The following is a 57,671-nucleotide window of genomic DNA, read 5'->3' as shown; positions in this document are numbered from 1 at the left end:
GTGGCAATCGCGTGCGTCTCCTGCCCGTCCTCGCTCTGCTCCATCTGGCTCACCAGCTGACGCACCTGCTGTAACGTGGATTGATTCACCCGCCAGTGCGACGGGTAGTGGCCCTCCTTCTCCTGCGGCAACAGCTGATTCAACCCGGAGAGAAACTGGAACGCATCCGGGGAACGATAAAGCACGTTGGTCAGACACAGGTTGTCGGTATGTTCATACAGGTGTCTGTCGTGGTCGCGCACGAAGCACACCGTACCGCCGCTGATGGTATACGGCTGACCGTTGAATACGTGGATGCCTGTTCCGTGCTCAACAATCACAATCTCATGAAAATCATGATGATGCTCGGGGAACGCAGCCTGAGGAAGCCGTGGCTCAATCGCGACGGGAGAAGCCCCCGAAGGAAAAAAATCGACGCTGTGCAGTACGGTCATAACGGCCCCCACCAATGAGAAAAGTTCTCAAAATAGTAATTAAGGCCCTCCACGCTCACCTTAAATTTTTGACAGTAAACCGCGCAAAAGCTGCCGGTTTTTCAAGAAACAGGCGGAAAGATCGGGAAATGCGGTCAGCGTCACACTGCCTGCAAACCCCGTCATTACTGGAAACTGTGAACTCCCTCACGTTCACCTTTGCTTTCTTGCCAGCGCGAGATTTGGGCTGTCAGTGGAGAGAAGGTGGCTATTTCTTCCCTTTCTTACACTCATCGCTAATGACTTAAGAAAGGACCCGACCATGACTTTTCGCCATTGTGTGGCTGTCGATTTAGGCGCATCCAGCGGCCGTGTAATGCTCGCCACCTGGGACTGTGACCAGCACACCCTTACGCTTCGCGAAATGCACCGTTTCGCCAATTGTCTGCAAAAACAGGACGGTTTTGTGACCTGGGATATTGATGCGCTGGAAGCGGAGATCCGCACCGGACTTCACAACGTCTGCGAAGACGGTATCCGCATCGACAGTATCGGCATTGATACATGGGGCGTGGATTACGTGCTGCTGGACCGTCACGGCGAACGCGTTGGCCTGCCCGTCTCCTACCGCGACAGCCGCACCGATGGGCTGATGGCGCACGCCATCGCGCAGCTTGGCAAAGAGAACATCTATGGTCGCAGCGGCATTCAGTTTCTGCCGTTTAACACGCTGTACCAGCTGCGCGCACTGGTGGAGCAACAGCCAGAGCTGGTTAAAAAGGTGGAGCATGCGCTGCTGATCCCGGACTACTTAAGCTATCGTCTGACCGGCAACATGAACTGGGAATACACCAACGCCACCACCACGCAGCTGGTCAATATCAACACCGATAACTGGGATGAACACCTGCTGGCATGGACGGGCGCCTCGCCGTCCTGGTTCGGCGCGCCAACCCATCCGGGCAATGTCATCGGCCAGTGGATTTGCCCGCAGGGGAATGAAATTCCCGTTGTCGCCGTCGCCAGTCACGACACCGCAAGCGCGGTCATTGCCTCGCCGCTCGCCAGCAAAGACGCGGCCTATCTCTCCTCCGGCACCTGGTCGCTGATGGGTTTTGAGAGCAAAACGCCTTACACCAGCGACGCCGCGCTGGCCGCCAATATCACCAACGAAGGCGGTGCCGAAGGACGCTACCGCGTGCTGAAGAACATCATGGGCCTGTGGCTGCTCCAGCGGGTGCTGAAAGAGCAGAACGTCACCGACCTGCCCGCGCTTATCGCGGAAACCGAAAAGCTGAAGGCCTGCACCTTCCTGATTAACCCGAACGACGACCGCTTTATTAACCCGGTGCACATGAGCGCTGAGATCCAGGCCGCCTGTTTTGACGCGGTGCAGCCGGTACCTTCCCGCCCCGCCGAGCTGGCGCGCTGTATTTTTGACAGCCTCGCCCTGCTCTATGCCGACATCCTGAGCGAGCTGGCTGACCTTCGCGGTAAACCGTTCAGCCAGCTGCACATCGTGGGCGGCGGCTGCCAGAACCAGCTGCTGAACCAGCTCTGCGCCGATGCCTGCGGCATTAACGTGGTGGCAGGTCCCGTAGAGGCTTCCACGCTCGGCAACATTGGCATTCAGTTGATGACGCTGGACGAACTATCAAACGTCGACGATTTCCGTTCGGTGGTGACGGCGAATAACAGCCTGACCACCTTCACCCCCAATCCCTGCCATGACATTGCCCGCTACCGGGCGCAGTTTCAGCAAAAACGACTGACTAAGGAGCTTTGCGCATGACCACTCAACTTGAACAAGCCTGGGACCTGGCTAAACAGCGTTTCGCCGCCGTCGGCGTGGATGTCGAAGAGGCGCTGCGCCAGCTCGACCGTCTGCCCGTCTCCATGCACTGCTGGCAGGGTGATGACGTCGCCGGTTTCGAGAATCCGGGCGGTTCCCTGACGGGTGGCATTCAGGCAACGGGTAACTACCCGGGCAAAGCGCGCAACGCCACCGAACTGCGTGCGGATCTGGAGCTGGCGCTGAGCCTGATCCCCGGGCCAAAACGCCTGAACCTGCACGCGATTTATCTCGAATCCGACGCGCCGGTCGCGCGTAACGAAATCAAACCAGAACATTTTAAGAATTGGGTGGAGTGGGCAAAGGCCAACCGGCTGGGACTGGATTTTAACCCGTCCTGCTTCTCGCACCCGCTGAGCGCGGACGGGTTTACCCTTGCACACGCCAATGACGAAATCCGACAGTTCTGGATCGACCACGTGAAGGCCAGCCGCCGCGTCTCGGCGTATTTCGGCGAGCAGCTTGGCACGCCGTCGGTGATGAATATCTGGATCCCGGATGGCATGAAGGACATCACCGTAGACCGACTGGCGCCACGCCAGCGCCTGCTGGCCGCTCTGGATGAAGCCATCAGCGAGAAGCTCGATCCGGCGCACCATATCGACGCGGTGGAGAGCAAGCTGTTCGGCATTGGCGCAGAGAGCTACACCGTCGGCTCAAACGAGTTCTACATGGGTTACGCCACCAGCCGCCAGACCGCGCTGTGCCTGGATGCTGGCCACTTCCACCCAACGGAAGTCATCTCCGACAAAATCTCCGCCGCCATGCTCTACGTGCCGCGCCTGCTGCTGCACGTCAGCCGTCCGGTGCGCTGGGACAGCGACCACGTGGTCCTGCTGGACGACGAAACCCAGGCGATTGCCAGCGAAATCATCCGCCACGATCTGTATGACCGCGTGCACATCGGGCTCGACTTCTTTGACGCCTCCATCAACCGCATCGCGGCGTGGGTTATCGGCACCCGCAACATGAAGAAAGCGCTGCTGCGCGCTCTGCTGGAGCCAACCGCCGCGCTGAAACAGTTGGAAAAGAGCGGCGATTACACCGCGCGCCTGGCGCTGCTGGAAGAGCAGAAATCCCTGCCGTGGCAGGCGGTGTGGGAGATGTACTGCCAGCGTCACGACGCCCCGGCGGGCAGCCAGTGGCTGGACAACGTGCGGGCGTATGAGAAGGACGTTCTCGCCGCTCGTCAGTAAAAAATATCGCCCGGCAGCGCATTGCATGCCGGGCCTACAGGTAAAAGCAGGCCGGGTAAGCGTAACGCCACCCGGCATTTTCAAAGGAAACACTGTATGCAGACCATCACCACCTCCTGGTTCGTCCAGGGCATGATCAAAGCCACCTCCGACGCCTGGCTGAAGGGCTGGGACGAGCGCAACGGCGGCAACCTCACGCTGCGCCTGGACGATGCGGACATCGAGCCGTACGCCGCCGATTTTCACCAGAAGCCACGCTATATTGCCCTGAGTCAGCCGATGCCGCTGCTCGCCAACACGCCGTTTATCGTTACCGGTTCCGGCAAGTTCTTCCGTAACGTTCAGCTGGACCCGGAAGCCAATCTCGGCGTCGTGAGGGTAGACAGCGACGGCGCGGGCTACCACATTCTGTGGGGGCTTACGGACGACGCGGTGCCGACCTCTGAACTGCCGGCGCACTTCCTCTCCCACTGCGAACGCATCAAGGCGACTGACGGCAAAGACCGCGTCATCATGCACTGCCACGCCACTAACCTGATCGCCCTGACCTACGTGCTGGAAAATAATTCTGATTTCTTTACCCGCAAGCTGTGGGAAGGCAGTACCGAATGCCTGGTGGTCTTCCCGGACGGTGTCGGTATTCTGCCGTGGATGGTGCCGGGTACCGACGAAATCGGTCAGGCGACCGCGACGGATATGCAAAAGCACGCCCTGGTGCTGTGGCCGTTCCACGGCGTCTTCGGCAGCGGTCCGACTCTGGATGAAACCTTTGGCCTGATCGACACCGCCGAGAAATCCGCGGAGGTGCTGGTGAAGGTCTACTCCATGGGCGGCATGAAGCAGACCATCACCCGGGAAGAGCTGATCGCGCTGGGCAAACGTTTTGGCGTTACCCCGATGCAGTCGGCCCTGGATTTATACGCGTAACGCCACAGGCGATAGTTAAGGAGAATTATCATGAGCTTTATGTTGGCACTTCCCAAAATTAGCCTGCATGGCGCGGGTGCAATCGGCGATATGGTCAACCTGGTAGCGACCAGGCAGTGGGGCAAAGCGCTGGTTGTCACCGACGGCCAACTGGTGAAACTGGGCCTGCTCGACAGCCTGTTTACCGCGCTGGACGCCCATCAAATGTCATATCAACTGTTCGATGAGGTGTTTCCGAACCCGACGGAAGCGCTGGTGCAAAAAGGATTTGCGGCTTACCGGGACGCGGAGTGTGATTACATCATCGCCTTTGGCGGCGGCAGCCCGATTGATACCGCCAAGGCGATTAAAATCCTCACTGCTAATCCAGGCCCGTCTACCGATTACTCCGGCGTCGGCAAGGTGAAAAATGCAGGCGTGCCGCTGGTGGCGATTAACACTACCGCAGGCACCGCGGCAGAGATGACCAGCAACGCAGTGATCATCGACTCCGCGCGTCAGGTGAAAGAGGTGATTATCGACCCGAACATCATCCCGGATATTGCCGTGGACGATGCCAGCGTGATGCTTGATATTCCGGCCTCCGTGACCGCCGCAACCGGCATGGACGCATTAACCCACGCCATTGAAGCCTACGTGTCCGTTGGCGCGCATCCGCTGACCGATGCCAACGCGCTGGAAGCGATTCGCCTGATTAACCTCTGGCTGCCGAAAGCGGTCGACGACGGTCATAATCTGGAAGCGCGCGAGCAGATGGCGTTTGGTCAGTACCTGGCAGGTATGGCGTTTAACAGCGCCGGGCTGGGGCTGGTACATGCTCTGGCGCACCAGCCGGGCGCAACGCACAACCTGCCGCATGGCGTGTGCAACGCCATCCTGCTGCCGATCATCGAAAACTTTAACCGCCCGAACGCGGTCGCGCGTTTTGCCCGTGTGGCGCAGGCAATGGGCGTCGATACCCGCGGGATGAGCGATGAAGCCGCCAGCATGTCCGCCATTCAGGCGATTCGCGACCTGAGCGCCCGCGTCGGCATTCCGTCAGGCTTCAGCCAGCTCGGCGTCACCAAAGCCGATATCGAAGGCTGGCTGGATAAAGCCCTCGCCGATCCGTGTGCGCCGTGTAACCCACGCACCGCCAGCCGCGACGAGGTCCGCGAGCTATACCTGGAGGCATTATGATCCGCAAAGCGTTTGTGATGCAGATAAACCCGGACGCGCACGAGGAGTACGCGCGTCGCCACAATCCGATCTGGCCCGAACTGGAAGCGGTGTTGAAATACCACGGCGCACACCACTATGCCATTTACCTCGATAAAGCACGCAACCTGCTGTTTGCGACGGTGGAGATTGAGTCGGAGGAGCGCTGGAACGCGGTGGCGAATACCGACGTGTGCCAGCGCTGGTGGAAATATATGGCTGACGTCATGCCGTCGAACCCGGATAACAGCCCGGTGAGCGCCGGGCTGAAAGAGGTGTTTTACCTGGAGTGATGCGTTAACGCTGCCGCCCCTGTGGTGGCAGCAATCTCCCGCCTGCTGCTCAGCGTAAACGCCGATACCACCGTAATCGCCAGCACGAAACAGCCCAGCATCAGATACGTCTCCTGAAAGCCGATCCGGTCATACATATTTCCGGCAAAGGCGGAGAGGAAAATCGCTGCCGACTGTTTGGCAAACTGAAAACCAATCAGGTAGATGGTGGCCGACAGGCGCGTATCAAACACTCCGGTAATGTATTTGAATGCCCCCACCAGCAGGAACGGGACCTCCAGCGCGTGCAACATCTTCAGGGCGATGACCTCCACGGCGGTGGTGGCAAACGACGAGCCGATAATGCGCGTCGCCATAATCACCCCGGCGATCAGCAGCGTGTTCTTCGCGCCGATGCGGTTAATGATCCACGGCGAGCAGAACATGATGATGGCGTTACAAATCTCCCCCGCCGTGGTGGCAAAACCAAAGGCGCGGGTCCCTTCCTGCGGCGTGGCGAAGAAGGTTTTAAAGAAGGTGGCAAACTGCTGGTCGAAAACGTCATATACGCAGGCCACGCCAATCACGTACAGAATGAACATCCACATTCTGCGCTGGCGGAACAGGTTGAACACGGTTTTAGCGGTGATCTGCGGCTGGTTCGCGCCCAGGGCGTTCATCACCTGCGCCGTCTGGTTGGGCTTCGGTTTCGCGACCACCAACAGCAGCATCAGCAAAAGCGCCGCCGCCGATCCCATCCAGAAAACATACGACGGGTCGATGCCGAACAGGATGCCGCCCGTTGAGGCGCACAGCCCCCAGCCGAGGCAGCCAAACATGCGCGCCTTGCCGTACTCAAAGAAGCTGTTGCGGCTCACGCGTTCAATGTAGGCCTCAATCGCCCCGGATCCGGCTGAAAAAACAAAGCCGATATACAGCCCGCCGCTCAGCGCGCCCAGCCAGATATTGGCTTTCAGCAGCGGCGCGAAGACGTACAGGAAGAACGGTGCGAACAGAAACAGCAGCACCGAAATTATCCACAGCAGGTGTTTTTTCAGCCCCAGCTTGTCCGAAATGACGCCCAGCACCGGCTGGAACGCGATGGCCGACAGCGAGATGCAGGAGAAGACAATCCCGGTATGGGTTTTATTCAGGCCAATGATGTCCGACAGCCAGATCGGCAGGAACGGAAAGCAGGTGGCCATGATGAAGAAGTAGAGAAAGAAGAACAGCCCGAAGATCCAGAAATTGGGGTTGTCTTTGTGGGTACAGGTTGTTGTGTTCATTATTTTTATCCTCAACGGAGGGCCGGTTGCCCGGCCCGTCACCTTTACACGCGTTCTACGCCAATCAGAATGGCGGTTTCCGGATCCAGAATCGGCAGCGCAATACCCGCCCGCATCAGCCATTCGCCGCTTGCCGTTTGCGGGGCTTCCATCCACGCCGGCAGCTTGCGCATGGTGTGCCCACCCTCGCCCGTGATCTGAATGTTCGGGTGATCCAGCAGCGTGATGCGGTACTGCGCGCTGGCGTCTAACCCCGGCATGCGCAGCGGCATCATCAGGGTGTAATCCGGCATCGCGAGCTGGCTGACCATAAACAGCCCCTGCGTTTTGTCTTCGCTCACTATACCCTGCGCCAGCGTGGTGGCATCCGGCATGTCCACGCGCCACTGGGTACCGCGATGAATCACCTCGCGCCACCGCTTATACAGTGCGGCATAATGGCGATAGCCCTCACGCTCCTGCGCATCGACGGTGAGCGGATCCAGCTCCAGCCCCATATGCCCAAACAGCGCCGTCAGCCCACGGAAAGCGATGCTGTGCTGGCGGAAGGTGGCGTGACATTTATGATGACCGATATGCGCCCCCATCACCTCCGGCGGGAAGAAATAGCTCATGCCGCGCTGGATCGTGTTGCGCTCCAGCGCGTCGTTGTTGTCGGACGCCCAGAAGCGGTGGCTGCGGGTCAGCACTTCATAATCGATTCGCCCCCCGCCGGAGGAGCAGGATTCAAATTCAATGTGCGGAAAACGCTCGCCCAGCACGTCCAGCAGGCGGTAAAACTGGCGGGTCTGCGCGTCGGCGGCGGCTTTACCGTTGTGCCCGGGCTGCACCAGCTCGCGGTTCATGTCCCATTTCACGTAGTCAACCGCATGCTCACCCAACAGCCAGCTCATGCGCTCCACGAGATAATCAAAGGCCTGCGGGATGTTGAGATTGAGCACCAGCTGGTGTCGTCCGGTCGTCTGGGGATAGCCCGGCAGCGCCAGCACCCAGTCAGGATGCGCGCGATACAGATCGGAATCCGGGTTAATCATCTCCGGCTCGATCCAGATGCCAAATTCCATGCCGAGTCGTTTAACGTGACTGATTACCGGCGTCAGGCCGTTCGGGTATTTTTTCTCATCCAGGTACCAGTCGCCCAGCGCGGCATGGTCGTCGTTGCGGCCTTTGAACCAGCCGTCGTCAATGATAAAGCGCTCCACGCCCAGCGCGGCGGCCTCGTCGGCCATGCGCATGATGTACTCCGGGTCGTGGCTGAAGTAGATCCCCTCCCAGGTATTGAGGTGTACCGGGCGCGGTTTGTTTTCCGGGAAGCGGATGATGTTGTCGCGCAGATAGCGGTGGAACTGCTGGCTCATGCCGTTCAGCCCGTGCGGGGAATAACTGGCATACAGGCGCGGCGTCCAGAGCGTTTCGCCCTCTTCAATCGCCATTTCACCCGGCAGGTAAAGCGCTTCGGCCTGTATATAACGGCGACCATCGGTTTTCGCTTCGGCGCGCAGGCGGTGGTTGCCGCTCCAGCCCAGATGCACGCCCCAGACGTCGCCCTGCATTTCGCTGAACGATGGCGTACCGGCGATCAGCGCCGGGAAATGTTCGTGGGACGTTTTACCCCGACGGTTTTCAATGACAAAGCTGTCGTGTTCAAGCGTGACGCGGTGCGGCTGAAATTCCCTGATCCAGCGTCCGTGAAAGGCCATAACCTCCTGCGCGCGCTCGGCCACCGGCAGCGTGACGGCGAATCGGTCCACCTGCCACGCCAGCGCTTTCAGGTTGGTTAACCCATGGCGCACCACCAGCACACCGCTGGCCTCCAGCATCAGCTCGCTGGTCAGACGCAGTCCCGCGCATTCATCTTCGGCGGTTATCGTCAGGGTGTTTACGTCCTGCTGCACCTGCGTGGTTTTAAACACCGGGGAACCGTCCAGCCCCTGGCGATGCCCCTCAATACCGGGCGAGCCAAACAGCCCGTGCCCCAGCTCGGCCATCAGCGTTACCGGGGAGTCCACATCCAGCCTGCCGTTTGCCACCGGCCGCGCCAGCGTAGCGACATTCTGCGGCGAAAAGTGCTGAAGGTGCGGCCCCCAGTAGAGAATTTCGGCGAACGGTTGGGTTTTTATCACCACATCAACCGTGGTGCTTTCGAGTCGTAAAATGGCATCTTGCATCAGACATCTCCTGTCGTCGGGATGCCTTGAGTGTTGATCCGAAACGTTTCGGATACAAACCAAAACGTTTCGGATCTGTGATCGGGTTTGGAAATTTACGCGGTTTAGGCCGTCTGGCCCGGGGAGAATTCGGGCTGCCAGAGCACCTGGAGCCGTTCGACGTCGTCGCCGTTAATCAGCTGACGCACCATATCGGCAATCTGTTTCCCGACGCCCTGACGAGTGGACTGGATCACTGCCGCCACGTCAGCATCAACAATGCTGTCCTGCGGAAGTCCGTCATAAACCACCAGCGCAACGGCGTTCTCGCCTGTCAGGCGGCCCAGTTCCGCCAGCGCCATCGCCGCGCCGTCGCCGTGGGTGTTGCAGTCGGTAATGATGGCCGTGGGGGGCTGCGGCAGGGAGAGAAGTTCTTTCGTGGTGGCATAACCCACGCGGCGCGAAGGGGGCATAGCGCGCAGCCATTCGCTGGAGAGCCCGGCTTCCCGCAGCGCGTCCAGGTAGCCCTGTCGCCGCTGGGTGATAAATGCCTGATTATTGCTTTCGCCCAGCAGGGCGATGCGCTGATGGCCTTTCTCAATCAGCCAGCGGGTGGCCTGGTACGTGCCAGCATAGTTGTCGAAGTCGAACCACGCGTACGGCTGCGGTAGCTGGCTGCGGCCAAGCGCCAGAAAAGGGAATCCGACGGCCTGTAACTGTTCAAGTCGCGGATCGTGATCCAGCGTGTGGGCCACAATCAGCGCATCCACGCGGCGGCTTTGCACCATGCGCATATAGCTGTGCTTATCCGCCAGATCATCGTCGGCGATGAGCAGCAGGTCGATCTCATGTCGCGCCAGTTCGTGGCTAATTTCGCCGACCATGTCCATAAAAACGCTGTTATTGAGCGGAACAGGATGCACGGGAAAAACGAGGCCGACGGCATCGATTTTGCCCATCTTCAGGCGGCGCGCAAACGTATTAGGTCGGTAACCACGGCGCTGGGCCTCCGCCTCCACGCGGGCGCGCGTCTCAGCAGAAACATCGTCATACCCGTTGAGGGCGCGGCTGACGGTAGTGACGGACAGCCCAAGTTCTTTAGCAATGGCTTTGAGCGACATGATTTTCCGTATCTTCGTTAATTTTGTTCCGCCACCAGAAGGGCGTGGGTGTCTGGCTCCAGCGCCTTAAAGATATGCGGCTGATCGGCAGGGTAGCAAATGTAATCGCCCGGGCCGAGTTCTTCCGCCGCGTCGATCAGGCCGACCATCGCCCGCCCCTGGGTCACGATAATATGCTCAACCGACCCCGGCGGATGCGGCTGGGAAATACGGTCTGCGCCCGGCTGCGTCAGCAGCAGATAGATATCACGACGCGCCCCCGGCGGACACGCCGCCAGCAAAATCGCCTCGTAATTGGCCTGCCCGGCAACCACCTTGGTGCCCTCGCCGCGGCGGATCACCTGCGTGACGGGCTGCTGCGGCTCCAGTAACCGGGCAAACGGGATATCCAGCGCCACGCAAAGCGACCAGAGCGTTTCCAGGCTAGGATTGCCGTTGCCAGACTCCAGCTGAGAAAGCGTAGATTTGGCGATCCCGGCACGGCGGGCAATTTCCGCCAGTGACAGCCCGGTTCGCAGGCGTTCCCGCACCAGGCTTTTGGCGATCACGCTGATTGGCTGCGTCATAAAAACGGCCTCTTTCTCTCTATAACGAACGATTCGTTCATCTTGTAAAACGATTTTGATGCGTTCATTATAATGGAAATACGTTCGATATGGCTAAAATGATATGAAGAATCCCCTCTCTTGCCTGAAAGGCGACACGATAAAAGCGATAATTTTGGTCTGCCTCGCGGTAGGCGTGGTCGGCATGTCTTACGGCTCCCTGGCGATGGCCTACGGTTTTCCGCTGTGGGTGCCGTTTGTGCTTTCCCTCACGGTGCTGGCGGGCGCATCCGAGTTTATGTTTATCGGCATTGTGGCAAGCGGAGGTAACCCGCTGGCGGCAGCGGCCGCCGGTTTGCTGGTCAACGCGCGCCATGTGCCGTTCGGCGTGACGGTGCGTGAACTGGTGGGCAAACGGGGTTTGAGCTATCTCGGCTGTCACATCATGAACGATGAAAGCGTGGTGTTTGGCCTGTCGCAAAAAACGCCCGAGCAGCGTAAAGCGGCCTACTGGCTGTGCGGTTTAGGCGTGGCGATTATCTGGCCGGTGGGGGCGCTGCTGGGTGCCATGGTCGGTAAACTGCTGCCGGACCCGGAGACCATCGGGCTGGACGCGGTGTTTCCGGCGATCCTGCTGGCGTTAGTGGTACCCGCGTTTAAAAACCGTACCACGCTGATCCGCGCCTGCAGCGGTGCCGCGCTATCACTGGCTGCCGTGCCGTTTGCCCCGGTGGGTTTACCGGTTCTGCTCTCGTTACTCGGTCTCGCTGCGAGGAAAAAATAATGGGAAACATGACGTTTTTTATTCTCGGCATCGCCATTCTTTCTGCCGGAACCTACCTGATGCGTCTCGGCGGGGCAAAGCTGGGCAACCGGCTGGCTCTCTCTGAACGATCGCAGGCGCTGCTTTCCGATGCGGCTACCGTTTTGCTGTTCTCCGTCGCGCTGGCGACCACGTTTTATGAAGGGGAACATTTTGCGGGTATGGCGCGCGTGCTGGGTGTGGGGTTCGCGGTGTTCCTGGCATGGCGAAAAATGCCGTTAATTGTGGTGATCGTCGCGGCGGCGGTGGTGACTGCGCTGCTGCGTCTGGCGGGTATAAACTAAAAAAGCGCCCCAGGGGCGCTCTTTCGACGGTATAGCGAAATTATTTGTTCAGTTCAGCGGTCATGTGTACGCGGTTACCGGTGAACGCCTGGGTAATTTTGTAGGATGACGCGCCCGCTTCCTGAGCCTGAGCCGCGATTTTCGCTTCTGCGCTATCAATGGTGGAAGCAGAGGCGGTCACTGTCTGTGCAGCGAAAGAACCGAAAGAAGCAGCCAGAGCGATTACAGCGACAAAAGTTTTGATGCTTTTCATGATATAAACCCTTTCATTAAGTTGTTTAGATAAGGCACCGTGCCTTGATGAGATAAATACTAGCCCTCATCCTGAACAACTAAAAGCGGAAGGATTTGCTATTATCGTTCAAAATTACTGATCAACCATTAACCGCTGCGGATGGGTATAAATCGTCGCCCTGCCCGGCTTGCAGAACCCCACCAGCGTCAGATTGCAGCGCTCCGCCACCTCCACCGCCAGCGTGGTTGCCGCCGATACCGCAAACAGAATTTCCACGCCGCACATCGCGGACTTCTGCACCATCTCATAGCTGGCGCGGCTGGAAACAAGCGCCGCGCCCTGCTGCCAGAGATTGCTTTCCCCCGCACGACGGCCTAATAGCTTGTCGAGCGCGACGTGGCGGCCCACGTCCTCATGCCCTCCAGCAATATCTCCTGACGGCAATACCCACGCCGCCGCGTGCGTGCAGCCGCTCAGTTGGCCGATGGGCTGAACATCGTTGAGATTTTCCAGCGCACGGTCGAGATGCGCCAGATTGAAGGTCTGGGTAAACGGCAGTGGCGCAACGGGCTTGCCAATATCATTAAGCTGCTCAACACCACAGACACCGCACCCGGTACGCCCGGCCAGCGCGCGGCGGCGCTCTTTCAGCCCCATAAAGCGGCGGCTGGAGAGTTCGATTTGCACTTCAAGACCGTTACACGCCTGAACCACGTCCATGCCGTAGATCTCCTGCGGGTGCGCAATGATGCCTTCCGAAAGGGAAAAACCGATGGCGAACAGTTCGAGATCTTTAGGTGAGGCCATCATCACCACGTGCGAAATACCGTTGTAAACGAGGGCAACGGGCACTTCTTCAGCCAGAAAATCGGGTGTGGCATGGGTAATGTGGGGCGGTCTGCGTACCGACATTTCCACAATGCCTGCAGGCAGTGGCGATGAGCGGGTAGCACGGTTTTGTTTAGACACAGCGGTATTCCTGAACAACCACGGAAGTAGGCCTGCTATTGCAGCATAAACCGCAGGCCTTACGCATAGTATGGATCAACTTTTCGACACTCATTGTCCTACTCATTAAGAAGAGGTGCAACCCGGCCCCCGCTACACCCCTTTAACATGCAGAGCTTATAGTGTGATCAGTGTCACACTTTATAATCAACACAGTGATAATACGTTCACTTTGTATTAACGCCGTTGGAACAGGTATACCGACATTGTGGTATTCTGATGATATCCCTCGGAGAAATGAGGGATTAACGCAAATTTTTCTCCTTTGCGGTCAATTCTCAACCGCGAAGTTAAAACTACATATATAAGCAATGTCGAACAAGGAGTGACCCATGCAGGTCAGCAGAAGGCAGTTCTTTAAGATCTGCGCTGGCGGTATGGCAGGCACCACGGCGGCGGCACTGGGCTTTGCGCCCGGCGTAGCGCTGGCGGAAACGCGGCAGTACAAACTGCTGCGCACCCGCGAAACCCGTAACACCTGTACGTACTGCTCCGTCGGCTGTGGGCTGTTGATGTATAGCCTCGGCGACGGTGCGAAAAACGCCAAAGCGTCTATTTTCCATATCGAAGGCGACCCGGACCATCCGGTCAACCGCGGCGCGCTGTGCCCGAAAGGGGCCGGTCTGGTGGACTTTATCCACTCCGAAAGCCGTCTGAAATTCCCGGAATATCGCGCACCTGGCTCCGATAAATGGCAGCAAATCAGCTGGGAAGAGGCGTTTGACCGCATCGCAAAACATATTAAAGAAGACCGCGATGCCAACTTTATTGAGAAGAACGCCGACGGCGTTACGGTCAACCGCTGGCTCTCCACCGGGATGCTGTGTGCTTCTGCCTCCAGCAACGAAACCGGCTATTTAACCCAGAAATTCACGCGCGCACTCGGTATGCTCGCGGTCGACAACCAGGCGCGTGTCTGACACGGACCAACGGTAGCAAGTCTTGCTCCAACATTTGGTCGCGGTGCGATGACCAACCACTGGGTCGACATCAAGAACGCCAACCTCATTGTGGTGATGGGCGGTAACGCCGCTGAAGCGCACCCTGTCGGGTTCCGCTGGGCGATGGAAGCCAAAATCCACAACGGTGCGAAACTGATTGTGATCGATCCCCGCTTTACGCGTACAGCGTCAGTGGCGGATTTCTACACCCCTATTCGTTCAGGTACTGACATCACTTTCCTGTCAGGCGTACTGCTGTACCTGATGACCAACGAAAAATATAACCGCGAGTATACCGAAGCCTATACCAATGCCAGCCTGATCGTGCGTGAGGATTACCACTTCGAAGATGGCCTGTTCAGCGGTTATGACGCCGAAAAACGCAAATACGACAAAACCAGCTGGAACTACGAGCTGGACGAAAACGGCTTTGCGAAGCGCGACACCACTCTTCAACACCCGCGCTGCGTATGGAACCTGCTGAAAGAGCACGTTTCCCGCTACACGCCGGACGTTGTCGAGAACATCTGCGGCACGCCGAAGGCGGACTTCCTGAAGGTCTGCGAGCTGATCGCGGAGACCAGCGCGAAGGACAAAACCGCGTCGTTCCTGTATGCACTCGGCTGGACGCAGCACTCCATCGGCGCGCAGAACATCCGTACCATGGCAATGGTGCAGCTGCTGCTCGGCAACATGGGGATGGCAGGCGGCGGCGTGAACGCCCTGCGCGGTCACTCCAACATTCAGGGTCTGACCGATCTCGGCCTGCTGTCGCAGAGCCTGACGGGTTACATGAACCTGCCAAGCGAGAAACAGACTGATCTGCAGACCTACCTGACGGCCAGCACGCCAAAACCGCTGCTCGAAGGCCAGGTGAACTACTGGGGCAACTATCCGAAGTTCTTCGTCTCGCTGATGAAAGCCTTCTACGGCGACAAAGCGACGGCGGAAAACAGCTGGGGCTTTGACTGGCTGCCGAAGTGGGACAAAGGTTACGACGTTCTCCAGTACTTCGAAATGATGCACCAGGGCCAGGTCAACGGCTATATCTGCCAGGGCTTTAACCCGGTGGCGTCGTTCCCGAACAAGAACAAGGTTGTTGAATCCCTCTCGAAGCTGAAGTTCCTGGTGACGATTGACCCGCTCAACACCGAGACCTCGACCTTCTGGCAGAACCACGGCGAATCAAACGACGTCGATCCGTCGAAGATTCAGACCGAAGTGTTCCGCCTGCCGTCTACCTGCTTCGCGGAAGAGAACGGTTCTATCGTCAACTCCGGCCGCTGGCTGCAGTGGCACTGGAAAGGCGCGGACGCCCCGGGCATCGCCATGAACGACGGCGAGATCCTGGCCGGTATCTTCTTACGCCTGCGTAAGATGTATGCGGCAGAAGGCGGCGCGAACCCTGAGCCGGTGCTGAACATGACCTGGAACTACTCGACGCCGGAAAATCCTGCGCCGGAAGAAGTGGCTATGGAGAGCAACGGTAAGGCGCTGGCGGACGTTATCGACCCGGCCACCGGCGCGGTTCTGGCGAAGAAAGGCGACCAGCTCAGTACCTTCGCCCACCTGCGCGATGACGGTACCACCTCCAGCGGCTGCTGGATCTTTGCCGGTAGCTGGACGCCGAAAGGCAACCAGATGGCCAACCGCGACAACGCCGACCCGTCGGGCCTCGGCAATACGCTGGGCTGGGCATGGGCATGGCCGCTGAACCGCCGCATCCTCTATAACCGTGCCTCCGCTGACCCGCAGGGTAACCCGTGGGATCCGAAGCGTCAGCTGCTGAAGTGGGACGGCGCGAAATGGGGCGGCGTGGATATTCCGGACTACAGCACTGCCGCACCAGGCAGCGACGTTGGGCCGTTTATCATGCAGCCTGAAGGGATGGGCCGTCTGTTTGCTATCGACAAGATGGCGGAAGGGCCGTTCCCGGAACACTACGAGCCGTTTGAGACGCCGCTGGGCACCAACCCGCTGCACCCGAACGTGGTCTCTAACCCGGCAGCGCGTATCTTCAAGGGCGACTTTGAAGCGCTGGGTAAAAAAGACAAGTTCCCGTACGTGGGCACCACTTACCGTCTGACCGAACACTTCCACTACTGGACCAAGCACGCGCTGCTTAACGCCATCGCGCAGCCGGAACAGTTTGTGGAGATCGGCGAGAAGCTGGCGAACAAGCTCGGCATTGCCCATGGCGATACCGTGAAGGTCTCCTCTAACCGCGGCTACATCAAGGCCAAGGCGGTGGTGACCAAGCGTATTCGCACGCTGAACGTTCACGGTCAGCAGGTGGATACCATCGGCATCCCAATTCACTGGGGCTATGAGGGCGTGGCGAAGAAAGGGTTCATTGCGAACACCCTGACGCCGTTCGTCGGCGATGCGAACACGCAGACGCCGGAGTTTAAGGCCTTCCTCGTGAACGTGGAAAAGGTGTAACGGAGACGACTTATGGCTTATCAATCTCAAGACATTATCCGTCGTTCCGCGACTAACGGTTTCACGCCCGCGCCTCAGGCGCGGGACCACCAGCAGGAAGTGGCGAAGCTGATCGACGTGACCACCTGTATCGGCTGTAAAGCCTGTCAGGTGGCCTGCTCTGAGTGGAACGACATCCGTGACGAAGTGGGTCACAACGTCGGGGTGTACGACAACCCGGCAGACCTGACCGCCAAGTCCTGGACGGTAATGCGTTTCTCGGAAGTGGAGCAGAACGACAAACTGGAATGGCTTATCCGCAAAGACGGCTGTATGCACTGCGCGGATCCGGGCTGCCTGAAGGCGTGTCCGTCAGAAGGGGCTATCATTCAGTATGCCAACGGCATCGTCGACTTCCAGTCCGAGCAGTGCATTGGCTGCGGCTACTGCATCGCGGGCTGTCCGTTCGACGTGCCGCGCATGAACCCGGAAGACAACCGCGTCTACAAATGCACCCTGTGCGTTGACCGCGTTAACGTGGGCCAGGAGCCTGCATGCGTGAAGACCTGCCCAACCGGCGCTATCCACTTTGGCTCCAAAGAGGATATGAAAACGCTGGCGGCAGAGCGCGTGGGCGAGTTGAAAACCCGTGGTTACGACAACGCGGGCCTGTACGATCCGGCCGGGGTTGGCGGTACGCACGTGATGTACGTGCTGCACCACGCCGACAAGCCGAACCTGTATCACGGCCTGCCGGAGAACCCGGAAATCAGCGCCACCGTGAAGTTCTGGAAAGGCATCTGGAAACCGCTGGCCGCGGTGGGCTTTGCTGCCACCTTCGCAGCGAGCATCTTCCACTACGTCGGCGTCGGTCCGAACCGTGCGGAAGAGGAAGACGACAACCTGCATGAAGAGAAAGACGAGGTGCGCAAATGAGAAAACGTGACACCATCGTGCGCTACACCGCGCCGGAACGCATCAACCACTGGGTCACCGCCTTCTGCTTCATGCTGGCGGCGATAAGCGGGCTGGGGTTCTTCTTCCCCTCCTTCAACTGGCTGATGCAGATCCTGGGCACGCCGCAGCTGGCGCGCATCCTTCACCCGTTCGTGGGTGTGGTGATGTTTGCCTCGTTTATCATCATGTTTTTCCGCTACTGGCACCATAACCTAATCAATCGGGATGATATCTTTTGGGCGAAGAATATTCGTAAGATCGTCGTCAACGAGGAAGTGGGTGATACCGGGCGTTATAACTTCGGCCAGAAATGCGTATTCTGGGCGGCGATTATCTTCCTGGTCCTGTTGCTGGTGAGCGGCGTGATCATCTGGCGTCCGTACTTTGCGCCTGCTTTCTCAATCCCGGTGATCCGATTTGCGCTAATGCTGCATTCATTTGCCGCAGTGGCGTTAATTGTGGTTATCATGGTGCATATTTACGCCGCCCTCTGGGTGAAAGGCACCATTACCGCGATGGTGGAAGGATGGGTAACCAAAACGTGGGCGAAGAAACATCACCCGCGCTGGTACCGTGAAGTCCGCCAGAAACAGGAAAAGTCATCTGAATGAGTATTCGCATAATCCCGCAAGATGAGCTGGGGTCGAGCGAGAAACGTACGGCGGAGTATATTCCGCCGTTGTTATTCCCCAGACTCAAGAACCTCTACAACCGCCGCGCAGAGCGTCTGCGCGAGCTGGCAGAGAACAACCCGCTGGGCGATTTTCTGCGTTTTGCCGCGCTGGTCGCCCATGCACAGGAGGTGGTGCTGTACGACCACCCGCTGCAAATGGACCTGACCGCGCGCATCAAAGAAGCTAACGAGCAGGGCAAGCCGCCGCTGGATATTCACGTCCTGCCGCGCGACAAGCACTGGCATAAGCTGCTTCATTCGCTGATTGCCGAGCTGAAGCCGGAGATGAGCGGCACCGCGCTGGCGGTCATTGAGAACCTGGAAAAAGCCTCTGACCTGGAGCTGGAAGAGATGGCGAGCGCGCTGTTTGCATCCGACTTCTCGCTGGTCAGCAGCGATAAAGCGCCGTTTATCTGGGCCGCGCTGTCGCTCTACTGGGCGCAAATGGCGAGCCTGATCCCGGGCAAAGCCCGCGCCGAATACGGCGAAGCGCGCCAGTTCTGCCCGGTCTGCGGCTCAATGCCGGTCTCCAGCATGGTGCAGATTGGGACCACGCAGGGGCTGCGCTACCTGCACTGCAACCTGTGTGAAACCGAGTGGCACGTGGTGCGCGTGAAGTGCAGCAACTGCGAGCAGACCCGCGACCTCAACTACTGGTCGCTGGAAAATGAAGACGCGGCGGTGAAAGCCGAAAGCTGCGGCGACTGCGGAACCTACCTGAAGATCCTGTATCAGGAAAAAGACCCGAAAGTCGAAGCGGTGGCCGACGATCTCGCCTCGCTGATTCTGGATGCGAAGATGGAGCAGGAGGGCTTTGCCCGCAGCTCGATCAACCCGTTCCTGTTCCCGGGTGAAGGGGAGTAATCTCCTGTGAGAGTGCCGGGCGGCGCGAGCTTGCCCGGCCTACACCTGGTAAGGCGTAAGGACCTCGTCAATACCCGCAAAATCTTTCGTGTTGCGAGAAATCAACGGACATTTTCTGCTCTGCGCTGTAGCCAGGATGATAGCATCAGGCAGTTTCATTCCATGCTTCTCACGTAGTAAAACGCTTCTTTCCGCGATATCCCGAGACACATCAATAATTTCAAAAGCGCCCATCACGGCTGCCGTTTTCGCTTCATGACCATGCCTGCGAGCGCCCACCATCACTTCCATCCAGGTAATTAAGCTGATGGCACGATGCGACGCGGTATGCTCAATCGCATCCGCAGCTTCAACACGGTTGTTGAAGAGATCAATGAGAATATTGGTATCAAACACTGCCATGTGCTTCATGATTACCACTCCTCACGCAGCTTGCGTTCATACTCAAGCCCGTCCTCTTTTCTGTCTCCCCACAGACCAAGCGCATTTCGGATAACAGAAGAACTCTGCTGGTCGAGATACAGCTCTATCGCTTCGCGAAGCAGTTCGGCACGTGGTTGATTTCGCAATTGCTTGAGGTTATCCAAACGTTGAATCACGTCATCAGACAAATCGATAAGTATTCTGCCCATATCAAGTTCCGCCAAAACGCTCATATATCACCTTAGTATATCATCATTGGTTAATTTTCAGGCAAAATACTCTTTATCAATTTAGGGTCAAAGGACGTTTTTTAGGGAATGATCGATTTTGCGAGCCGCTTTCCACAATATGCACCTCGCAACATTTCTCTGTTTTCATCTGCTGTAAACCAGGCTATAAACTGTATAAACACACAGTAAAAGGACGTAACCATGGCTCTGGAGAAGGGTATTGATAAGCTGGTACAGGAGTTTATTGCCGCAGGACGACCTTCCTCGCGAAAGCAGAGTATTGATGACCGGAGAAGCGGATATGTCGCCAGCACAGCGCTGGCCGGGGAAAAAGAAACTCGTGTCCAGGTTGAAACGCTTATTCTTGAGAATTTGACCTTTCGGGTATTTTCGCCTGTCAATGCCTCTGAAACGTTACCTTGTGCCCTCTACTATCATGGCGGTTGTTTTGTCAGCGGTGGGTTTGAAACCCATGATAATCAGCTTCGCCAACTGGCGTTTTACGGTAACTGTCGGGTCATTGCGGTTCAGTACAGACTCGCACCCGAGCATACCTTCCCCGCAGCGCATGACGATGCAGAGAGAGCGGCAGATCTTGTCTGGCAAAATGCAGAACAATTAGGTGTGGATAAAAACCGGATTACACTTTGTGGAGACAGCGCGGGAGGCCATCTTGCGCTGGTAACGTCATTGCGGCTTAAGGCCAAAGGTCTCTGGGATCCCCCGCAGCTCATTCTTATCTACCCCATGCTCGACGCTACGGCCAGTTTTGAAAGCTATACCCTCAATGGCATGGATTACGTGATTACTCGCGATACCCTTTTGAGCGGCTATGAAATGTATCTGGCTGGAGCCGACCGTCAGCATCCTGAAGTCAGCCCACTGTGGCGCAACGACTTTAGCGGTCTGCCAAAGGTCCACATTGTTACCGCTGAGTATGATCCGTTACGCGACGAAGGCGAGGCGCTTTGTCAGCGCCTCACGGAGCAAGGCGTGAAGTGTACCGCTCAACGATGGCGGGGTGTAATACACGGCTTCTTTCAGTTGAGTGGAATTAGCCAGTCAGCGCGAGACGTTATGCGAGATATTGCCTGGCGCATTAACCATGCCGGACGAGAGTGAGAAGGAGACTACTCCTCCTCGTTCCCGCCCTCTTCATAAGCGCCATACGGCTTCGCAGGAAGAACGATATAGGTGCCTTCAAACACCGCGCCCGGCGTTTCATCGCCGAACAGCTCAACCTGCATTTGCACGCGCGCTTTGCGGCCACGTGCCAGACGATCAAGATCGCCGCCCAGCGCGCCAAGGTCCGCCACCGCGCTCGGCTTGCCGCTGATCGGCGCACTGTAGCGGATATGGGCATCGGCCAGAATAATGGTGCCGCCAAGATGCCGCTCGCGCAGCATTAGCCAGATCAGTCCCCAGCCGGTGAGCGTCGCCAGGGAAAACAGGCTGCCGGCAAACAGGGTGTGGTGAGGGTTCTGATTGCCGGTTTCCGGCATGGTGGTAATGAATTTTTGCCCGGTGTACTGCTGAATGCGCACGCCCATCTTTTCACTCAGAGGGATGTGTTCATACCAGGCCTGCTGCAGCTGCCCGCACCAGTCCGCGCGATGAAGAATATCGTCCAGCGTGGCGATGGGTTTGATCATCAAAAAGTGGCGAATCGGCGTGGTTTGCGGAGCGGTGATTTCACCCTGGTTAACAAAACCGAGTTTGGCAAAAAACTCCACGGCATCTTCCCGGGCGCTACAGGTGACGCGCTTAACGCCTTCCTGACGGGCGACGGACTCCAGCGTCATCGCCATTAGCGTCCCCAGCCCTTTATCCTGCACGGAAGGGTGAACCGCCATAAAACGAATCGACGCTTCGTTATCAGCGTTGATATACAGTCGCCCGACGGCGACGAGGTTGCCCTCTTCGTCCATCACCATCTGATGATGAGCCATCGCATCCCAGGCGTCGCGTTCAGATCCTTTTGGCTGATGCAGTGGCTTGCGCAGCATTTCCCAGCGGAACTGGTAATACGCTTCTAACTCTTCTTCCGTTTGCGGTACTCGAAGGTGATACATAGCTGTACTCTCTCTTGTTACCCGCGGCCACGCCGCCAGTTGGCTCATACCTGGAGCCAGAATGTGACGGGGCCATCGTTCACCAGCGAGACCTGCATATCTGCAGCGAATCGTCCGGTTTGCGTATTCATTTCCTGTTGGCGACAACGCTCAACAAAGTATTCGTAAAGTGCTTCTGCACGATCCGGCGCGGCGCCTTTAGAGAAACTCGGGCGCATGCCGCGCTCGGTATCCGCTGCCAGCGTAAACTGGGAAACCACCAGCACGCTGCCGCCCGCCTGCTGGACGTTCAGATTCATCTTGCCTTCCGCATCGCTGAATATGCGGTAGCCCAGCACGCGCTCGCATAAGCGGTTCGCTTTTTGTTCGTCATCATCCTTTTCGACACCTAACAACACCAAAAGTCCTGGGCCAATTTCACCCGTCACCTCTCCCTCCACGGTGACGCTGGCACGGGTTACGCGCTGTATCAATGCAATCATGGTTGGTCTGCTTCTAATTGTTTTTCAGCTTCTGCTGCTTTTTTAAGTTCGCGGTATACGCCGAGAGTGACAGTTATTTCGGCACCAAGCAAGACGATACACCAGGTCCAGTAAACCCAGACAAACAAAATGGGGATCACCGCCAGCACGCCGTAAATCAGCTGATAAGACGGGAACATGGTGATGTAAAGGGCAAACCCTTTTTTACCCAGTTCAAAAAGCACTGCCGCCACCAGCGCCCCAACTACCGCATCACGGTTAGGCACGCGCGTGGTCGGTACAACGCTATAGAGCAGCCAGAACGAGAGCCAGGACAGGATCAGCGGAAAAATACGCAGCACGTTATCAATCACGCTGTTTAAATCACTCGCCCAGCGCAAGGAGAGAAGATACGAACTGATTGCCAGACTCGCCCCAGCCAGCAACGGCCCCAGCGTTAAAATCATCCAGTAGACGGCAAAGGAATAGACCTTAGGACGGATTTTTTTGCTTCGCCAGATGGTGTTAAGCGCGCTGTCGATAGAGTACATCAGCAGCAGCGCGGTGACGATAAGGCCGCACGCCCCCACCGCCGTCATCTTGCTGGAGTTGGCAACAAACTGCTCGATGTAGTTCTGGATAACATCCCCGGTGGCCGGGATGAAGTTCGCGAAGACGAAATGGCGAAGCTGCAGGCTAACGTCCGCGAACATCGGGAAAGCGGAAAAGAGCGCAAAGATCACCGCCACCAGCGGCACTAATGAGAGCAACGACACGTAGGCGAGGTTACCCGCCAGCGTGGTCATGTTGTCCTCATCAATGCGGTGCCAGAGCAACTTCAGCCAGGCCCTCAGCGGGCGAGTATGATGCGTGGCTTTTTGATGAACGGTTTTTAGCATAACTGCTTCGCAAAGTAGTTCGGTATCGTCTCTTTTCCGGTCACCAGAATTGACGTGATACCCAACTGGTTAGCTCCCTCTATATTATCGGCGTTGTCATCGAAAAAGACCGCATCGGCCGCGGTGAATCCCTCTGCCTGCAAAACAGCCTGATAAATTCGCGCTTCAGGCTTACGCATACCCATCTCTTGCGAAAGATAGATCTTATCTGCCGCCGCCTTAACTTCGGGGTATTCCTCTGGCCAGAAGGTCGTGTGCAGACGGTTGGTGTTAGACAGCACGACCACCCGGTGCCCCTGCTCGCGCAGTTTGTGCATAATGTCGATCACTTCCGGACGGATCGCGACGAATACCGCCTGCCAGCCGTGAGAAAATTGTTCATAGCTTAACGAAAGCCCCATCTCCTGGCAGAAGCGTTCAGCAAACTCTTCATCGCTAATCTCGCCGCGTTCATGCTGATGGAAGGTCTCACCCATCGCGAAATCCTGCTTTAACGTCGCCAGCGGCACACGGCTAAAGTCGCTCCAGGCACCCAGCACCCGGTTAAAATCGATATCGACGATTACGTTTCCTAAGTCAAAGATATAAAGCATGTTTATCTCCTTTCGCCGTGGAGAGATAACTGTAGCGGGAATCACGAGATTTGACTATGCGTGCCGTCTAAGGTGTGCGATTGATTTTTACGGCGCGTTTTTACGGCAGTACAGCGAAGGGACGTTTGACGCGGCAAAAAGCCACGCTCCACGGTACTCATCAATCATCAGGCTCAGATCTCTTCCCGGCGTGCGATAAAAACCCGGTAGCGTTGCATTGATATCAGCCTCATCCGCACTATCGGCGAAGGTTTTAACAATACGATCGTTATTTAATACGCGCGCGTTCTGGTGATCGCTGTAGTGGAAATAGATGGTGCGGTTGACTTCAGAAACCACGTGACCAAACAGTTTACCGTTAATGACAGCGGTCCCTTCCCGATGCTGCATTCGCCATGAAACCGTTCCTACAAATCGGTTTTTACCAATCGTCCATTCCACATCACCTGTACAGCGTATCGGCGCACTCGAAAAATGCGAATACGCTAACCAGCCGCTGGTAATAGCAGCCCCCACCAACGCCGCCAGCAAAATAATACGATTCCCGAGTGTCATCATTGCTCATGCGCCCAAAAATAATGCGTGGTACATAACGCTGCCGCGTCATGTCGCGCATCGTTATTACAGACAAACGCCGCGATTCGCTCCGTTTTACTATAGCCGATGAGAAAAACGTATCGGTTTCCGGCACACAGGCTGGGGTAATTTTTTAACAAGCGAAGGTAATGGTCCTGCATATGTTCATTAGGTGCATAAAAGAGTTGGCAGGCGTTGGTCGTGCTGCCCATTGAAAGTGGAATGTAGTGACTAAACGGCATGTTCTGGTGATGTTTATATAATATGACCCCGTTAATAAGCGCGATCAGAAAAAGCGTAGCGGTGGCTATTATTAACCACGCCGGCTTCTTCATCGCGGTGCCCTCGGCTATTGCCGCGTCTTCACTGGCAATTACCGGCTCGGCGGTTGGGGTAAATACTTCAACCTGGGTGGCTTCGGAAAGCGTCAGCCCGCGACGCGAAATCGTTTTTACCGTATCGCGCGGTAACCCCACTTCAGCCAGCGCATTGCGCAATGTCAAAATGGCCTGGTAAAAGGTATTCGGTGTGGTGACATCGTTACGCTCACCCCATCCCACCACCATTAACTGATTTTGCGAAATTATTTCGCCAGGATGGGTAACGAGATAAAGAAAGCAGAGATTGGCAGGAAGCTGCAAATGTATCGTGCGCCCGGTAATATGATTCGCCAGGGTTTTGTTTTCCGGGTCATACTCGACCAGCTTGTTAATAAGATACAATTTTACTTTCCTCTGCAATAACAATATTTAACCCCGCAAACCCAAAAAACATACGTATATTTAACAACAGTATAGGTCAGAAGGATTAGAGCGCGACACACCCGTACCTAAGATTAGAAACATCGCATTATTTTTCAATTGATTACAAGTCAGTTTTCTTAGGTGAGCCTCAGCTAAAAGGACATAATGAGATTTCATTACACTTCACCAGGTCAAATAATTATATTGAGCCACACGTTGAGAAAAGACTGACGTTCAGGCAGATCGAGGTGACGAATCTTTAGCTATTAGTGCTATTTCGTCAATTTCCTTCCGGGGTTGTTTTTGCCGAATAATCTTAATGGATTGATGAATATTCCTGGGTAAGGTCTGGCAATCAATGTTCTGTCGCTATGTCTGCGGCCTGCAAGAATAGAGACAGCCAGGAATTTATTTTCTCTGGCATTATTTCTCATAAATACGACAGAAACGCTGGATATGTTTCAAGATTGACACATTTGAAAGGCAGTGAAATATTGATAATGAAAATAAGACAGGAGTGGACTGGATGATAACATCGTCGCAAAAGGTTGTCCGCTGTATAAGCTGCGAATTGTCCTGTCAGTTATTTCCGGATAACACGGTGCGTTCACAATACTGTGGCAGCGCCTCCTTCGCAGTTTGGCCGGTGGGAAATCATTTCCTGCAACTTGCAGTAGAAAATAAAATATTGTCTGGGAACAAGAATCATTTATTACGCGGATTTATTTTTGTAGATTTTTCGATGTATAACCTGCGCCTGCTTGTCGATCCGCAATGGATTGAACATCTGGCGATGACCAACATGCACATCGTGCTTATCGCGGACCGTAAACTGGAGGCGTTGGCTCACTACTTTTTCGCTCACCACAGTGAAATAAAGGGAATTATTTATTCAGATGACGATGACGCTATATTGCAGGAAAAAATTAACCATCTTTTTTCCGGCAGGCGAGTGAGCAGCAGGCGTGGTAATACCCTGAACACTGTTGAATTCACTTTACTTAACAGACTTATTTCAGGGGTGTGTCTCCGGGAGATAATAAAAACAACCAGCGTTGATGTGAAAAAAATTTACGTTCATAAAATACGATTAGAGAGGAAGTTAGGTACCAGCATTCATAAAATACTCGTTTCTATTTTGTAATTTCAACTTCTTAACATACCCACATTTAATGGTGTGGAGGATGTTTTACGCCTGAAAGAAAGGGGGCAGTTATGCCATATTTATTGAAACATTCACCTGTCGCCGTTGCGATTTCGCTGGCACTATCGTCAGCGCTATTTACCGCGAATGCTGCAGTTATCGATTTTGCTAATTTACCAGCCACCGGAGCAGTAACGGATTTGCCTGCGGAAATACAGGCGCTGATTCCTGCAACGGCAAACGCGAACTTTAGCAAAAATACCAGCAATCCTAACTATGTCTACCAGTACAGCCCTGGCAATATTCCAGTCTACGGAGATGGGATCACTCTCGAAGGGCCGGGGGCGGAAGCCTTTGAGCACTCCGTGACCGTTATTCAGAACTCCACGTCCGGCAGCCCGGGGGTGATATTTGGTGACGACCTGACTATTCGTACCCAGTCAAAAGTGGCTGCCAATAACGGTAAAGATGTCGACGGTATTCGTACCCACGGTATGAACACGCCGAATAATCCGGTGTTTATCATTACCGGCGACCGCACCCACATTTACGTTAATGGCCAAAGCGGCGATGGCATCAATGCCGGGTACAGCTCCTTCAGCCAGGGTTCTCTCGGCTCCGCCAATATTTATGTGGGTGACGATCTCTATATCGAAACCACCGGCAGTACCGGTCGCGGTATTAGCGCCTATGCACTGAATGATGCCTCGAAGGCCAAAAATAACATTGTCGTCGGCGATCGTGCGCATATTGTGACGCGGGGTACCTACGCCGAGGGGATTCGTACCAACCAGAGCGGCTCATCCGTCCGTCTGGGGGATGAGGCCACCATCGAAACGTTTGGCACCTCGGCCTACGGCCTGTATGCGGGTTCTGCCTCCAGAATCGAGCTGGGAAAAAAAGCGACCATTACCACCGACGCAGCCAGTGCCTCCGGCGTGTACTCTACCGGCTCGTCAACCATCACCCTTGATGAAGGCGCGACCATCACCACCAACGGTGCCAGCGCGCATGGCATCTACGCATACACAGCAGCGGTAAATGTGGGAGATAACGTCACCATTGCGGTCAACAGCAGCGAGAAAACCAGCAGCTCCGCCCAGGCACCGCACGGGATGTATGCCTGGTCACGCGGCGTGATAACGCTCGACGGTGGGGCAACCATTACCACCGCAGGCCAGCGCGACCAGGGTAGCTATGCCCTGAACGCCAGCAATGGCGGAATTATTGATGCCTCTGCAGGCGGAAAATTCCTCCTTAACGGCGATATCCTCGCCGCAGGTGGCGTCGCGGCCAACAGTACCCTTCCGGCACAAAACAGTACCATTACGCTGACAATGGGTAACAGCTCGCTGTGGAACGGAGCATCGTACATAGAAAGCAACGCTGCCGGGACCGGTACTCTCGCGCTTACGATGAATGATGCCGTCTGGAATATGCGTGACAGCTCAACGCTGACCAGCCTGACCCTGAACGCGGGCGGCACGATAAATTTCCAGCATGCTGAGGACGCGGCCTGGCAAACCCTGACCATCAACGAGGATTACACAGGCAACGGCGGCAAGCTGGTTTTCAATACCGTGCTGTCTGACGATACCTCTGAAACTGACAGGCTGATTGTTGAAGGAAACACATCCGGTCGTACCGCGGTTGACGTAAACAACATTGGTGGTGCAGGCGCACAAACCGTTGAAGGGATTGAAATAGTCAGCGTTGGCGGCAACTCGGAGGGAACGTTTGAGAAGGCCAGCCGTATCGTAGCGGGGGGTTATGACTATAACGTTGTGCAGAAAGGTAAGAACTGGTTTCTGACCAGCCTGGCTGAACCCGTTGACCCACCGATCGACCCGGTAGATCCTCCTGTTGACCCGGTAGACCCACCGGTCGACCCCGTCGACCCGCCTGTTGACCCGGTGGATCCACCTGTTGACCCTGTCGACCCGCCTGTCGTCCCGGTAGATCCGCCCGTCGACCCGGTGATTCCGCCGCAAGAACCGGTACCGCCACCTGCGCCGCCGAAAAGCGAGCATCAGTATCGCCCTGAATTTGGCAGCTATCAGGCAAACAGCTATGCGGCAAATACGCTGTTTATGACCCGCCTGCACGATCGTCTGGGTGAAACGCAGTACACCGACATGCTCACCGGCGAGCAAAAAGTGACGAGCCTTTGGATGCGTAACGTCGGCGGGCATGCGCGTTTCAACGACGGCAGCGGCCAGCTAAAAACGACAGCCAACCGTTACGTGCTGCAGTTGGGTGGCGATATCGCCCAATGGAGCACAGATGGCCTGGACCGCTGGCATCTTGGCCTGATGGCGGGCTACGGTAACAGCCAAAGCCGGAGCGCTTCCAGCCTGACCGGATACCACTCACGTGGCGAAGTGAATGGCTATAGCGTAGGTCTGTACGGTACCTGGTACGCAAACGAAGCCGATAAAAGCGGCACCTACGTTGATAGCTGGGTGCTGTATAACTGGTTTGACAATAAGGTGATGGGGCAGGACCAGGCGACCGAGCGTTATCGCTCCAGCGGCATAACCGCCTCTGTCGAAGCGGGCTATAGCGTTAAGGTGGGTGAAAGCGGCCGCAACAGCTACTGGATCCAGCCGAAGGCGCAGGCCGTTTGGATGGACGTGCAGGCTGACGACCATCGCGAGCGTAACGGCACGCGGGTGAAAGACGAAACCCAGGGCAACCTGATGACGCGTCTCGGCGTGAAGGCCTATATCAGCGGACATAACGCGATGGATGACGCTAAATCACGCACCTTCCAGCCGTTTATTGAAGCGAACTGGATCCACAATACCCAGACCACGCGCATCCGCATGGATGATGTCAGCAATGAGATGCGCGGTACGCGCAATATTGGTGAGTTAAAGGCGGGCGTAGAGGGGCAGATTACCCCGCAGCTTAGCGTCTGGGGCAATGTGGCACAGCAGATTGGCGATAAAGGCTACAGCGATACGCAGGGAATGCTGGGAATAAAATACAGCTTCAAATAACAAAAAAGCCGCTGAGAAATCAGCGGCTTTTTGCTTCAGGCGATATCATCGCTGGTACAGGCCAGCACCGTTTCAACCTTACTGGATTTCAGATGATTTTGCAGCGCCGAGCCGGGCATCTCATCGGTGAAAAGAGCCGTTGTCTGCGCCACGTTGCCAATTTCCACCGCGGCGGATGCGTTAAATTTCGTATGATCGGCCGCCAGCAAAATGTGGCGAGAGTGGGCCATCATGGTTTTCACCACGCTGGCTTCATTCACGTCAAACTCCATCATCGCGCCGTCGTGCTCAATCGCCCCGACGCTGGTCACGAGATAGTCCGCCCGAAAACCAGACACAAACGCCGTCGCCGCAGGCCCGATAATGCCGCCGTTGTGCGGGCGCAGCGTGCCGCCCGGCACCATCACTTCAAAGCGCGGGTTCTTATACAGAATATGCGCCACCCGCAGGCTGTTGGTGATGATGCGCAGATGATTATGGTTAAGCAGCGCCCGGGCAACGTGCTCTACGGTCGTGCCGATGGTGATGAAAATAGTTGAGCCATCGGGAATATAGTCCGCAATCGCCTCGGCAATCGCCCGCTTCTCTTCGGTAAGCGACACTTCGCGCTGTTCGAACGCCGTGTTCACCACGCTGGATGCCCTGCCCGCGCCGCCGTGATGACGCGTGATCAGCCCCTGCTCGCTGAGCTTACGGATATCCCGGCGCACCGTTTGCGTCGACACGTCCAGCAGCTGCGCCAGTTCATCAATGTTCATATAGCCGCGATCGGCAATCAGCGTCAGCAGCTGATCGTGACGCGGGTTGCCGGTCAGTTCGGTAAGGCTCATGGGCTGTCCTCTGAAAACCATCACGCTCCGCATTTTATACAAAAAGTGACAAAAAAGAGCGGGTTTGATCACAGTCGGGTATACCCGCGCGCCCGCCGGGCTTTGTGCATTTCAGGGCTGCGACGGCGCTGGCAAAACGCACGGCGTCTGCGGCGGTGGATTGCTGCCCCAGGCTGAACGCCAGCGCGCCGTGGAAAACGTCGCCCGCGCCGGTGGTATCCACCACGTTCACCTCAAAGCCGGATTGATGGCACAAGGCACCGTTTTCCAGCCAGTAGCAGCCGTCTCGCCCCTGAGTGACATACACATGTCCATTTGTGAGCGTTTGTGCTTTTTTAAGGGCATCTTCTGCTTTATCCAACTGAGTTAGTCGCCGCAGGCCCGGCGCGGAGAAGGCCGCGTGGTCGCTTAAGGCTATCAGCTCTGCGATGTCCTGCGGGGTAACGTCGGCATCAAGCAAAGTAGGAACGCCCTGCTGACGGGCCAGGGTAAACGCCTGTTTTGCCCCGTCATGCCAGCGCACGTCTGCTAAGACAATATCCCACTGGGAAAAGTCGATTTCATGCAGCCAGTCTGCCCCGGCGAGCAGATCGGGGCTGGGGTAGTTGGCAATCACTCGTTCTCCGCCTGCGTCCACCAGCACCGCGGATTGTGACGATCGGGCACCTTTAAACACGCGTGTATAGCGGGTGTTCACCCCCAGGGATTCCAGCTCCGCCAGCAGCCGTCTGCCGGTATCGTCGTCCCCCACCCGGCCAATAAAATCCACTTCCGCACCCAGTTTTGCCGCCGCCACAGCCGCAGTTGCCGCCGGGCCGCCCCCCACTTCCGTATAGTCCTTTGCGACATATTTCCCACCTTCCTTCGGTAAATCATTGAGATACCAGATGCGATCCAGCACGGTAATGCCGACACAAACGATGCGAGTCATGGTGATTCCTTCTGCGATTTCTGATGCCTTCATTTTAATTTCACCAAATGTTTAAAAAGTGACCCGTGTCAATTTTTTGACTATAAATTACAAATACGATCAAAAACAGACAACACAAACGCGCAGAAATTGACACGATGTGACAGGAGAGAGGCATGTCAGCGATCGCATTTATCGGTTTAGGGCAGATGGGCGCGCCAATGGCGAAGAATCTGTTGAAGCAAGGCCACCAGCTTAACGTCTTTGACGTGAACCCGCAGGCGGTTCAGGCGCTGGTGGAGAGCGGCGCACGGGCGGCGGCTACGCCCGCTCAGGCCGCAACGGACGCCGAATTCGTCATTACCATGCTGCCAAACGGCGACCTGGTGCGCAGCGTGCTGTTCGGCGAGCACGGCGTGTGCGAAGGGTTATCCCGCGACGCGCTGGTGATTGATATGTCCACCATCCACCCGCTGCAAACCGACGCGCTGATCCGCGATATGGCTGAACGCGGCTTCAGCATGATGGACGTGCCCGTGGGACGCACGTCCGACCATGCCATCGCCGGCACGCTGCTTCTGCTGGCAGGCGGCACCACGCAGCAGGTGGAACGCGCCACCCCCGTCTTAATGGCGATGGGCAGTGAGCTGATTAACGCCGGCGGGCCAGGCATGGGCATCCGCGTGAAGCTCATCAACAACTACATGAGCATCGCCCTGAACGCGCTTTCCGCCGAGGCGGCGGTACTGTGTGAAGCGCTTGGTCTCTCCTTTGAGGTGGCGCTGAAGGTGATGAGCGGCACGCCGGCGGGTAAAGGCCACTTCACTACCTCATGGCCGAACAAGGTGCTGAAAGGGGATCTTTCCCCGGCCTTCATGATCGACCTTGCGCATAAAGATCTGGGGATCGCCCTGGACGTGGCTAACCAGCTCCACGTTCCGATGCCGCTGGGCGCGGCGTCCCGCGAAGTTTACAACCAGGCACGCGCCGCCGGGCGCGGGCGCGAAGACTGGACGGCCATTCTTGAACAGGTTCGCGCATCTGCCGGGCTGAAAAAATCACACTGATACGAAAGGACTGAGGAATGACGATGTACACCCTGAAAGATATCACCCGACCTTCCGGCGGTTTTGCAATGCTGGCCGTGGATCAGCGCGAAGCGATGCGCCTGATGTTTGCCGCCGCAGGCGCGCCGGTGCCGGTAACCGACCAGCACCTGACGGATTTTAAGGTCAACGCGGCGAAGATTCTGTCGCCGTACGCCTCTGCCATTCTCGTCGACCAGCAGTTCTGCTATCGCCAGATTGTGGAGCAGCAGGCCGTAGCCAACAGCTGCGCGATGATTGTGGCGGCCGACGAGTTTATTCCGGGGAACGGTATTCCGGTCGACAGCGTGGTGATCGACAAAAGCATCGACGCGCAGGCGGTCAAACGCGACGGCGGCAAGGCGCTCAAGCTGCTGGTGTTGTGGCGTAGCGATGAAGATCCGCAGCAGCGCCTGGAGATGGTGAAAGCGTTCAATACGCTGTGCCACGACAACGGGCTGCTGAGCATTATCGAGCCGGTGGTGCGTCCGCCGCGTCGCGGAGCCGAATTTAACCGCGAACAGGCGATTATCGATGCGGCTAAAGAGCTGGGCGACAGCGGTGCCGACCTCTATAAGGTGGAGATGCCGCTGTTTGGTAAGGGCACGCAGCAGGAACTGCTGGCGGCCTCGCAGAAGCTGAACGAGAACATCGCCATGCCGTGGGTGATCCTCTCCTCCGGCGTGGACGATAAGCTGTTCCCGCGCGCCGTGAGCGTGGCGATGCAGGCAGGGGCATCGGGCTTTTTAGCCGGTCGCGCCGTCTGGTCATCGGTGATTGGCCTGCCGGATACCGAGCTGATGCTGCGTGATATTTCCGTACCAAAACTTCAGCGTCTGGGTGAGATCGTCGACGAAATGATGGCTCGCCGTTAAGAAAGGACCCGAACATGAAATGGTTTAACACCCTGAGCCACAACCGCTGGCTCGAACAAGAGACCGACCGCATTCTCGATTTCGGCAAAAACGCCGCCGTACCGACCGGCTTTGGCTGGCTGGGCAATAACGGGCAGGTTCGCAGCGATATGGGCACTCATCTTTGGATCACCGCCCGCATGCTTCACGTGTACGCGGTGGCGGCGAACATGGGCCGTCCCGGCGCGTATGCGCTGGTTGAGCACGGCATTAATGCCCTCAACGGTCCGCTGCGCGACAAACAGCACGGCGGCTGGTACGCCTGCGTAAACGATGAAGGCGTAATTGATGCCTCCAAGCAGGGCTATCAGCACTTCTTCGTCCTGCTGGGCGCGGCGAGCGCCGTCACCACCGGACACCCGCAGGCACGCAAGCTGCTGGACGATGCCATCGAGGTGATTGAGCGCTACTTCTGGAGCGAACAGGAGCAAATGTGCCTCGAGTCCTGGGATGAAGCCTTCAGCAAAACGGAAGATTACCGCGGCGGTAACGCCAACATGCACGCCGTGGAAGCCTTCCTGATTGTCTATGACGTGATCCACGACCGGAAATGGCTCGACCGCGCCCTGCGCATCGCCTCGGTGATTATTCACGACGTGGCGCGCAAAGGTGAGTATCGCGTTAACGAGCATTTCGACACCGACTGGAACCCAATCCGCGATTACAACATCGATAACCCTGCTCACCGCTTCCGCGCCTACGGCGGCACGCCGGGGCACTGGATTGAGTGGGGCCGCCTGATGCTGCATCTGCGCGCCGCGCTGGAAGCGCGCTTTGAAACCCCGCCGGAGTGGCTGCTGGAAGATGCAAAAGGCCTGTTCCACGCCACCATCCGCGACGCCTGGGCACCCGACGGCGCCGACGGGTTTGTCTACTCCGTGGGCTGGGACGGCAAGCCTATCGTGCGGGAACGCGTGCGCTGGCCAATCGTCGAGGCGATGGGCACGGCCTATGCCCTCTATACCGTGACCGGCGAGGCGCAGTACGAAGCCTGGTATCAGAAGTGGTGGGATTACTGCATCAAGTACCTGATGGATTACGAAAACGGTTCCTGGTGGCAGGAGCTGGACACCAATAACGAAGTGACCACCAAAGTCTGGGACGGCAAGCAGGATATTTACCATCTGCTGCACTGCCTGGTGATCCCCCGCCTGCCGCTGGCGCCGGGCTTAGCGCCTGCCGTCGCCGCCGGATTGCTGGATAGCCAGGCCAAATAATAAAGACGGAGTTTTTATGCGTACCCTACACAATATTGACCTGAAAAATAACGAACGTGGCTTCACCCTGCGCTGGCAGGATCGCCTGATTTTGTCCCACTCCGAAGAAGCGCCTTGCCTGTGGATTGGCGCAGGCGAGGCGGATATCGAGATGTTTCGCGGCAACTTCAGCATTAAAGACAAGCTCAACGAAAAGATTGCCCTGACGGACGCGACCGTCTCGCAGCAAAGCGCGGGCTGGGCGATCCGCTTTACCCGCGGCGATGCGGTGAGCGCCACGCTGCTGGTGGGCGTGGATGCGGAAGGCCGTCTGGAGCTGAAGCTGAAAAATGATGCTCCCGGCCATAACCGCATCTGGCTGCGGCTGGCGGCGCAGCCGGAAGATCATATCTACGGCTGCGGCGAGCAGTTCTCGTATTTCGATCTGCGCGGCAAGCCGTTCCCGCTGTGGACCAGCGAGCAGGGCGTGGGGCGCAACAAGCAGACCTACGTCACCTGGCAGGCCGACTGCAAAGAGAACGCGGGTGGTGACTACTACTGGACCTTCTTCCCGCAGCCTACCTTCGTGAGCACCCAGAAGTACTACTGCCACGTGGATAACAGCTGCTACATGAACTTTGACTTCAGCGCGCCGGATTTCCACGAGCTGGCGTTCTGGGAAGATAACGCCACGCTGCGCTTCGAATGTGCACAAACCTACGTCGATCTGCTGGAAAAACTGACCGGCCTGCTGGGACGTCAGCCTGAGCTGCCGGACTGGGTGTACGACGGCGTGACGCTGGGCATACAGGGCGGCACCGAGGTGTGCCAGCAGAAGCTCGACGCCATGCGCGAGGGCGGCGTGAAGGTGAACGGCATCTGGGCGCAGGACTGGTCCGGCATCCGCATGACCTCCTTCGGCAAACGCGTGATGTGGAACTGGAAGTGGAACAGCGAACTCTATCCGCAGCTTGATGAGCGGATTGCGAAGTGGAAACAGGAAGGGGTGCAGTTCCTCTCCTATATCAACCCGTACGTCGCCAGCGATAAAGATCTCTGCGAAGAGGCGGCGAAACGCGGCTATCTGACCAAAAACGCCGACGGTGAGGACTACCACGTTGAATTCGGTGAGTTCTACGCGGGCGTTATCGACCTGACCAACCCGGAAGCCTACGGCTGGTACAAAGAGGTCATTAAAAAGAACCTGATCGAACTGGGCTGCGGCGGCTGGATGGCCGATTTCGGGGAATATCTGCCAACCGATACCTTCCTGCACAACGGCGTGAGCGCGGAGATCATGCATAACGCCTGGCCTGCCCTGTGGGCCAAATGTAACTACGAGGCGCTTCAGGAGACCGGCAAACTCGGCGAGATCCTGTTCTTCATGCGCGCGGGCTACACCGGCAGCCAGAAGCACTCGGTGATGATGTGGGCGGGGGATCAGAACGTCGACTGGAGCCTGGATGACGGCCTGGCGTCCGTCATCCCTGCGGCGCTGTCGCTGGCGATGACCGGGCACGGCCTGCACCACAGCGACATCGGCGGCTATACCACCCTGTTCGAGATGAAGCGCAGCAAGGAGCTGCTGCTGCGCTGGTGCGACTTCAGCGCCTTTACGCCGATGATGCGTACCCACGAGGGCAACCGCCCTGGCGACAACTGGCAGTTCGACGGCGATGCGGAAACCATCGCGCACTTCGCGCGCATGACCACCGTGTTCACTACCCTGAAGCCGTACATCAAAGCTGCGGTTGCGCAGAACGCGAAAAGCGGCCTGCCGGTGATGCGTCCGCTGTTCCTGCACTATGAGGACGACGCGCGCGCCTACACGCTGAAATACCAGTACCTGTTTGGCCGCGATCTGCTGGTAGCACCGGTTCATGAAGAGGGCCGCCGGGACTGGTCGCTCTATCTGCCGCAGGACAGCTGGGTCAATGCGTGGACCGGAGAAACCTGCCAGGGCGGTGACGTGACCGTTGATGCCCCGATCGGCAAGCCGCCGGTCTTCTATCGCCAGCACAGCGAATGGGCAGATCTGTTTAGCACCTTACGTGATATCTGATAAGGCTCGCCCGCAGGGAAACCTGCGGGCAGACGGAGAACAATAATGAGTCAACATACTTCCGATCCGGCAACCCTACGCCTGCCGTTTAAAGAAAAACTCGCCTACGGGATGGGCGATCTCGGCTCTAACATCCTGCTGGATATCGGCACGCTCTATTTGCTGAAGTTTTACACCGACGTGCTGGGGCTGCCCGGCACCTACGGCGGGATTATCTTCCTGATTGCGAAGTTTTTTACCGCCTTCACCGATATGGGCACCGGGATCATGCTCGACTCCCGGCGCAAGATTGGCCCGAAAGGGAAATTCCGCCCGTTCGTACTGTACGCGGCGTTCCCGGTGACGCTGCTGGCAATTGCCAACTTCGTCGGCACACCGTTTGAAATCACCGGCAAAACGGTGATGGCGACGGTGCTGTTCATGCTGTACGGCCTGTTCTTCAGCATGATGAACTGCTCTTACGGCGCGATGGTGCCCGCCATCACCAAAAACCCGGATGAGCGCGCCTCGCTGGCGGCCTGGCGTCAGGGCGGCGCCACGCTCGGCCTGCTGCTTTGTACGGTGGGCTTTGTCCCGGTGATGAACCTGATTGAGGGTGACGACCAGCTTGGCTACATCTTTGCCGCCACTCTCTTCTCGCTGTTCGGGCTGTTCTTTATGTGGTGGTGCTATAAGGGCGTCACCGAGCGTTACGTCGAGACGCAGCCTGCTAACCCGGCGCAAAAGCCGGGGCTGTTGCAGTCGTTTCGCGCCATTGCCGGGAACCGCCCGCTGTTTATCCTGTGTATCGCGAACCTGTGCACGCTGGGCGCGTTTAACGTTAAGCTCGCCATTCAGGTCTACTACACGCAGTACGTGCTGAACGACCCGATCCTGCTGTCGTACATGGGTTTCTTCAGCATGGGCTGTATTTTTATCGGCGTCTTTATGATGCCCGGCGCGGTGCGGCGCTTCGGCAAGAAAAAGGTCTATATCAGCGGGCTGGCAATTTGGGTGGCGGGCGATCTGCTTAACTATTTCTTCGGCGGCGGCTCGGTGAGCTTTGTGGCGTTTTCCTGCCTGGCGTTCTTCGGCTCCGCGTTTGTGAACAGCCTGAACTGGGCGCTGGTGTCCGATACCGTGGAGTACGGCGAGTGGCGCACCGGCGTACGCTCCGAAGGGACGGTCTATACCGGCTTTACCTTCTTCAGGAAGGTCTCGCAGGCGCTGGCGGGCTTCTTCCCGGGGATCATGCTCACCCAGATCGGCTATGTGCCCAACGTGGTGCAGTCCGCCGGGACGGTTGAAGGGCTGCGGCAGCTGATATTTATCTACCCGAGCCTGCTGGCGGTCATCACCATCGTGGCGATGGGCTGCTTCTACAACCTCAACGAGAAGATGTATGTGCGCATCGTGGAAGAGATCGAACTGCGCAAACGTACGGCCTAAATGACGTGATAGAGCGCCCTGCGGGGCGCTCTGAGGATCGACCATGACATACAATACTGATCCGTTAACCCTGAAATTGAGCCTGCGAGAGAAGTGCGCCTACGGGATGGGCGATTTTGGCTCGAACCTGATGCTCTGTATTGGCACGCTGTACCTGCTGAAGTTTTACACCGATGAACTGGGGATGCCCGCGTTCTACGGAGGCATTATTTTCCTGGTGGCGAAGTTTTTTACCGCGTTCACCGACATGCTGACCGGCGTGCTGCTGGATTCCCGGCGTAACATTGGCCCGAGGGGGAAGTTCCGGCCATTCATACTTTACGCCTCCGTCCCGGTGGCGCTGGTCGCGACGGCGCAGTTTATGGCCAACGACTTTAGCCTGACGGTCAAAACGGCGCTCGCCACCGTGCTCTTCATGATGTTTGGGCTCTGCTACAGCCTGATGAACTGCGCCTACGGTGCGATGGTCCCTGCCATCACCAAAAACCCGAACGAGCGCGCGCAGCTGGCGGCGTGGCGACAGGGCGGCGCAACGGTGGGGCTGTTGCTCTGCACCGTCGGCTTTATGCCCATTCAGGCGCTGTTCGTCCACCAGCCCTCCCTCGGCTATCTGGTGGCTGCGCTGGTGTTCGTCACCGGCGGCCTGTTCTGCATGTGGTGGTGCTACAGCGGGGTGAAAGAGCGCTACGTCGAGATAACGCCCGATCACCATAAGCCCGGCATTCTGAAATCGTTCTGCGCGATTTTCCGCAATCCGCCGCTGCTGGTGCTGTGCATTGCCAACCTGTGTACTCTCGCCGCGTTCAACATCAAGCTGGCGATTCAGGTCTATTACACCCAGTACGTGCTGAACGATCTGCATCTGCTGTCGTGGATGGGCTTTTTCAGCATGGGCTGCATTCTGATTGGCGTGTTTCTGGTGCCCGGCGCGGTGAAGCGCTTTGGCAAGAAGCCGGTCTATCTGGGCGGGCTGGCGCTGTGGGCGGTGGGCGACGTGCTGAACTTCTTCTGGGGAACCAGCTCCCTGCTGTTCGTGCTGTTTTCCTGCATGGCCTTTTTCGGCACCGCGTTTGTGAACAGCCTGAACTGGGCGCTGGTGCCGGATACCGTTGATTACGGCGAGTGGAAAACCGGCATCCGCGCCGAGGGATCGGTTTACACCGGCTACACCTTCTCGCGCAAAATCTCCGCCGCTCTCGCCGGCTTCCTGCCCGGCATCATGCTGACCCAGATCGGCTACGTTCCTCACGCCGTGCAGAGCGCGGGCACGCTGCTGGGTTTGCGTCAGCTTATTTTCCTCTGGCCGTGCGGCCTGGCAATCGTCGCCGCCGTGACCATGGGGCTGTTTTATAAACTCAACGAAGCGCGCTTCGCCTTTATTATCGAGGAGATTGGAAAACGGAAAAAACAGTCAGCGAATACCCCTGAGATAACACCCAACAATAAAGCGTCAGCAGTCACTTTATAACAATAAATTCGGCCAGTATTTCCTTCCTGTTCATCAGGAGGGAGGCCTTTCTGTACCTGATACATGGACAAATTATGAAAAGAATCATCACTGTACTGATCGTGTCGTCTGTGTCCTGCCCGGTATTCGCCGGGGCCTATGTTGAAACCCGTGAAGCCTACAATACGGCCTCTGAGCTGCACGAAGTGATCCTGCGTGCCGGCTATAACTTCGATATGGGCGCGGGGTTGATGTTCACCAACGCCTACAACGTGGGGAGGTGGGATGAGCTCAAGCACAGCTATAACGAAATAGAGGGGTGGTATCCGCTCTTTAAACCGACGGACAAACTCACCTTCCAGCCGGGCGGGTTGATCAACGACAGCAGCGCCGGTTCGGGTGGCGCGGTTTATTTAGATACCAACTATAAATTCACGGACGGGTTTAATCTGACGTTCCGCTATCGCTATAACCATAACAATTACGATACGCCGGACTATAACGGGCAGATGGATAAGAACGACACGCACGAATTCGCCAACTACTGGAATTTCAAAGTAACGGATGCGTTTTTCTATACCTTTGAGCCGCATTTTTTCCAGCGGATAAATGATTACCACAGCAAAAATGGTAAAGACCATCACTGGGAAATTACCAACAAGTTCAGCTATAAGATCGACAGAAACTGGCTGCCGTACCTCGAACTCCAGTGGCTGGACAGATGGAATGATTACAACCGCGAGCAGTACAGGATCCGCCTGGGGTTACGTTATTCGTTCTAATAAAAAAGCCGCTGATTTCTCAGCGGCTTTTTTTACTACGGATTGACCGTATTAGTCTTCTTTCGCACCGCGCATAGCACGTTTACGATCGTTCTCGGTCAGGTGACGTTTACGGATACGAATTGACTGTGGAGTCACTTCTACCAGTTCGTCATCATCGATGAACTCCAGAGCCTGCTCCAGGGTCATCTTGATCGGTGGAACCAGAACCGTTGCTTCGTCAGTACCGGACGCACGCATGTTGGTCAGCTTCTTACCGGTCAGGCAGTTTACCGTCAGGTCGTTAGAACGGCTGTGAATACCGATGATCTGGCCTTCGTAAACTTCAGCACCGTGACCCAGGAACAGCTTACCGCGATCCTGCAGACCGAACAGCGCAAACGCAACCGCTTTACCCTGACCGTTGGAGATCAGTACGCCGTTGTTACGCTGGCCCACTTCGCCCGGACGAACGTCGTCGTAGTGGCTGAAGGTGGAGTACAGCAGGCCGGTACCGGAGGTCATGGTCATGAACTCAGAACGGAAGCCGATCAGGCCACGGCTTGGGATCACGTAGTCGAGACGTACGCGGCCTTTGCCATCTGGATTCATGTTTTTCAGGTCGCCTTTACGCTCGCCCAGTGCCTGCATCACAGAACCCTGGTGCTGCTCTTCTACGTCCAGCGTTACGTTTTCGAACGGCTCTTGTTTACGGCCATCGATTTCGCGGAAGATTACTTTCGGACGGGAAACCGCCATCTCGAAACCTTCACGACGCATGTTTTCGATCAGAACAGACAGGTGCAGCTCACCACGACCGGAAACGCGGAATGCATCAGCGTCTTCGGTTTCTTCAACGCGCAGCGCAACGTTGTGCACCAGCTCTTTGTTCAGACGGTCAAGGATCTGACGAGAGGTAACGAACTTACCTTCTTTACCACAGAACGGAGAGGTGTTGACGTTGAAGAACATGGATACGGTTGGTTCATCAACGGACAGGGCTGGCAGCGCTTCGACGTTCTGCGGATCGCAGATGGTGTCGGAGATGTTCAGTTCACCCAGACCGGTGATCGCGATGATGTCGCCCGCTTCAGCGATGTCGCTCTCGATACGCTCAAGACCCAGGTGAGTCAGGACTTTACCGACTTTACCGTTACGGGTTTTGCCTTCGCTATCGATGATAGTGACCTGCTGGTTAGGCTTCACTTTACCGCGCTTGATACGGCCAATGCCGATTACGCCAACGTAGTTGTTGTAGTCGAGCTGGGAGATCTGCATCTGCAGGGTGCCTTCCAGGTCAACGTTTGGCGCAGGAACACGGTCAACAATCGCCTGATACAGCGGGGTCATGTCTTCAGCCATGTCTTCGTGGTCCAGACCTGCGATACCGTTCAGCGCAGAGGCGTAAACGATAGGGAAGTCCAGCTGCTCGTCGGTCGCGTCGAGGTTAACGAACAGGTCGAAGACCTGGTCAACAACCCAGTCAGGACGCGCGCCAGGGCGGTCAACTTTGTTGATAACAACGATTGGCTTCAGACCATGGGCAAAAGCTTTTTTGGTCACGAAGCGCGTCTGTGGCATTGGGCCATCCATTGCGTCAACGACCAGCAGAACGGAGTCTACCATGGACATTACACGTTCAACTTCACCACCGAAGTCGGCGTGCCCTGGGGTATCAACGATGTTGATACGGTAGTCATTCCATTTAATCGCGGTGTTTTTCGCGAGGATGGTAATCCCACGCTCTTTCTCCAAATCGTTGGAGTCCATCACGCGTTCTTGGGTTTCGGCACGCGCATCAAACGTACCGGATTGCTGCAGCAGCTTATCAACCAGGGTAGTTTTACCATGGTCAACGTGCGCGATGATGGCGATGTTACGCAAATTTTCGATCACAACTTTGCCTCAGGCATTTAGAAATAGCGCGTTATTGTACACGGATTAATCGCACTACAAAACAGGATCACAAACATCCCCCGCAAACAAGTATTGCAGAGATGCTTTGTGATCGCTTTCACGGAGCGGTAAAAGGGCACTTTAACGTAAATTGCACCAATATGGTGCTTAATGTTCACATTGAAGCACTATACTGGTGCAACAAATCCATCATGGTGCAGCCCTTTTGCACTATGGTGCGCATGATAACGCCTTTTTGGGGTGTTTTAAAAGTTGGCACAGATTTCGCTTTATAAAAAATACATGGCAACAGCCAGTACCAACAGAAATTGAAGACCTCGTTACCACGACGACAATGACCAATCTGGAGAGTTAAGTATGTCCGCTGAACACGTTTTGACGATGCTGAACGAACATGAAGTGAAGTTTGTTGATCTGCGCTTCACCGATACCAAAGGTAAAGAACAGCACGTCACAATCCCTGCTCATCAGGTGAACGCCGAATTCTTTGAAGAAGGCAAAATGTTTGACGGCTCCTCCATTGGTGGCTGGAAAGGCATTAACGAATCCGACATGGTTCTGATGCCAGACGCAACCACAGCGGTCATTGATCCGTTCTTCGAAGAACCAACTCTGATCATTCGCTGCGACATCCTCGAGCCAGGCACGCTGCAGGGCTACGACCGCGACCCACGTTCTATCGCTAAACGCGCTGAAGAGTACCTGCGTTCCACCGGCATCGCGGACACCGTTCTGTTCGGGCCAGAGCCAGAGTTCTTCCTGTTCGACGACATCCGCTTCGGTGCCTCTATTTCTGGCTCCCACGTGGCTATCGACGACATCGAAGGCGCATGGAACTCTTCCACCAAATACGAAGGTGGTAACAAAGGTCACCGTCCTGGTGTGAAAGGCGGTTACTTCCCGGTTCCTCCGGTCGACTCTGCACAGGACATCCGTTCCACCATGTGTCTGGTGATGGAAGAGATGGGCCTGGTTGTTGAAGCGCACCACCACGAAGTGGCGACTGCGGGTCAGAACGAAGTGGCAACCCGCTTCAACACCATGACCAAAAAAGCGGACGAAATTCAGATCTACAAATACGTTGTGCACAACGTTGCGCACCGTTTCGGTAAAACCGCGACCTTCATGCCAAAACCAATGTTTGGCGACAACGGTTCCGGTATGCACTGCCACATGTCTCTGTCCAAGAACGGTACCAACCTGTTCTCTGGCGACAAATATGCCGGTCTGTCCGAGCAGGCGCTGTATTACATCGGTGGTGTTATCAAACACGCTAAAGCGATCAACGCCCTGGCGAACCCAACCACTAACTCCTACAAGCGTCTGGTCCCGGGCTACGAAGCGCCAGTTATGCTGGCCTACTCTGCGCGTAACCGTTCTGCTTCCATCCGTATCCCGGTGGTGGCGTCTCCGAAAGCGCGTCGTATCGAAGTGCGCTTCCCGGACCCAGCGGCTAACCCATACCTGTGCTTCGCAGCGCTGCTGATGGCCGGTCTGGACGGTATCAAGAACAAGATTCACCCAGGCGAAGCGATGGACAAAAACCTGTACGACCTGCCGCCAGAAGAAGCGAAAGAGATCCCACAGGTTGCTGGCTCTCTGGAAGAAGCCCTGCAGGCGCTGGATGCAGACCGCGAGTTCCTGACTGCGGGTGGCGTATTCACTGACGACGCTATCGATGCTTACATCGCCCTGCGTACTGAAGAGAACGACCGCGTGCGCATGACTCCGCATCCGGTTGAGTTCGAACTGTACTACAGCGTTTAATTTAGTTGTTTTACCCGGCGTCAAAAGCGCCGGGGGTAGTTGCCGTGGAAACTTTTAGCCCATCTCCGGATGGGCTTTTTTCTCCACCAACAACCTGATCTCACGCGCTTTTTACGCCGAAACCGCTATACTGCACTAAAACAGTGCAACGACTCCAGGAGACTGCTGAATGGCAACTGGCACGCTGCCCGATGCTGGGCAGATCCTCAATTCTTTGATTAACAGCATCCTGCTGGTCGACGACGAGCTGGCCGTCCATTACGCCAACCCGGCGGCGCAACAGCTGCTCGCCCAGAGTTCCCGCAAACTGTTTGGCACCCCGCTTCCTGAATTGTTGAGCTATTTCTCGCTGAATATTGGCCTGATGCAGGAAAGTTTGCAGGCCGGTCAGGGGTTCACCGATAACGAAGTCACGCTGGTGATCGACGGGCGCTCACATATTCTTTCCCTTACCGCGCAACGTTTGCCGGAAGGACTGATCCTGCTGGAAATGGCGCCGATGGATAATCAGCGTCGCCTGAGCCAGGAGCAGCTTCAGCATGCGCAGCAAATTGCCGCCCGTGACCTGGTGCGCGGTCTGGCGCATGAAATCAAAAACCCGCTGGGTGGATTACGCGGCGCGGCGCAGCTTCTGACCAAAGCCCTGCCCGACCCTGCGCTGGCGGAGTATACCAACGTCATCATTGAGCAGGCGGACCGCCTGCGTAACCTGGTCGATCGCCTGCTCGGGCCGCAGCAGCCGGGTATGCACGTTTCAGAAAGCATTCATAAAGTCGCTGAACGGGTGGTGAAGCTCGTCTCCATGGAGCTGCCGGAGAACGTCACGCTGGTGCGTGATTACGACCCAAGCCTGCCGGAACTGGCGCATGACCCGGACCAGATTGAGCAGGTTCTGCTGAATATTGTGCGCAATGCCCTGCAGGCGCTGGGGCCGGAAGGCGGCGAGATTATTTTACGCACCCGCACCGCCTTCCAGCTTACGCTGCACGGCGTGCGCTATCGTCTGGCGGCACGCATCGACGTTGAGGATAACGGGCCTGGCATTCCTTCTCATCTGCAGGACACCCTGTTCTACCCAATGGTAAGCGGGCGCGAAGGCGGTACGGGACTGGGCTTATCTATCGCCCGCAGCTTGATCGATCAGCACTCCGGAAAAATTGAATTTACCAGTTGGCCGGGACATACCGAGTTTTCGGTTTTCCTGCCGATTAAAAAATAAAGGTGACGTTTATGCAACGAGGGATAGTCTGGGTAGTCGATGACGATAGCTCCATCCGTTGGGTGCTTGAACGCGCGCTCACAGGGGCAGGTTTAAGCTGCACGACGTTTGAGAGCGGCAGCGAGGTGCTCGACGCACTCACCACCAAAACGCCGGATGTTCTGCTGTCGGATATTCGCATGCCGGGCATGGACGGGCTGGCGCTGTTAAAGCAGATCAAACAGCGCCATCCTATGCTTCCGGTCATCATAATGACGGCTCATTCCGACCTGGATGCCGCGGTGAGCGCTTACCAGCAAGGGGCATTCGATTATCTGCCCAAACCGTTCGATATCGACGAAGCGGTGGCGCTGGTTGAGCGCGCGATTAGCCACTACCAGGAGCAACAACAGCCGCGCCACGCGCCCGATTTTGGGCCAACCACTGACATCATCGGCGAAGCGCCGGCAATGCAGGACGTGTTTCGCATTATTGGCCGTCTGTCCCGCTCGTCCATCAGCGTGTTGATTAACGGGGAATCGGGTACAGGTAAAGAGCTGGTGGCGCATGCGTTACATCGCCACAGCCCGCGGGCAAAAGCGCCGTTTATCGCCCTCAATATGGCGGCGATCCCGAAGGATTTGATTGAGTCCGAGCTGTTCGGCCACGAAAAAGGGGCGTTTACCGGCGCGAACACCATTCGCCAGGGGCGCTTTGAACAGGCTGACGGCGGCACGCTGTTCCTGGACGAGATCGGCGATATGCCGCTGGACGTTCAAACTCGCCTGCTGCGCGTGCTGGCCGACGGGCAGTTTTACCGCGTGGGCGGCTATGCGCCGGTGAAGGTGGACGTGCGCATTATCGCCGCGACGCACCAGAACCTGGAGCTGCGCGTGCAGGAGGGCAAATTCCGTGAGGATTTATTCCATCGCCTGAACGTGATCCGCGTCCACCTGCCGCCGCTGCGCGAGCGTCGGGAAGATATCCCGCGCCTGGCGCGTCATTTCCTGCAGGTGGCGGCCCGCGAGCTGGGCGTGGAAGCCAAGCAGCTTCACCCGGAAACCGATGCCGCCCTCACCCGTCTGGCGTGGCCGGGCAACGTACGCCAGCTGGAAAACACCTGCCGCTGGCTGACCGTGATGGCCGCCGGCCAGGAAGTGTTGATTCAGGATCTCCCTGCCGAACTGTTTGAGGCCACCGCGCCCGAAAGCAGCACCGGGCACGCGCTGCCGGACAGTTGGGCAACGCTGCTGGCGCAGTGGGCCGACCGCGCGCTGCGTTCCGGTCATCAAAACCTGCTGTCTGAGGCTCAGCCAGAGATGGAGCGTACGCTGTTGACCACCGCGCTTCGTCATACGCAGGGCCATAAGCAGGAAGCCGCGCGCCTGCTGGGATGGGGACGTAATACCCTGACGCGCAAGCTGAAAGAGCTGGGAATGGAGTGATCGTACGCCGCTGTGTAAAGGTTATTAATTGAGCGCAAATTGCCGTTATTTTGCGCTTTACTGTTCCGATGAGTTTTGTATGATCGTGCCCGGAAATTGGGGGAACCATCATGCTGGAATCATTAGTGACTTTACTGTCGAGCGGAGCAGCTGAAAGCCACACGCCGCAAACCGCTGTTGCTGCGGTATTATGTGCGGCGCTGGTTGGGCTGTTTAGCTAGCAGGTTGAAATGTAAAAGCCGGGTAGCGGCTTCGCCTTACCCGGCTTTGCGCCTTAAATCACCCGTGAAAACTGCTGCATACGCGCCTTCTGGCGCAGATACGCGTCAAAGCACATGCAGATATTACGGATCAACAGACGCCCTTTCGGCGTGACCTCAATCGCGTTCTCCGACACATCCACCAGCCCGTCTTTCGCCAGCGGCGCAATCAGCTTCAGGTCTTCCGCAAAATATTCGCTGAATGTCAGATCCCACTGTGCTTCCACGTCGCTAAAGTCGAGACGGAAGTTGCAGATAAGCGCCTTAATCACATCACGACGAATGCAGTCGTCACGGGTCAGCGCGATGCCGCGCCATAGCGCGTTGCCGGTTGCATCAACCTGCTGGTAGTAGAGCTTCAGCTCTTTCTGGTTCTGCGCGTAGCAGTCACCGATCATGCTGATGGCGGAGACACCCATGCCGAGCAGATCGGTATCGCCCTGAGTGGTGTAACCCTGGAAGTTACGGTGCAGTACGCCTTCGCGCTGGGCAATCGCCAGCTCGTCATCCGGACGGGCAAAGTGATCCATGCCGATAAATTGATAGCCGCTCTCGGTCAGAGAAGTGATAGTTTCCTGCAGGATATCCAGCTTCTGCTGGGCAGAAGGCAGATCGGCATCTTTGATTTTGCGCTGGGCGGCGAATAGCGTCGGCAGGTGCGCGTAGTTAAAGACGCTCAGGCGGTCCGGGTTAAGTTCAGCCACGCGCTTCAGCGTGAAGGCGAAGCTCTCCGGCGTCTGCTTTGGCAGGCCGTAAATCAGGTCAATGTTGGTCGAGGTAAAGCCGATGTCACGCGCGTGGTTGAGTAAGGCGAAGATAAATTCCTCGTCCTGCTCGCGGTTGACCAGACGCTGCACCTCTTTATTGAAATCCTGCACGCCCATGCTCAGACGATTAAAGCCTTCGGCGCGTAAGTGATCCAGAACATCCAGCTCAATTTCACGCGGATCGACTTCGATCGAGATTTCGGCGTCGTCGTTAAAATTGAAATTTCCGCGCAGCAGCGTCATCAGGCGGCTTATTTGCGCCTTATTGAGATAGGTTGGCGTGCCGCCCCCCCAGTGAAGCTGGCTGACGTGACGACCTTTAAAAAGCGGTGCGCGGTGCACAATTTCCTGTTCGAGCGCATCGAGGTATTGGTCGGCTTTATGCTGCTGACGGGTCACGATTTTATTGCAGCCGCAGAAGTAGCAGAGCTTATGACAGAACGGAATATGGACGTAGAGCGACAGCGGACGCTCTGGATAGCGCGCGACGGCCTGCAGAAAATCCGCCTCGCCGAAGGCATCGGAGAACTCCAGCGCGGTGGGGTATGAGGTATAACGCGGCCCGGAATAGTTATACTTCTGGATTAGGGCCAAATCCCAGTCGATAGTTGGTGCTGACATGCTCACTCCTTCCGTTGGTGTCGCGTTCGTATACGGCGGCCCGTTCTGGCCCCATCGCGGGCCATCATTCGGGTGCGCAGCCACTTCTGTCGCCGCGACAACCGCCGTAGTTTAACGAATAACCACACCAGATAACATATAACCGGAAGGGTTATAAGCAGGACTATCGTGCCTGCCGGGTGCAAATGTTAGTTTCCACCTTTCAGAAGACGCATCATATCTTCCTGCTTTTCTTCTTCCTCTTCGTCGTCTTCGTCATCGTAAGACAGACCCAGCTTCTGCATCAGCTCATCAATGCGGTCCAGTTTGGCATCTACCCATGACTGCTCTTCGGCGGTCAGGGTTTCACCCTCTTCAAGACGTTCCAGCAGCGCGTCCAGGCGCTCATCGTTCTCCAGCATATCCAGCTCAGCCTGCGGTGAAAGCATAGGTTTCTCGCTCTTTGGTTTGTGCTGCTTAGTGACCGGGGTGTCTGTCACGCCCAGTGGAATGGGAGTTTTACTGCCGATACGAGGGTCTTTCTGCTGTTTGCCTTTTGCAGAGGCGCCCGCTGCACCACCGCCGTTGGCACGGCTACCCGCAGCATGGCCACGATGCTTCTTATCGCGTTTGCGATCGCGCGCTTCCTGGTTCAGTTCTTCGCGCGTTTTGCGGCGTGCTTTTGCAGGGCGTTTCGCGCCCGCAGCGGAGGTTGGTTTTTTCATGATGTTTTATCTTAAAGTCGTTTTCTTCAGTATAGAATTGCGGCGAAATCTAGCAGAAAGCAAGCAAAGAAAAAAGGCGACAGAGCAATCTGTCGCCTTTTTTCCTGACTCACAACCCTTAACGGGTCAGACATTCCATGTTTACCAACAACACACCCTGTTTATCCTTTGGCTGATACCGTCCGTGTATGGTTCCATTTCCTGTTAAAACGCCTCCAGGCGCTGGTCGTCCTGACTATCCTGCGTCTTCGCCTCCTGGCGCTCCTGACCCTAATCCTTAAGTCGATTTCCTGTTGGCTTCCTCGCCTTGCCGCATACTTTACCTTGTTCCGTTAAACTAACAAGCAACGAAACGGTACAAATACGGATTTTCAGATAATTACCTAGAAATAAGCTTATGATTTAAAACAGTTTGCATTTTTTAACGCCTGCGAATTCTCTGAAATCTCCCATAGCAACATTAGCCGATCTCTTACAGCCGTTTGGGCATTCGCCTGCAAGCCTCGTGCAATGAGAAAAGCCTTTTGCCCGCATTCGGGTATAATCCCTCCAGATTACGATTTTTGGAGACGACCACGTGACTACCTGGAACTACCAACAGACGCATTTTGTCACCAGTGCGCCCGATATTCGCCACCTGCCTTCTGATACCGGTATTGAAGTGGCATTTGCTGGCCGCTCAAATGCGGGGAAATCCAGCGCCCTGAATACGCTGACCAATCAGAAGAACCTGGCGCGTACCTCAAAAACACCTGGCCGTACCCAGCTGATTAACCTCTTTGAAGTGGCTGAAGGCAAACGCCTCGTAGACTTGCCGGGATACGGCTACGCGCAGGTGCCTGAAGAGATGAAGATCAAGTGGCAGCGTGCGCTGGGCGAATACCTGGAAAAACGCTTGTGCCTGAAAGGTCTGGTGGTGCTGATGGATATTCGTCACCCGCTAAAAGATCTCGATCAGCAGATGATCGACTGGGCCGTAGCAAGCGATATTGCCGTGCTGGTGCTGCTGACGAAAGCCGACAAGCTGGCAAGCGGCGCGCGTAAAGCGCAGGTGAATATGGTTCGCGAAGCGGTACTGGCCTTCAATGGCGATGTACAGGTTGAGCCTTTCTCTTCGCTGAAAAAACAGGGCGTGGACAAGCTGCGTCAGAAGCTCGACAGCTGGTTTAACGAGCTGGAACCCGCGACGGAAGCGGAAGAAGAGTAATACCGAGCGCGGCGATGTCCGCGCTTTTTTTTGCCCGAACTTTTCTTTGCCGCAATAAAAAACGCCCCAGTCATTACTGACTGGGGCGGCTAAAATATTCAGCCAAATCCGATTACGTGAAGTAAAAGGTCTGAAAGATAGAACATCTTACCTCTGTACCCTACGTCGATAACTCTACCCCTTTTTTTGCTGTAGAAAAAGCACTTTTTGTAGTTTTTTTTCATTCTTTACATAGGGAATTCTAATGATCGTCACAAAACGCGTGTTGTTATGTTGCTAACTTACATAAAAAGCGCGTTATTCAAAGAACCTTTAGTGAGCCTGATCCCAGTTTTCACCACTTCCCACCTCCACCAGCAACGGCACATCTAGCGTCATGCTGCTTTCCATGAGTTCATGGATCTTTTTCGACACAATATCGAGATCGTCTTTGTGCACTTCAAACACCAGTTCATCGTGTACCTGCATGATCATTTTCACGCGCGGCTTCTCTTTCTCCAGCCAGGCATCAACGGCGATCATTGCGCGCTTGATGATGTCCGCTGCGGTACCCTGCATCGGGGCGTTGATCGCCGCACGCTCTGCGCCAGCGCGGCGCGCCGCGTTGCTGGATTTGATGTCCGGAAGATAGAGACGACGGCCATCCAGGGTTTCAACGTAACCTTTCTCTTTCGCCTGCGCGCGGGTGCGTTCCATATATTCCAGAACGCCCGGATAACGCTCGAAGTAAAGATCCATATACTTCTGCGACTCTTTGCGCGGAATGTTTAGCTGGCGTGAAAGGCCAAACGCGCTCATGCCATAGATTAGACCGAAGTTGATCGCTTTTGCACTGCGGCGCTGTTCGTTGGTCACGTTGTCCAGCGGTAAACCAAAGACCTCCGCCGCGGTCGCCCGGTGGATGTCTTTTCCTTCCGCAAATGCCGTCAGCAGACCTTTATCGCGGGACAGGTGCGCCATAATGCGCAGTTCAATTTGCGAGTAGTCAGCCGAGACAATCAGGTAGTCATCAGGGGCTATAAAGGCCTGACGAATGCGGCGCCCTTCCTCATTACGCACCGGAATGTTCTGCAGGTTAGGATCGGTTGACGAGAGACGCCCGGTTGCCGCTACCGCCTGATGATACGACGTGTGCACGCGGCCCGTTTTCGGGTTGATCATCAGCGGAAGTTTGTCCGTGTAGGTAGACTTCAGCTTCGCGAGACCACGGTACTGCAGAATCACTTTTGGCAGCGGGTAGTCCAGCGCCAGCTCTTCCAGCACCTCTTCAGAGGTTGACGGCGCGCCGCCAGGGGTTTTCTTCAGCGGCTTGATGCCCTGCTTTTCAAACAGGATAGTTTGCAGCTGTTTCGGTGAAGAGAGGTTAAACGGCTCGCCGGCAAGGTCATGCGCTTTCTGCTCGAGCTCGGTCAAACGCTGCGCGAGCTCGCCAGAGTGGTTATGCAGCACCGTTGGATCGATCTTAACGCCATTGCGTTCGATACGGGACAGCACGGGCACCAGCGGCATTTCAATATGCTGGAATACGTTCAGCGGACCTTCGTGCTTCTGCAGTTTCGGCCACATCTTCAGATGCAGTTGCAGCGTGACGTCGGCATCTTCCGCCGCGTAGCGCCCTGCTTCTTCAAGAGCAATCTGGTTAAAAGTGAGCTGATTTTTCCCTTTACCAGCAATCTCTTCAAAGGTAATGGTTTTGTGCTTGAGCCAGCGGTCAGATAAGGAATCCATATCATGACGGCCCGCCACGCTGTCCAGAATGTAGGATTCGAGCATAGTGTCAAAGGCAATCCCGCGCAGCTCAATGCCGTAGTTCTGCAGAATGCCGCGGTCGTACTTGAGGTTTTGCCCAACCTTCAGCGCCTTTTCGTCTTCCAGAATCGGCTTCAGTAGCTCGAGCGCGCGCTCGCGGGAGATCTGCTCCGGCGCATCCAGGTAGTCGTGCGCCACGGGAACGTAGGCGGCAATACCCGGCTCTGTCGCAAAGGACAATCCCACCATATTGGCTGAGATGTTGTCGAGGCTGTCTGTTTCGGTGTCAAAGGCAAAGACCGGCGCTTTTTTCAGTTTCTCGATCCAGGCGATCAGCTGTGACTCTTCCAGAATGGTTTCGTAGTTGTCGAAGGAGAGCGCTGCGGCTTCTTCTTCCGCCTGATCTTCGGCATCAACGACAATCGTCTCTTTCGGCTTAGCAGCAGGTTTGGCCCCTTTTGCCTGCAGCCATTTACCGGCTTCCACGTCAGTGGTCCAGCGCTTGAATTCGTATTTCTTAAACAGGCTCAGCAGGTCGTCAGCGGAAGGCTGTTGCACTTCCAGCTGCTCACAGCCCAGCTCCAGTTCCACATCGGTTTTGATTGTTGCCAGCTTATAGGAGAGATAAGCCACCTCTTTGTTCTCTTCCAGCTTCCCGGCCATGGTTTTTGCGCCACGGAAGGAAAGTCCGGCGATTTTGTCGGATTCCGCGTAGAGCGTATCCAGGCCACCCAGCCCCTGAAGCAGTGCCTGCGCGGTTTTTTCACCGACGCCAGGAACGCCAGGAATGTTATCCGAGGAGTCGCCCATCAACGCGAGGAAGTCGATAATCAGCTCTGGCGGCACGCCATACTTAGTGACTACTTCTTCTGGCCCCAGAATGGTGTTGGTCATGGTGTTGATCAGGGTAATACCTGGCGTCACCAGCTGCGCCATATCTTTATCACCGGTGCTGATCAGCACCGGACGGCCCATTTTTTCAGCTTCACGCGCCAGCGTACCGATGACGTCGTCAGCCTCCACTCCAGAGACGGCCAGCAGCGGCAGGCCCATTGCTTTCACCATGGCGTGCAGTGGCTCAATCTGCGCACGCAGATCGTCAGGCATTGGCGGACGATGGGATTTGTAATGTTCGAACAGCTCATCGCGGAAGGTTTTGCCTTTCGCATCAAAAACGACAGCCGCATGGGTGGGCTGATACTGAAGAATCAGGCTGCGCAGCATGTTCAGCACGCCGTACATCGCGCCGGTAGGTTCCCCTGCGCTATTGGTCAGAGGAGGAAACGCATGGTACGCCCGATACAGGTAAGAAGAGCCGTCGACGAGAATAAGTGGGTTTTCTGGGATCTGAACCATAATGTCCGTGCCTTTAATCAATTTATGCGTAAAGGATGCCACAGAAGGATGAAAACATCAGTTATTCAGGTTCGATACAGGAAAAGATTTTGCGATCGTGAGGATCGCTCGCAAAATTCAAACTGTGGATAAGTTTGTGAATATTTTCACTTCAAATGAAAAACAGATACTAAAAGCAGGCACGCGTTGAGAATAAACCATTACATATCATAATGTTAACAACTAACACTGCATGAAAATAGCCTGCTGATGGCAATTTAGTCTATGTGGATATAAGTCCTGATTAGCGCACAATATTAGAGAATTCTTCTGCTTCAGGGGAAAAGCCGTCTATTGACGATATGAAAGCGCCATAATTTTGTCACTTTTCTGATAAAATCAGCCCCCAGCGCCGTATCATCGGCGGGTCCATTAAAGCTAACCACCTGAAAAAGCTCATCATGTCGAGATTGCTCGCTGCAATAACATTACCGCTAAGCATCATTTTAACAATTCTGGTGACGATTGCGTGTTCTGTGCCAATCATTATCGCCGGGATCGTTAAACTGCTGCTGCCTGTGCCTGCGGTGTGGCGATCCGTCTCTGCGTTTTGTAATTTCATGATGTATTGTTGGTGTGAAGGGTTAGCGATCCTGCTGTGCCTGAATCCGCATCTTAAGTGGGATGTCGAAGGGCTGGAGAGCCTCAACAAAAAGAACTGGTACCTGCTGATCTGCAATCATCACAGCTGGGCGGACATCGTGGTGTTATGCGTGCTTTTTCGCAAACATATCCCGATGAACAAGTACTTCCTGAAGCAGCAGCTCGCCTGGGTGCCCTTTATCGGGCTGGCCTGCTGGGCGCTTGATATGCCGTTTATGAAACGCTATTCGCGCAGCTATCTGATTCGTCATCCGGAGCGTCGCGGTAAGGATGTGGAAACCACCCGCCGCTCCTGTGAAAAGTTTCGCGCACATCCAACGACCATCGTGAACTTTGTTGAAGGCTCACGGTTTACGGAAGATAAACGTCAACAAACACGCTCCCCTTATCAGAACCTTCTTCCGCCAAAGGCGGCGGGTATTGCGATGGCGCTTAACGTGCTGGGTGCACAGTTCGATAAACTTCTGAACGTTACGCTCTGCTATCCGGAAAATGACAGGACGCCATTCTTCGATATGCTCAGCGGCAAGCTGACGCGCATTGTTGTTCGGGTGAATTTAGTGCCGATCGATGCCGGGCTGCACGGTGACTACGTTAACGATAAGAATTTTAAACGTGGTTTCCAGCAGTGGCTTAATACGCTCTGGAAAGAGAAAGACGAACAGATAGACAGCATTAAATCTTCATACAAAAACGCCGGTCAGTGACCGGCGTTTTCATATCAACGAAATTACTTCTTCTCAACCAGGTATTTCACGGTATCAGCATACTGCTGTACGAAAATATCCATGCTGCTGGTGTCCATGCCCTGCATGTTCAGCTGATATTTGCCGTTAACAAACATCGCCGGAACGCCCTGAAGCTGCAGATCAGCGGCCGCTTTTTCCTGCTGAGCAACCAGAGATTTCACTACAAAGCTGTTCCACGCGGCGTCGTACTCTTCACCTTTCACACCGGCATCAACGAACACTTTGCGGATATCCGCAGTGGTCTGAACGGTCTGGGTTTTCTGTACGGCTTCGAACATTGGAGCAGTGATTTTATCTTCCACGCCCAGCGCCATCGCAACCGCCCACGCCTGTGTCAGGTCTTTACCCAACGGGCCCAGGAACTCAACGTGGTACTTGGTCATTTTGGTGCCTTCCGGCAGCTTCTTCTTCACGTTGTCAGAAACATGCAGCACCTCTTCGAATTGATAGCAGTGCGGGCAATAGAATGAGAAGAACTCCAGAACCTGTGGCTCGCCAGCAACCGGCTTTTCCAGCGTGATAAACTGTTTACCGTCGGTAAACTGCGCAGCAGAAGCGCTAAATGCCAGAATCATACCTGCCAGCGCCAGCCAAATTTTTTTCATGATTAACTCTCTCCTGGGTGTGTCCAATTAATACATCGGCGTTAATTGCAGAGGGGGTTCCTGAAGAACCTTAACCTGCTGAGTGAATGTAGATATCTGGCTGCGCCAGTAATCTTCTCCGGTAAGCCACGGGAAATTACGAGGAAATGCGGGGTCGTCCCAACGCCTGATTAACCATGCGAGATAATAAACAAAACGCATCGCACGTAAAGGCTCAATCAGGGCAATTTCGTCTGAATTAAACGGGCTAAATTCTTCATAGGCTTCAATAATCGTTTCAAGCTGCATGCGCTGCTCGGCTTTGTCGCCATTGAGCAGCATCCACAGATCCTGAACCGCTGGTCCCATGCGCGCATCGTCGAGATCGACAAACAGCGGTCCATCGCGCCAGAGAATATTTCCGGCGTGACAATCGCCATGTAGGCGCAGAACGGAAATATCATCACGCCAGCAGGTTTTCACCGCAGCAATAAGCTTATCGGTGGCGTTGAGGAAATCATCCTTTAACGCAGCGGGGATCAGCGCAGACGTTTCGAATATCTGACGTGGTTCGGTGAGATATTCATGAATCCCGATCGTTGGTCGGGCAGTGAACGCTGTTTTACGTCCCGTCTGATGAATGCGTCCCAGATAGCGAGCAACCCACTCCATCTGATCGATATTATCCGCTTCAAACTGGCGGCCACCCAGACTGGGAAATACGGCGTAGTAAAACCCTTCATGCGTGAGCAGCGTTTGGTTATTGAACTTTATCGGCGCGGCAACGGGGACGTCATCAACCAGCAGATCGTGAGCAAACTGGTGCTCCTCCTGAATTTGCTGTGCAGACCAACGTTCAGGGCGATAGAACTTTACGACGAAGCGCTGACGATCCTCGTCCTGAAATTGATAGACGCGGTTTTCGTAGCTGTTTAACGGAGTTAGCCCGGAATCCACACGAATACCCTGTTCAAACAGGGCATCCATAATGGTATCCGGGTGTAGTGTCTGGAAAGTAAAAGCCTGGTCGTTCATCCGATCATCCGGAAATTATACGAATGATTCAGGATATCATCTTGTAGCGATTTCGGTGGCTCCGCTTACAAGCTTTTACTCTTTAATTACGCCTCGGGCGCGCAGCAATGCAGTTTTAAAATCTTCCTCATAATCCTTCTGAATACCAGGAATAACAGCATCTTTGGCTGAGTCGCGCATTTTGAGGTGGTAGATCAGGATGTCGTCAGAAAGGTCTGCCAGATCGCCGTCAAAACCTGACTCTTTTGCCAGTTTCTGTAAGAATTGCATCAGATTCAGCTCTGGCTCTTTTTGCCAGGCCGGCTGGAGGAGTTCAATGACTTCATTCAGACGTTTACATTTCATGGTGGTGCTCCTTTCATTTAGAGTGACACGTTAGCAGGGTCAATCCCACAATAAAAGAGGCGATATTCGTGAATCTTAGCCTGGAAATCACTGGGGTCGTTCTGGCAGGCGGCAGAGCTACACGTATGGGCGGGGAAGATAAGGGACTACAGCTCCTGAAAGGCAAGCCCTTATGGCAGCATGTCGCTGATACGCTTGTCGATCAGGTATCGGCAATGGCGCTGAGCGCAAATCGCCATATCGATATTTACCAGCGCAGCGGGTTTCCCGTTTATCAGGATAATCTTGCTGATTTTCCGGGGCCGCTGGCCGGCATGCTTTCGGTGATGCAGCAGTCGCAGGGAGAGTGGTTTCTCTTTTGTTCGTGTGATACGCCTTTTATACCCACCTGCCTGGTGGAACGGATGGTGCAACAGCGAGGTGATTCACCTGTGGTCTGGGTGCATGACGGCGAGCGCGACCACCCAACTATCGCGCTCATTAACCGATCCTTGATTCCTGCTATGAGCGACTATCTGGCTTCCGGAGAACGAAGAGTGATGGTGTTTATGCGTAAGGTCGGCGGACATGCTGTTGATTTTAGCGACATGAAAACATCGTTCGTGAATGTGAACACATTAGAAGATTTACAGGCCATGCAGGAGAAGAGATGAACTCTGTTTTAGCCATTTCAGCCTGGAGTGGGACAGGAAAAACCACGTTGCTGAAAAAACTGATACCCGCTCTGTGCGCCCGCGGTATTCGTCCAGGCTTGATTAAGCATACTCACCATAATATGGATGTCGATAAGCCGGGTAAAGATAGCTATGAGCTGCGCAAAGCGGGTGCCGCGCAGACAATGGTAGCAAGCAACCAGCGTTGGGCATTGATGACAGAAACGCCGGATGAGGCACCGCTGGATCTCGCGTATCTGGTGAGCCGGATGGATCACTCCACGCTGGATCTGGTGCTGGTTGAGGGATTTAAGCATGAGGCCGTGCCTAAGATCCTACTGTTCAGAAGTGATGCCGGGCACGATATCAGCGAGTTAACGCTGGATGAGCATGTGATTGCGGTGGCCAGCGATGTTGCTCTCGATATTGAGGTTCCGGTGCTGGATTTAAATGATGAGGATGGGATTGCTGAGTTTATTGTGAAGTGGTGTGCGGTCTGACTTGCCGGGTGGCGGCTTTGCCTTGCCCGGCCTACAAAATTCGGTGGTTCCGAAACGCAAAAAGGCCATCCTTTCGGATGGCCTTTTCACTTATTTGATGCCTGGCAGTTCCCTACTCTCACATGGGGAGACCCCACACTACCATCGGCGCTACGGCGTTTCACTTCTGAGTTCGGCATGGGGTCAGGTGGGACCACCGCGCTAAAGCCGCCAGGCAAATTCTGTTAATCTGTA

53 protein-coding genes and 1 rRNA gene (1 of these 54 running past the window's edge) are annotated in these 57,671 nt (G+C 55.8%); 29 read left to right on the top strand and 25 right to left on the bottom strand.

Going from position 1 to position 57,671, the window contains the following annotated elements:
* A protein-coding gene (gene rhaS, locus A6013_RS22175; protein WP_069733788.1) for an HTH-type transcriptional activator RhaS crosses the window boundary here: on the bottom strand, positions 1 to 434 show its 5' portion. It extends 403 nt beyond the left edge of the window; 434 of the gene's 837 nt are visible here — the first part of the coding sequence; its start codon is at positions 432 to 434; its stop codon lies beyond the left edge, outside the window.
* A gap of 301 nt (positions 435 to 735) precedes the next feature.
* On the opposite strand from rhaS, the gene rhaB reads away from it, so the two are divergent.
* The 5 genes from rhaB (at position 736) to rhaM (ending at position 5,878) form a co-directional block, all read left to right on the top strand.
* Positions 736 to 2,205: a rhamnulokinase gene (gene rhaB, locus A6013_RS22165; RefSeq protein WP_069733787.1), complete on the top strand. Its 1,470-nt coding sequence runs from the start codon at positions 736 to 738 to the stop codon at positions 2,203 to 2,205.
* On the top strand, positions 2,202 to 3,461 hold the full coding sequence (gene rhaA / locus A6013_RS22160; RefSeq protein WP_069733786.1) for an L-rhamnose isomerase: 1,260 nt from the start codon (positions 2,202 to 2,204) through the stop codon (positions 3,459 to 3,461). Before rhaB ends, rhaA begins: the two co-directional genes overlap by 4 nt.
* 96 nt (positions 3,462 to 3,557) lie before the next feature.
* Complete coding sequence (rhaD, locus tag A6013_RS22155; RefSeq protein ID WP_045260243.1) at positions 3,558 to 4,388, top strand: rhamnulose-1-phosphate aldolase; 831 nt, start codon at positions 3,558 to 3,560, stop codon at positions 4,386 to 4,388.
* 30 nt (positions 4,389 to 4,418) lie between these two features.
* Positions 4,419 to 5,567, top strand: coding sequence for a lactaldehyde reductase (fucO, locus tag A6013_RS22150; RefSeq protein WP_069733785.1), 1,149 nt, complete (start codon positions 4,419 to 4,421; stop codon positions 5,565 to 5,567).
* Positions 5,564 to 5,878 (top strand): L-rhamnose mutarotase, encoded by a 315-nt coding sequence (gene rhaM, locus A6013_RS22145; protein WP_069733784.1) that lies wholly within the window; start codon positions 5,564 to 5,566, stop codon positions 5,876 to 5,878. Before fucO ends, rhaM begins: the two co-directional genes overlap by 4 nt.
* Here the strand turns inward: rhaM and A6013_RS22140 are convergent.
* The 4 genes from A6013_RS22140 to A6013_RS22125 all read right to left on the bottom strand — a co-directional run bounded on the left by A6013_RS22140 (position 5,866) and on the right by A6013_RS22125 (position 10,977).
* A complete protein-coding gene (locus tag A6013_RS22140) occupies positions 5,866 to 7,143 on the bottom strand; it encodes an MFS transporter (protein ID WP_069733783.1) in 1,278 nt (425 codons plus the stop codon). The genes rhaM and A6013_RS22140 overlap by 13 nt on opposite strands.
* 44 nt (positions 7,144 to 7,187) lie before the next feature.
* Positions 7,188 to 9,311, bottom strand: a complete 2,124-nt coding sequence (locus A6013_RS22135; RefSeq protein ID WP_069733782.1) for an alpha-galactosidase — start codon at positions 9,309 to 9,311, stop codon at positions 7,188 to 7,190.
* Positions 9,312 to 9,415: 104 nt separating this feature from the next.
* A complete protein-coding gene (locus A6013_RS22130) occupies positions 9,416 to 10,411 on the bottom strand; it encodes a LacI family DNA-binding transcriptional regulator (RefSeq protein WP_069733781.1) in 996 nt (331 codons plus the stop codon).
* A gap of 17 nt (positions 10,412 to 10,428) precedes the next feature.
* Positions 10,429 to 10,977, bottom strand: coding sequence for a helix-turn-helix domain-containing protein (locus A6013_RS22125; protein ID WP_003861973.1), 549 nt, complete (start codon positions 10,975 to 10,977; stop codon positions 10,429 to 10,431).
* Positions 10,978 to 11,080: 103 nt separating this feature from the next.
* Between A6013_RS22125 and A6013_RS22120 the strand changes: the two genes are divergently transcribed.
* Both A6013_RS22120 and A6013_RS22115 read left to right on the top strand, forming a co-directional pair.
* Positions 11,081 to 11,740 (top strand): AzlC family ABC transporter permease, encoded by a 660-nt coding sequence (locus A6013_RS22120; protein WP_028014867.1) that lies wholly within the window; start codon positions 11,081 to 11,083, stop codon positions 11,738 to 11,740.
* A complete protein-coding gene (locus A6013_RS22115; RefSeq protein WP_028014868.1) occupies positions 11,740 to 12,063 on the top strand; it encodes an AzlD domain-containing protein in 324 nt (107 codons plus the stop codon). The genes A6013_RS22120 and A6013_RS22115 overlap by 1 nt, the downstream gene beginning before the upstream one ends.
* Positions 12,064 to 12,103: 40 nt before the next feature.
* Here A6013_RS22115 and A6013_RS22110 read toward each other — a convergent pair whose 3' ends face one another.
* Both A6013_RS22110 and fdhD read right to left on the bottom strand, forming a co-directional pair.
* Entirely contained in the window at positions 12,104 to 12,316 is a 213-nt protein-coding gene (locus A6013_RS22110; protein ID WP_041911778.1) for a DUF1471 domain-containing protein, read from the bottom strand.
* A 114-nt stretch (positions 12,317 to 12,430) separates the two neighbouring features.
* The gene (gene fdhD / locus A6013_RS22105; RefSeq protein WP_069733780.1) at positions 12,431 to 13,267 is read right to left on the bottom strand and encodes a formate dehydrogenase accessory sulfurtransferase FdhD; all 837 of its coding nucleotides are present in this window, start codon (positions 13,265 to 13,267) and stop codon (positions 12,431 to 12,433) included.
* A gap of 371 nt (positions 13,268 to 13,638) precedes the next feature.
* Here fdhD and fdnG point away from each other — a divergent pair, with 371 nt between their 5' ends.
* From fdnG to fdhE, 4 genes are read left to right on the top strand one after another with little or no spacing between them, the layout of a single operon-like run.
* Positions 13,639 to 16,689, top strand: a complete 3,051-nt coding sequence (gene fdnG, locus A6013_RS22095) for a formate dehydrogenase-N subunit alpha (protein WP_088204727.1) — start codon at positions 13,639 to 13,641, stop codon at positions 16,687 to 16,689.
* A gap of 12 nt (positions 16,690 to 16,701) precedes the next feature.
* Positions 16,702 to 17,604: a formate dehydrogenase subunit beta gene (gene fdxH / locus A6013_RS22090; protein ID WP_003861960.1), complete on the top strand. Its 903-nt coding sequence runs from the start codon at positions 16,702 to 16,704 to the stop codon at positions 17,602 to 17,604.
* Positions 17,601 to 18,236, top strand: a complete 636-nt coding sequence (gene fdoI / locus A6013_RS22085) for a formate dehydrogenase cytochrome b556 subunit (protein WP_015569914.1) — start codon at positions 17,601 to 17,603, stop codon at positions 18,234 to 18,236. The genes fdxH and fdoI overlap by 4 nt, the downstream gene beginning before the upstream one ends.
* Positions 18,233 to 19,162, top strand: coding sequence for a formate dehydrogenase accessory protein FdhE (fdhE, locus tag A6013_RS22080; RefSeq protein WP_028014872.1), 930 nt, complete (start codon positions 18,233 to 18,235; stop codon positions 19,160 to 19,162). The genes fdoI and fdhE overlap by 4 nt, the downstream gene beginning before the upstream one ends.
* A 39-nt stretch (positions 19,163 to 19,201) precedes the next feature.
* Here fdhE and A6013_RS22075 read toward each other — a convergent pair whose 3' ends face one another.
* A complete protein-coding gene (locus tag A6013_RS22075; protein WP_080350615.1) occupies positions 19,202 to 19,573 on the bottom strand; it encodes a type II toxin-antitoxin system VapC family toxin in 372 nt (123 codons plus the stop codon).
* Positions 19,574 to 19,575: 2 nt separating this feature from the next.
* The gene (locus A6013_RS22070; RefSeq protein WP_015569912.1) at positions 19,576 to 19,818 is read right to left on the bottom strand and encodes a ribbon-helix-helix domain-containing protein; all 243 of its coding nucleotides are present in this window, start codon (positions 19,816 to 19,818) and stop codon (positions 19,576 to 19,578) included.
* A gap of 198 nt (positions 19,819 to 20,016) precedes the next feature.
* On the opposite strand from A6013_RS22070, the gene A6013_RS22065 reads away from it, so the two are divergent.
* Positions 20,017 to 20,937, top strand: coding sequence for an alpha/beta hydrolase (locus A6013_RS22065; protein ID WP_069733779.1), 921 nt, complete (start codon positions 20,017 to 20,019; stop codon positions 20,935 to 20,937).
* Positions 20,938 to 20,945: 8 nt separating this feature from the next.
* Here A6013_RS22065 and fabY read toward each other — a convergent pair whose 3' ends face one another.
* The 6 genes from fabY to A6013_RS22035 form a co-directional block, all read right to left on the bottom strand.
* A complete protein-coding gene (gene fabY / locus A6013_RS22060) occupies positions 20,946 to 21,887 on the bottom strand; it encodes a fatty acid biosynthesis protein FabY (protein ID WP_028014875.1) in 942 nt (313 codons plus the stop codon).
* A 44-nt stretch (positions 21,888 to 21,931) separates the two neighbouring features.
* The gene (dtd, locus tag A6013_RS22055) at positions 21,932 to 22,369 is read right to left on the bottom strand and encodes a D-aminoacyl-tRNA deacylase (RefSeq protein ID WP_008501836.1); all 438 of its coding nucleotides are present in this window, start codon (positions 22,367 to 22,369) and stop codon (positions 21,932 to 21,934) included.
* Positions 22,366 to 23,247: a virulence factor BrkB family protein gene (locus A6013_RS22050; RefSeq protein ID WP_045260235.1), complete on the bottom strand. Its 882-nt coding sequence runs from the start codon at positions 23,245 to 23,247 to the stop codon at positions 22,366 to 22,368. Before A6013_RS22050 ends, dtd begins: the two co-directional genes overlap by 4 nt.
* Positions 23,241 to 23,840, bottom strand: coding sequence for a glucose-1-phosphatase (yihX, locus tag A6013_RS22045; protein WP_045260234.1), 600 nt, complete (start codon positions 23,838 to 23,840; stop codon positions 23,241 to 23,243). Before yihX ends, A6013_RS22050 begins: the two co-directional genes overlap by 7 nt.
* A gap of 87 nt (positions 23,841 to 23,927) precedes the next feature.
* Positions 23,928 to 24,281, bottom strand: coding sequence for a hypothetical protein (locus tag A6013_RS22040; RefSeq protein ID WP_248054877.1), 354 nt, complete (start codon positions 24,279 to 24,281; stop codon positions 23,928 to 23,930).
* A 113-nt stretch (positions 24,282 to 24,394) separates the two neighbouring features.
* Complete coding sequence (locus A6013_RS22035) at positions 24,395 to 25,138, bottom strand: winged helix-turn-helix domain-containing protein (protein ID WP_048959977.1); 744 nt, start codon at positions 25,136 to 25,138, stop codon at positions 24,395 to 24,397.
* 547 nt (positions 25,139 to 25,685) lie between these two features.
* Between A6013_RS22035 and A6013_RS22030 the strand changes: the two genes are divergently transcribed.
* Positions 25,686 to 26,303: a transcriptional regulator gene (locus tag A6013_RS22030; RefSeq protein ID WP_048959976.1), complete on the top strand. Its 618-nt coding sequence runs from the start codon at positions 25,686 to 25,688 to the stop codon at positions 26,301 to 26,303.
* 71 nt (positions 26,304 to 26,374) lie between these two features.
* Positions 26,375 to 29,305 (top strand): autotransporter outer membrane beta-barrel domain-containing protein, encoded by a 2,931-nt coding sequence (locus tag A6013_RS22025; RefSeq protein WP_069733777.1) that lies wholly within the window; start codon positions 26,375 to 26,377, stop codon positions 29,303 to 29,305.
* 35 nt (positions 29,306 to 29,340) lie between these two features.
* Here the strand turns inward: A6013_RS22025 and A6013_RS22020 are convergent, their stop codons facing one another.
* Positions 29,341 to 30,135, bottom strand: a complete 795-nt coding sequence (locus tag A6013_RS22020) for a DeoR/GlpR family DNA-binding transcription regulator (RefSeq protein ID WP_032644939.1) — start codon at positions 30,133 to 30,135, stop codon at positions 29,341 to 29,343.
* A gap of 34 nt (positions 30,136 to 30,169) precedes the next feature.
* Positions 30,170 to 31,066, bottom strand: a complete 897-nt coding sequence (locus A6013_RS22015) for a sugar kinase (RefSeq protein WP_069733776.1) — start codon at positions 31,064 to 31,066, stop codon at positions 30,170 to 30,172.
* Between the two features lie 155 nt (positions 31,067 to 31,221).
* On the opposite strand from A6013_RS22015, the gene yihU reads away from it, so the two are divergent.
* The 7 genes from yihU (at position 31,222) to ompL (ending at position 39,959) form a co-directional block, all read left to right on the top strand.
* Positions 31,222 to 32,112 carry a sulfolactaldehyde 3-reductase gene (yihU, locus tag A6013_RS22010; protein WP_069733775.1) on the top strand — a complete coding sequence of 297 codons (891 nt, stop codon included), beginning with the start codon at positions 31,222 to 31,224 and terminating at the stop codon, positions 32,110 to 32,112.
* 17 nt (positions 32,113 to 32,129) lie between these two features.
* Positions 32,130 to 33,005 (top strand): sulfofructosephosphate aldolase, encoded by an 876-nt coding sequence (gene yihT / locus A6013_RS22005; RefSeq protein ID WP_045260226.1) that lies wholly within the window; start codon positions 32,130 to 32,132, stop codon positions 33,003 to 33,005.
* Positions 33,006 to 33,019: 14 nt separating this feature from the next.
* A complete protein-coding gene (gene yihS, locus A6013_RS22000; protein ID WP_069733774.1) occupies positions 33,020 to 34,261 on the top strand; it encodes a sulfoquinovose isomerase in 1,242 nt (413 codons plus the stop codon).
* A 16-nt stretch (positions 34,262 to 34,277) separates the two neighbouring features.
* Positions 34,278 to 36,302 (top strand): alpha-glucosidase, encoded by a 2,025-nt coding sequence (locus A6013_RS21995; RefSeq protein WP_069733773.1) that lies wholly within the window; start codon positions 34,278 to 34,280, stop codon positions 36,300 to 36,302.
* A gap of 45 nt (positions 36,303 to 36,347) precedes the next feature.
* A complete protein-coding gene (locus A6013_RS21990; protein ID WP_069733772.1) occupies positions 36,348 to 37,730 on the top strand; it encodes an MFS transporter in 1,383 nt (460 codons plus the stop codon).
* Between the two features lie 43 nt (positions 37,731 to 37,773).
* On the top strand, positions 37,774 to 39,198 hold the full coding sequence (locus A6013_RS21985; RefSeq protein WP_069733771.1) for an MFS transporter: 1,425 nt from the start codon (positions 37,774 to 37,776) through the stop codon (positions 39,196 to 39,198).
* Positions 39,199 to 39,272: 74 nt separating this feature from the next.
* Complete coding sequence (gene ompL, locus A6013_RS21980) at positions 39,273 to 39,959, top strand: porin OmpL (protein WP_045260222.1); 687 nt, start codon at positions 39,273 to 39,275, stop codon at positions 39,957 to 39,959.
* 51 nt (positions 39,960 to 40,010) lie between these two features.
* Here the strand turns inward: ompL and typA are convergent, their stop codons facing one another.
* Positions 40,011 to 41,834 (bottom strand): ribosome-dependent GTPase TypA, encoded by a 1,824-nt coding sequence (typA, locus tag A6013_RS21975; protein ID WP_028014891.1) that lies wholly within the window; start codon positions 41,832 to 41,834, stop codon positions 40,011 to 40,013.
* Between the two features lie 378 nt (positions 41,835 to 42,212).
* On the opposite strand from typA, the gene glnA reads away from it, so the two are divergent.
* From glnA to A6013_RS26990, 4 genes are all read left to right on the top strand, one after another.
* Positions 42,213 to 43,622 carry a glutamate--ammonia ligase gene (gene glnA, locus A6013_RS21970; RefSeq protein ID WP_008501856.1) on the top strand — a complete coding sequence of 470 codons (1,410 nt, stop codon included), beginning with the start codon at positions 42,213 to 42,215 and terminating at the stop codon, positions 43,620 to 43,622.
* Between the two features lie 169 nt (positions 43,623 to 43,791).
* Positions 43,792 to 44,841, top strand: a complete 1,050-nt coding sequence (gene glnL, locus A6013_RS21965; protein ID WP_014172250.1) for a nitrogen regulation protein NR(II) — start codon at positions 43,792 to 43,794, stop codon at positions 44,839 to 44,841.
* An 11-nt stretch (positions 44,842 to 44,852) separates the two neighbouring features.
* Entirely contained in the window at positions 44,853 to 46,265 is a 1,413-nt protein-coding gene (gene glnG / locus A6013_RS21960) for a nitrogen regulation protein NR(I) (protein ID WP_028014893.1), read from the top strand.
* Positions 46,266 to 46,375: 110 nt separating this feature from the next.
* On the top strand, positions 46,376 to 46,486 hold the full coding sequence (locus A6013_RS26990) for a YshB family small membrane protein (RefSeq protein WP_017382667.1): 111 nt from the start codon (positions 46,376 to 46,378) through the stop codon (positions 46,484 to 46,486).
* Positions 46,487 to 46,539: 53 nt separating this feature from the next.
* Here the strand turns inward: A6013_RS26990 and hemN are convergent, their stop codons facing one another.
* Both hemN and yihI read right to left on the bottom strand, forming a co-directional pair.
* A complete protein-coding gene (gene hemN / locus A6013_RS21950; protein WP_069733770.1) occupies positions 46,540 to 47,913 on the bottom strand; it encodes an oxygen-independent coproporphyrinogen III oxidase in 1,374 nt (457 codons plus the stop codon).
* 188 nt (positions 47,914 to 48,101) lie between these two features.
* Positions 48,102 to 48,617, bottom strand: coding sequence for a Der GTPase-activating protein YihI (gene yihI, locus A6013_RS21945; RefSeq protein ID WP_028014895.1), 516 nt, complete (start codon positions 48,615 to 48,617; stop codon positions 48,102 to 48,104).
* Positions 48,618 to 49,194: 577 nt separating this feature from the next.
* Between yihI and yihA the strand changes: the two genes are divergently transcribed.
* Positions 49,195 to 49,824: a ribosome biogenesis GTP-binding protein YihA/YsxC gene (gene yihA / locus A6013_RS21940; protein ID WP_045630625.1), complete on the top strand. Its 630-nt coding sequence runs from the start codon at positions 49,195 to 49,197 to the stop codon at positions 49,822 to 49,824.
* A 312-nt stretch (positions 49,825 to 50,136) separates the two neighbouring features.
* Here the strand turns inward: yihA and polA are convergent, their stop codons facing one another.
* The gene (polA, locus tag A6013_RS21935; protein WP_069733769.1) at positions 50,137 to 52,929 is read right to left on the bottom strand and encodes a DNA polymerase I; all 2,793 of its coding nucleotides are present in this window, start codon (positions 52,927 to 52,929) and stop codon (positions 50,137 to 50,139) included.
* A gap of 440 nt (positions 52,930 to 53,369) precedes the next feature.
* Here polA and A6013_RS21930 point away from each other — a divergent pair, with 440 nt between their 5' ends.
* Positions 53,370 to 54,278, top strand: a complete 909-nt coding sequence (locus A6013_RS21930; protein ID WP_045630627.1) for an acyltransferase — start codon at positions 53,370 to 53,372, stop codon at positions 54,276 to 54,278.
* 23 nt (positions 54,279 to 54,301) lie between these two features.
* On the opposite strand, the gene dsbA is transcribed toward A6013_RS21930, so the two are convergent.
* The 3 genes from dsbA to A6013_RS21915 form a co-directional block, all read right to left on the bottom strand.
* Entirely contained in the window at positions 54,302 to 54,925 is a 624-nt protein-coding gene (gene dsbA / locus A6013_RS21925; RefSeq protein ID WP_028014899.1) for a thiol:disulfide interchange protein DsbA, read from the bottom strand.
* Between the two features lie 27 nt (positions 54,926 to 54,952).
* Positions 54,953 to 55,939 (bottom strand): serine/threonine protein kinase, encoded by a 987-nt coding sequence (locus A6013_RS21920; RefSeq protein ID WP_047366771.1) that lies wholly within the window; start codon positions 55,937 to 55,939, stop codon positions 54,953 to 54,955.
* A gap of 75 nt (positions 55,940 to 56,014) precedes the next feature.
* A complete protein-coding gene (locus tag A6013_RS21915) occupies positions 56,015 to 56,284 on the bottom strand; it encodes a YihD family protein (RefSeq protein WP_008501866.1) in 270 nt (89 codons plus the stop codon).
* Positions 56,285 to 56,352: 68 nt separating this feature from the next.
* On the opposite strand from A6013_RS21915, the gene mobA reads away from it, so the two are divergent.
* Positions 56,353 to 56,937: a molybdenum cofactor guanylyltransferase MobA gene (gene mobA / locus A6013_RS21910; protein WP_069733768.1), complete on the top strand. Its 585-nt coding sequence runs from the start codon at positions 56,353 to 56,355 to the stop codon at positions 56,935 to 56,937.
* Entirely contained in the window at positions 56,934 to 57,437 is a 504-nt protein-coding gene (gene mobB, locus A6013_RS21905) for a molybdopterin-guanine dinucleotide biosynthesis protein MobB (RefSeq protein ID WP_048959965.1), read from the top strand. Before mobA ends, mobB begins: the two co-directional genes overlap by 4 nt.
* A gap of 99 nt (positions 57,438 to 57,536) precedes the next feature.
* On the opposite strand, the gene rrf is transcribed toward mobB, so the two are convergent.
* Positions 57,537 to 57,652, bottom strand: a 5S ribosomal RNA gene (gene rrf / locus A6013_RS21900).
* Between the last annotated feature and the right edge of the window lie 19 nt (positions 57,653 to 57,671).

Origin of the sequence: Enterobacter sp. IF2SW-B1, assembly GCF_001743375.1 — a bacterium.
Taxonomy (GTDB): domain Bacteria; phylum Pseudomonadota; class Gammaproteobacteria; order Enterobacterales; family Enterobacteriaceae; genus Enterobacter; species Enterobacter bugandensis.
Note: the sequence above shows the minus strand (reverse complement) of the source record. Positions and strands in the feature narration are given on the sequence as shown.

Bases quoted from the DNA above. Each gene is read 5' to 3' on its own strand.
- dsbA (WP_028014899.1), bottom strand. From the start codon at position 54,925: ATGAAAAAAATTTGGCTGGCGCTGGCAGGTATGATTCTGGCATTTAGC.
- A6013_RS22110 (WP_041911778.1), bottom strand. From the start codon at position 12,316: ATGAAAAGCATCAAAACTTTTGTCGCTGTAATCGCTCTGGCTGCTTCT.
- A6013_RS22015 (WP_069733776.1), bottom strand. From the start codon at position 31,066: ATGACTCGCATCGTTTGTGTCGGCATTACCGTGCTGGATCGCATCTGG.
- fabY (WP_028014875.1), bottom strand. From the start codon at position 21,887: ATGTATCACCTTCGAGTACCGCAAACGGAAGAAGAGTTAGAAGCGTAT.
- mobB (WP_048959965.1), top strand. From the start codon at position 56,934: ATGAACTCTGTTTTAGCCATTTCAGCCTGGAGTGGGACAGGAAAAACC.
- A6013_RS22135 (WP_069733782.1), bottom strand. From the start codon at position 9,311: ATGCAAGATGCCATTTTACGACTCGAAAGCACCACGGTTGATGTGGTG.
- glnA (WP_008501856.1), top strand. From the start codon at position 42,213: ATGTCCGCTGAACACGTTTTGACGATGCTGAACGAACATGAAGTGAAG.
- A6013_RS21995 (WP_069733773.1), top strand. From the start codon at position 34,278: ATGCGTACCCTACACAATATTGACCTGAAAAATAACGAACGTGGCTTC.
- A6013_RS22120 (WP_028014867.1), top strand. From the start codon at position 11,081: ATGAAGAATCCCCTCTCTTGCCTGAAAGGCGACACGATAAAAGCGATA.
- A6013_RS21985 (WP_069733771.1), top strand. From the start codon at position 37,774: ATGACATACAATACTGATCCGTTAACCCTGAAATTGAGCCTGCGAGAG.
- fucO (WP_069733785.1), top strand. From the start codon at position 4,419: ATGAGCTTTATGTTGGCACTTCCCAAAATTAGCCTGCATGGCGCGGGT.
- polA (WP_069733769.1), bottom strand. From the start codon at position 52,929: ATGGTTCAGATCCCAGAAAACCCACTTATTCTCGTCGACGGCTCTTCT.
- A6013_RS21920 (WP_047366771.1), bottom strand. From the start codon at position 55,939: ATGAACGACCAGGCTTTTACTTTCCAGACACTACACCCGGATACCATT.
- A6013_RS22065 (WP_069733779.1), top strand. From the start codon at position 20,017: ATGGCTCTGGAGAAGGGTATTGATAAGCTGGTACAGGAGTTTATTGCC.
- fdxH (WP_003861960.1), top strand. From the start codon at position 16,702: ATGGCTTATCAATCTCAAGACATTATCCGTCGTTCCGCGACTAACGGT.
- A6013_RS22115 (WP_028014868.1), top strand. From the start codon at position 11,740: ATGGGAAACATGACGTTTTTTATTCTCGGCATCGCCATTCTTTCTGCC.
- A6013_RS22070 (WP_015569912.1), bottom strand. From the start codon at position 19,818: ATGAGCGTTTTGGCGGAACTTGATATGGGCAGAATACTTATCGATTTG.
- rhaA (WP_069733786.1), top strand. From the start codon at position 2,202: ATGACCACTCAACTTGAACAAGCCTGGGACCTGGCTAAACAGCGTTTC.
- A6013_RS22140 (WP_069733783.1), bottom strand. From the start codon at position 7,143: ATGAACACAACAACCTGTACCCACAAAGACAACCCCAATTTCTGGATC.
- A6013_RS21915 (WP_008501866.1), bottom strand. From the start codon at position 56,284: ATGAAATGTAAACGTCTGAATGAAGTCATTGAACTCCTCCAGCCGGCC.
- glnG (WP_028014893.1), top strand. From the start codon at position 44,853: ATGCAACGAGGGATAGTCTGGGTAGTCGATGACGATAGCTCCATCCGT.
- A6013_RS22020 (WP_032644939.1), bottom strand. From the start codon at position 30,135: ATGAGCCTTACCGAACTGACCGGCAACCCGCGTCACGATCAGCTGCTG.
- A6013_RS22130 (WP_069733781.1), bottom strand. From the start codon at position 10,411: ATGTCGCTCAAAGCCATTGCTAAAGAACTTGGGCTGTCCGTCACTACC.
- glnL (WP_014172250.1), top strand. From the start codon at position 43,792: ATGGCAACTGGCACGCTGCCCGATGCTGGGCAGATCCTCAATTCTTTG.
- yihU (WP_069733775.1), top strand. From the start codon at position 31,222: ATGTCAGCGATCGCATTTATCGGTTTAGGGCAGATGGGCGCGCCAATG.
- A6013_RS22025 (WP_069733777.1), top strand. From the start codon at position 26,375: ATGCCATATTTATTGAAACATTCACCTGTCGCCGTTGCGATTTCGCTG.
- A6013_RS22125 (WP_003861973.1), bottom strand. From the start codon at position 10,977: ATGACGCAGCCAATCAGCGTGATCGCCAAAAGCCTGGTGCGGGAACGC.
- A6013_RS22030 (WP_048959976.1), top strand. From the start codon at position 25,686: ATGATAACATCGTCGCAAAAGGTTGTCCGCTGTATAAGCTGCGAATTG.
- yihX (WP_045260234.1), bottom strand. From the start codon at position 23,840: ATGCTTTATATCTTTGACTTAGGAAACGTAATCGTCGATATCGATTTT.
- fdhE (WP_028014872.1), top strand. From the start codon at position 18,233: ATGAGTATTCGCATAATCCCGCAAGATGAGCTGGGGTCGAGCGAGAAA.
- hemN (WP_069733770.1), bottom strand. From the start codon at position 47,913: ATGTCAGCACCAACTATCGACTGGGATTTGGCCCTAATCCAGAAGTAT.
- yihS (WP_069733774.1), top strand. From the start codon at position 33,020: ATGAAATGGTTTAACACCCTGAGCCACAACCGCTGGCTCGAACAAGAG.
- fdoI (WP_015569914.1), top strand. From the start codon at position 17,601: ATGAGAAAACGTGACACCATCGTGCGCTACACCGCGCCGGAACGCATC.
- yihT (WP_045260226.1), top strand. From the start codon at position 32,130: ATGACGATGTACACCCTGAAAGATATCACCCGACCTTCCGGCGGTTTT.
- rhaD (WP_045260243.1), top strand. From the start codon at position 3,558: ATGCAGACCATCACCACCTCCTGGTTCGTCCAGGGCATGATCAAAGCC.
- A6013_RS22050 (WP_045260235.1), bottom strand. From the start codon at position 23,247: ATGCTAAAAACCGTTCATCAAAAAGCCACGCATCATACTCGCCCGCTG.
- rhaB (WP_069733787.1), top strand. From the start codon at position 736: ATGACTTTTCGCCATTGTGTGGCTGTCGATTTAGGCGCATCCAGCGGC.
- dtd (WP_008501836.1), bottom strand. From the start codon at position 22,369: ATGATTGCATTGATACAGCGCGTAACCCGTGCCAGCGTCACCGTGGAG.
- A6013_RS21990 (WP_069733772.1), top strand. From the start codon at position 36,348: ATGAGTCAACATACTTCCGATCCGGCAACCCTACGCCTGCCGTTTAAA.
- A6013_RS21930 (WP_045630627.1), top strand. From the start codon at position 53,370: ATGTCGAGATTGCTCGCTGCAATAACATTACCGCTAAGCATCATTTTA.
- yihI (WP_028014895.1), bottom strand. From the start codon at position 48,617: ATGAAAAAACCAACCTCCGCTGCGGGCGCGAAACGCCCTGCAAAAGCA.
- A6013_RS26990 (WP_017382667.1), top strand. From the start codon at position 46,376: ATGCTGGAATCATTAGTGACTTTACTGTCGAGCGGAGCAGCTGAAAGC.
- rhaM (WP_069733784.1), top strand. From the start codon at position 5,564: ATGATCCGCAAAGCGTTTGTGATGCAGATAAACCCGGACGCGCACGAG.
- ompL (WP_045260222.1), top strand. From the start codon at position 39,273: ATGAAAAGAATCATCACTGTACTGATCGTGTCGTCTGTGTCCTGCCCG.
- A6013_RS22075 (WP_080350615.1), bottom strand. From the start codon at position 19,573: ATGAAGCACATGGCAGTGTTTGATACCAATATTCTCATTGATCTCTTC.